Source organism: Acidovorax sp. ACV01 (assembly GCF_014851495.1).
In the GTDB taxonomy this organism is placed as follows: Bacteria; Pseudomonadota; Gammaproteobacteria; order Burkholderiales; family Burkholderiaceae_C; genus Acidovorax; species Acidovorax radicis.
The window spans coordinates 401920-459590 of the sequence record NZ_JACUZT010000005.1 but is presented as its reverse complement, the minus strand read 5'-3'; the positions used below and the strand labels follow the sequence as shown (position 1 = coordinate 459590).

45 protein-coding genes and 1 tRNA gene (2 of these 46 only partly in view) are annotated in these 57671 nt (G+C 64.0%); 15 read left to right on the top strand and 31 right to left on the bottom strand.

The annotated features are described in order from the left end of the window. Window positions 1-546, top strand: the 3' portion of a protein-coding gene (locus IB243_RS17170) for a hypothetical protein (protein WP_192428441.1). It extends 333 nt beyond the left edge of the window; only the last 546 of its 879 coding nucleotides appear in the window; its start codon lies beyond the left edge, outside the window; its stop codon occupies window positions 544-546. 118 nt (window positions 547-664) lie between these two features. On the opposite strand, the gene IB243_RS17165 is transcribed toward IB243_RS17170, so the two are convergent. The 6 genes from IB243_RS17165 to tolB all read right to left on the bottom strand — a co-directional run bounded on the left by IB243_RS17165 (window position 665) and on the right by tolB (window position 6413). Beyond that, window positions 665-1579: a hypothetical protein gene (locus tag IB243_RS17165; protein WP_370540350.1), complete on the bottom strand. Its 915-nt coding sequence runs from the start codon at window positions 1577-1579 to the stop codon at window positions 665-667. 1192 nt (window positions 1580-2771) lie between these two features. Then, window positions 2772-2847: transfer RNA gene (locus tag IB243_RS17160), tRNA-Lys, on the bottom strand. A gap of 44 nt (window positions 2848-2891) precedes the next feature. After that, window positions 2892-3719 carry a ThiF family adenylyltransferase gene (locus IB243_RS17155; protein ID WP_192428440.1) on the bottom strand — a complete coding sequence of 276 codons (828 nt, stop codon included), beginning with the start codon at window positions 3717-3719 and terminating at the stop codon, window positions 2892-2894. Further along, on the bottom strand, window positions 3719-4510 hold the full coding sequence (ybgF, locus tag IB243_RS17150; RefSeq protein ID WP_192428478.1) for a tol-pal system protein YbgF: 792 nt from the start codon (window positions 4508-4510) through the stop codon (window positions 3719-3721). The genes IB243_RS17155 and ybgF overlap by 1 nt, the downstream gene beginning before the upstream one ends. Next, a complete protein-coding gene (gene pal / locus IB243_RS17145) occupies window positions 4510-5049 on the bottom strand; it encodes a peptidoglycan-associated lipoprotein Pal (protein WP_010465528.1) in 540 nt (179 codons plus the stop codon). The genes ybgF and pal overlap by 1 nt, the downstream gene beginning before the upstream one ends. 44 nt (window positions 5050-5093) lie before the next feature. Then, complete coding sequence (tolB, locus tag IB243_RS17140) at window positions 5094-6413, bottom strand: Tol-Pal system beta propeller repeat protein TolB (RefSeq protein WP_029414238.1); 1320 nt, start codon at window positions 6411-6413, stop codon at window positions 5094-5096. Window positions 6414-6600: 187 nt separating this feature from the next. On the opposite strand from tolB, the gene msbA reads away from it, so the two are divergent. Then, the gene (msbA, locus tag IB243_RS17135) at window positions 6601-8406 is read left to right on the top strand and encodes a lipid A export permease/ATP-binding protein MsbA (protein WP_029414239.1); all 1806 of its coding nucleotides are present in this window, start codon (window positions 6601-6603) and stop codon (window positions 8404-8406) included. A gap of 45 nt (window positions 8407-8451) precedes the next feature. Here the strand turns inward: msbA and IB243_RS17130 are convergent, their stop codons facing one another. The 6 genes from IB243_RS17130 to mltG all read right to left on the bottom strand — a co-directional run bounded on the left by IB243_RS17130 (window position 8452) and on the right by mltG (window position 13151). After that, a complete protein-coding gene (locus tag IB243_RS17130; RefSeq protein ID WP_010465534.1) occupies window positions 8452-9126 on the bottom strand; it encodes an ankyrin repeat domain-containing protein in 675 nt (224 codons plus the stop codon). Then, window positions 9123-9929 carry a TatD family hydrolase gene (locus IB243_RS17125; protein ID WP_057224737.1) on the bottom strand — a complete coding sequence of 269 codons (807 nt, stop codon included), beginning with the start codon at window positions 9927-9929 and terminating at the stop codon, window positions 9123-9125. Before IB243_RS17125 ends, IB243_RS17130 begins: the two co-directional genes overlap by 4 nt. 154 nt (window positions 9930-10083) lie before the next feature. Next, window positions 10084-10443 carry a PilZ domain-containing protein gene (locus tag IB243_RS17120; protein WP_010465538.1) on the bottom strand — a complete coding sequence of 120 codons (360 nt, stop codon included), beginning with the start codon at window positions 10441-10443 and terminating at the stop codon, window positions 10084-10086. A 16-nt stretch (window positions 10444-10459) separates the two neighbouring features. Then, window positions 10460-11470: a DNA polymerase III subunit delta' gene (locus IB243_RS17115; protein WP_192428439.1), complete on the bottom strand. Its 1011-nt coding sequence runs from the start codon at window positions 11468-11470 to the stop codon at window positions 10460-10462. Further along, the gene (gene tmk / locus IB243_RS17110; RefSeq protein ID WP_192428438.1) at window positions 11467-12144 is read right to left on the bottom strand and encodes a dTMP kinase; all 678 of its coding nucleotides are present in this window, start codon (window positions 12142-12144) and stop codon (window positions 11467-11469) included. Before tmk ends, IB243_RS17115 begins: the two co-directional genes overlap by 4 nt. 20 nt (window positions 12145-12164) lie before the next feature. Then, window positions 12165-13151, bottom strand: a complete 987-nt coding sequence (mltG, locus tag IB243_RS17105; RefSeq protein WP_370540349.1) for an endolytic transglycosylase MltG — start codon at window positions 13149-13151, stop codon at window positions 12165-12167. 45 nt (window positions 13152-13196) lie between these two features. Between mltG and IB243_RS17100 the strand changes: the two genes are divergently transcribed. After that, window positions 13197-14108, top strand: a complete 912-nt coding sequence (locus IB243_RS17100) for a folate-binding protein YgfZ (protein WP_057224745.1) — start codon at window positions 13197-13199, stop codon at window positions 14106-14108. Between the two features lie 64 nt (window positions 14109-14172). On the opposite strand, the gene IB243_RS17095 is transcribed toward IB243_RS17100, so the two are convergent. The 3 genes from IB243_RS17095 to IB243_RS17085 form a co-directional block, all read right to left on the bottom strand. Continuing rightward, the gene (locus tag IB243_RS17095; RefSeq protein WP_192428436.1) at window positions 14173-15030 is read right to left on the bottom strand and encodes a YbgC/FadM family acyl-CoA thioesterase; all 858 of its coding nucleotides are present in this window, start codon (window positions 15028-15030) and stop codon (window positions 14173-14175) included. Window positions 15031-15038: 8 nt separating this feature from the next. Beyond that, entirely contained in the window at window positions 15039-15959 is a 921-nt protein-coding gene (locus IB243_RS17090) for an alpha/beta hydrolase (protein ID WP_225585021.1), read from the bottom strand. Between the two features lie 101 nt (window positions 15960-16060). Then, complete coding sequence (locus tag IB243_RS17085) at window positions 16061-16930, bottom strand: 2-keto-4-pentenoate hydratase (RefSeq protein ID WP_192428434.1); 870 nt, start codon at window positions 16928-16930, stop codon at window positions 16061-16063. A gap of 199 nt (window positions 16931-17129) precedes the next feature. Here IB243_RS17085 and IB243_RS17080 point away from each other — a divergent pair, with 199 nt between their 5' ends. Then, window positions 17130-18266, top strand: coding sequence for an iron-containing alcohol dehydrogenase (locus tag IB243_RS17080; protein WP_192428433.1), 1137 nt, complete (start codon window positions 17130-17132; stop codon window positions 18264-18266). Between the two features lie 515 nt (window positions 18267-18781). Next, window positions 18782-21616 carry an EAL domain-containing protein gene (locus IB243_RS17075; RefSeq protein WP_192428432.1) on the top strand — a complete coding sequence of 945 codons (2835 nt, stop codon included), beginning with the start codon at window positions 18782-18784 and terminating at the stop codon, window positions 21614-21616. A gap of 32 nt (window positions 21617-21648) precedes the next feature. Here the strand turns inward: IB243_RS17075 and IB243_RS17070 are convergent, their stop codons facing one another. The 3 genes from IB243_RS17070 to IB243_RS17060 form a co-directional block, all read right to left on the bottom strand. After that, window positions 21649-22848: a patatin-like phospholipase family protein gene (locus tag IB243_RS17070; RefSeq protein WP_192428431.1), complete on the bottom strand. Its 1200-nt coding sequence runs from the start codon at window positions 22846-22848 to the stop codon at window positions 21649-21651. Window positions 22849-22897: 49 nt separating this feature from the next. Beyond that, window positions 22898-23725, bottom strand: a complete 828-nt coding sequence (locus tag IB243_RS17065) for an HDOD domain-containing protein (protein WP_010465558.1) — start codon at window positions 23723-23725, stop codon at window positions 22898-22900. A gap of 81 nt (window positions 23726-23806) precedes the next feature. Continuing rightward, window positions 23807-26176, bottom strand: a complete 2370-nt coding sequence (locus tag IB243_RS17060; protein WP_192428430.1) for a Tex family protein — start codon at window positions 26174-26176, stop codon at window positions 23807-23809. A 343-nt stretch (window positions 26177-26519) separates the two neighbouring features. Between IB243_RS17060 and IB243_RS27465 the strand changes: the two genes are divergently transcribed. The 7 genes from IB243_RS27465 (at window position 26520) to IB243_RS17025 (ending at window position 35266) form a co-directional block, all read left to right on the top strand. Beyond that, complete coding sequence (locus IB243_RS27465; protein ID WP_370540348.1) at window positions 26520-28196, top strand: IPTL-CTERM sorting domain-containing protein; 1677 nt, start codon at window positions 26520-26522, stop codon at window positions 28194-28196. 233 nt (window positions 28197-28429) lie between these two features. After that, a complete protein-coding gene (locus tag IB243_RS17050; RefSeq protein WP_192428428.1) occupies window positions 28430-28840 on the top strand; it encodes a hypothetical protein in 411 nt (136 codons plus the stop codon). Window positions 28841-28882: 42 nt separating this feature from the next. Further along, window positions 28883-29977, top strand: coding sequence for a DUF72 domain-containing protein (locus IB243_RS17045; RefSeq protein WP_192428427.1), 1095 nt, complete (start codon window positions 28883-28885; stop codon window positions 29975-29977). A gap of 597 nt (window positions 29978-30574) precedes the next feature. Next, window positions 30575-32593: an RHS repeat protein gene (locus IB243_RS17040; RefSeq protein WP_192428426.1), complete on the top strand. Its 2019-nt coding sequence runs from the start codon at window positions 30575-30577 to the stop codon at window positions 32591-32593. Beyond that, window positions 32488-33951, top strand: coding sequence for a hypothetical protein (locus IB243_RS17035; RefSeq protein WP_370540352.1), 1464 nt, complete (start codon window positions 32488-32490; stop codon window positions 33949-33951). The genes IB243_RS17040 and IB243_RS17035 overlap by 106 nt, the downstream gene beginning before the upstream one ends. Continuing rightward, the gene (locus IB243_RS27120; RefSeq protein WP_225584996.1) at window positions 33948-34865 is read left to right on the top strand and encodes an RHS repeat domain-containing protein; all 918 of its coding nucleotides are present in this window, start codon (window positions 33948-33950) and stop codon (window positions 34863-34865) included. The genes IB243_RS17035 and IB243_RS27120 overlap by 4 nt, the downstream gene beginning before the upstream one ends. Further along, the gene (locus IB243_RS17025) at window positions 34865-35266 is read left to right on the top strand and encodes a hypothetical protein (protein ID WP_192428483.1); all 402 of its coding nucleotides are present in this window, start codon (window positions 34865-34867) and stop codon (window positions 35264-35266) included. The genes IB243_RS27120 and IB243_RS17025 overlap by 1 nt, the downstream gene beginning before the upstream one ends. Here IB243_RS17025 and IB243_RS17020 read toward each other — a convergent pair. The 3 genes from IB243_RS17020 to IB243_RS17010 form a co-directional block, all read right to left on the bottom strand. Next, complete coding sequence (locus IB243_RS17020) at window positions 35179-35778, bottom strand: RNA 2'-phosphotransferase (RefSeq protein ID WP_192428424.1); 600 nt, start codon at window positions 35776-35778, stop codon at window positions 35179-35181. The genes IB243_RS17025 and IB243_RS17020 overlap by 88 nt on opposite strands. Before the next feature lie 412 nt (window positions 35779-36190). Further along, window positions 36191-37393, bottom strand: coding sequence for a multidrug effflux MFS transporter (locus IB243_RS17015; protein WP_192428423.1), 1203 nt, complete (start codon window positions 37391-37393; stop codon window positions 36191-36193). 113 nt (window positions 37394-37506) lie between these two features. Further along, window positions 37507-38529 carry a diguanylate cyclase gene (locus IB243_RS17010; RefSeq protein ID WP_192428422.1) on the bottom strand — a complete coding sequence of 341 codons (1023 nt, stop codon included), beginning with the start codon at window positions 38527-38529 and terminating at the stop codon, window positions 37507-37509. 362 nt (window positions 38530-38891) lie between these two features. On the opposite strand from IB243_RS17010, the gene IB243_RS17005 reads away from it, so the two are divergent. Further along, window positions 38892-39746 carry a GGDEF domain-containing protein gene (locus IB243_RS17005; RefSeq protein WP_192428421.1) on the top strand — a complete coding sequence of 285 codons (855 nt, stop codon included), beginning with the start codon at window positions 38892-38894 and terminating at the stop codon, window positions 39744-39746. Window positions 39747-39877: 131 nt separating this feature from the next. Further along, on the top strand, window positions 39878-40495 hold the full coding sequence (locus tag IB243_RS17000) for a BON domain-containing protein (RefSeq protein ID WP_225584995.1): 618 nt from the start codon (window positions 39878-39880) through the stop codon (window positions 40493-40495). A gap of 33 nt (window positions 40496-40528) precedes the next feature. Here the strand turns inward: IB243_RS17000 and IB243_RS16995 are convergent, their stop codons facing one another. The 6 genes from IB243_RS16995 to IB243_RS16970 form a co-directional block, all read right to left on the bottom strand. Further along, on the bottom strand, window positions 40529-41230 hold the full coding sequence (locus IB243_RS16995) for a Crp/Fnr family transcriptional regulator (protein WP_192428420.1): 702 nt from the start codon (window positions 41228-41230) through the stop codon (window positions 40529-40531). Window positions 41231-41401: 171 nt separating this feature from the next. Beyond that, a complete protein-coding gene (locus IB243_RS16990; RefSeq protein ID WP_192428419.1) occupies window positions 41402-42076 on the bottom strand; it encodes a Crp/Fnr family transcriptional regulator in 675 nt (224 codons plus the stop codon). Window positions 42077-42268: 192 nt separating this feature from the next. After that, window positions 42269-50923 (bottom strand): GH36-type glycosyl hydrolase domain-containing protein, encoded by an 8655-nt coding sequence (locus IB243_RS16985; protein WP_192428476.1) that lies wholly within the window; start codon window positions 50921-50923, stop codon window positions 42269-42271. Window positions 50924-50982: 59 nt separating this feature from the next. Next, window positions 50983-51225 (bottom strand): hypothetical protein, encoded by a 243-nt coding sequence (locus IB243_RS16980; RefSeq protein ID WP_192428418.1) that lies wholly within the window; start codon window positions 51223-51225, stop codon window positions 50983-50985. A gap of 383 nt (window positions 51226-51608) precedes the next feature. Continuing rightward, window positions 51609-52058, bottom strand: coding sequence for a type II 3-dehydroquinate dehydratase (locus tag IB243_RS16975; protein WP_192428417.1), 450 nt, complete (start codon window positions 52056-52058; stop codon window positions 51609-51611). A gap of 19 nt (window positions 52059-52077) precedes the next feature. Then, window positions 52078-53031 carry a TRAP transporter substrate-binding protein gene (locus IB243_RS16970; RefSeq protein WP_050812563.1) on the bottom strand — a complete coding sequence of 318 codons (954 nt, stop codon included), beginning with the start codon at window positions 53029-53031 and terminating at the stop codon, window positions 52078-52080. A gap of 242 nt (window positions 53032-53273) precedes the next feature. On the opposite strand from IB243_RS16970, the gene IB243_RS16965 reads away from it, so the two are divergent. Then, window positions 53274-54056, top strand: a complete 783-nt coding sequence (locus tag IB243_RS16965) for an IclR family transcriptional regulator (protein WP_192428416.1) — start codon at window positions 53274-53276, stop codon at window positions 54054-54056. A gap of 6 nt (window positions 54057-54062) precedes the next feature. On the opposite strand, the gene IB243_RS16960 is transcribed toward IB243_RS16965, so the two are convergent. The 4 genes from IB243_RS16960 to IB243_RS16945 all read right to left on the bottom strand — a co-directional run. Then, window positions 54063-54653, bottom strand: a complete 591-nt coding sequence (locus tag IB243_RS16960) for a methylated-DNA--[protein]-cysteine S-methyltransferase (protein ID WP_192428415.1) — start codon at window positions 54651-54653, stop codon at window positions 54063-54065. A gap of 50 nt (window positions 54654-54703) precedes the next feature. Continuing rightward, a complete protein-coding gene (locus IB243_RS16955; RefSeq protein WP_192428414.1) occupies window positions 54704-55609 on the bottom strand; it encodes an SDR family oxidoreductase in 906 nt (301 codons plus the stop codon). A 208-nt stretch (window positions 55610-55817) separates the two neighbouring features. Next, entirely contained in the window at window positions 55818-56753 is a 936-nt protein-coding gene (locus IB243_RS16950; RefSeq protein ID WP_056165432.1) for a glutathione S-transferase family protein, read from the bottom strand. A 30-nt stretch (window positions 56754-56783) separates the two neighbouring features. Continuing rightward, window positions 56784-57671: the 3' portion of an isovaleryl-CoA dehydrogenase gene (locus IB243_RS16945; protein ID WP_192428413.1), read on the bottom strand. The gene runs 804 nt beyond the window's last position; 888 of the gene's 1692 nt are visible here — the last part of the coding sequence; its start codon lies off the right edge, out of view; it ends in the stop codon at window positions 56784-56786.

The following is a 57671-nucleotide window of genomic DNA, read 5'->3' as shown; positions in this document are numbered from 1 at the left end:
TTTCCTCAATACCTTACAGGTCGAAGTGCTTGCATTGCCTTATTCGACTATCTTACAGAGAATATTGATATTGGCGAAAAAAACGAATTACTTTCATCTGTGGAAGCTGCATGGAACGAGCACAACTTACTCGACCAAAAATTTGCATGGCTAAACGAAGGAAATACATCCGAGCGCAGAGAGTTTTTTTCCGATTGGATTAGTTCACCCAATAGATTGGGAGCCAGTAGCAAAAGGATTTTCACATCACACGAGAAGATTCTAATGCTACTCGATGAGCAGAGATATACACCAGAAAGAAAAACAATACTTGCCGAAAAACTCCGAACTGCCTGGAATCAAAAGCAGAGAAGAAAAAACAAAAATCAGTTTAATCTACTACTCTCAGACACTACGACCAGAGACCTAAAAACTCTGGCACAAAAATATAAAATCAGCCAAACAGAAATTGTTGAAATACTAATATATTCCGAGGCCCGCGATAACCACCACATAAATACACGACTAAAGTATCTAGAAGCCATCCGTAATCCGCAAGAGCCTTAAGGAAAAACCAAATATTCTCCGCTCATCTTAAGTGCAGCCTTGAAGAGAAAAATAAAATTGGCATTCTGAAATTAATGCATCACTAATTTCATTGAGCAACTGAGCCACGCTTAATGTTTCATATGTGGCATCTTTTCTTCAATGCGCCGTCTCGAAAGTAGGTTGCATCGATCTTGCTTTCGATGATGCGAGCACACGCGTGCTCCGCAAACCAGTTCGGGTAGTGGCCCCCGGCCCAAGCGCGAAATACTGACCGAAGTTCATGCGGATCGATCCCGTCTTTGTTCAGCGCACGGTGGCTGGCGACCTTGTCTGCACAGTGACACCAGTACCGTCGAGCATCCGGGTCATGGGCCGCAAACCAGGCATTGAGTTGCTCGATCATCTCCCGGCGAGTCGGGCAGTACACAAGCCTGAAGTCCATTGGTGGCGCAGCCGGTACCGGCACCGAAGCTGGAGCGTCACCCAGCATGAAGACCACCCGATCGCCCGCACCATCCAGTGCGATCGAGTACAGCTCCTCGGTGGCGCTCGTCTCGATGTCCAGCGACACCACCTTCAACACCGGGCGCCAACCGGTCGCGGGCTTCAACCGGCCGTCGAGGATGGTCGAGCCTTCACGCAGGCCTCCCTCGACAAGGACACCAGCCGTGATGAAACGCTCCATCAGATAGCGGTCGTGCGGGCGGACATCCGCTTCGTAAAGCGGTATTCCCAGAGGCTGGAGTGCGCGTGCCAGCTTGCCGAGATCGCGAAACCTGCGAGCGTAGACACCGAGCACAGGCTCCTGCTCGAATGTCTTAAGACCGAGTTCCCTCACCTCCAGGCCCTGCAGGGTCGCCAGTGAAGCTTGTGCCGCAGCCCGGTGGCGGGCTGGCAGAAAGGCGACCGAGCTCTGCCGGGTCAGAAGCACCTTCTTGGGCCCGTCGTCGGTGGCCAGCCAGTATTCGATCTCGGTGCCGTCTGGGAGGTCGCGCCAGTTGCGGGTGAGGAGGAAGCCCCGGAGTTCGGTGGTTGCGAGGGCTGAGGACATCAGGTGGAGAAGAGGACGCTGGCGCGGAAACTCTGATGCATTGGGCTAGATGGGAGGATCTGCGTGGCGCTCTTGCGCATGATACTGATGTTTTGTACAGTATTGCAAAAACCGACACCGAGAAGGCTATGCACAAACCATCCCGCTATGTATTCCGTCCTGCCCGACCGGCTCCCGCCTTGCTGCGGCGTATCTGGGCGTGGTTTTGAGTTGCTATTGAAGCTCCACATGGGCCAACCTTCGCCGTCCGCCATGATGCCCCGCTGCATTCTCAAATCATGCCCCACCGGGCTGTGCGTAGCCAGAGCGAAGTCAGGGGTGGGGACTGTTTGTGCCGACCGTTCGAGGCTGATCAGGGACATTGAGCGTGACGGCCCGACTGCCAGAAGCTCTCGGAACCAGTCGTTCCGCCAGTCGCGCCTCCGTTAGCGCTTTACGGGAGTGAACTGCACGTACCAGCGTTTGTCGAAGGTTGCCTCAGCTATCGGGAGCTGGTCAAGAGGACGGGAGTAGAGTTTTTGCCACGAAGTGCATTGCAGCATAGTGTGGCCTCGGACATCGACGCGAAGCAAGATCTGGCTGCCGGTGAAGAAGTCACCACGAAGCCTACAGGTGAAAAAAGGGCACCTGCACGGGCAAGCAAGTCGGCAACATTTTCGGCGCCGATGCCTAAGGACTCGTGAATTGCGCCCTACAGGCTTGCAGCAACAGCCAACAAGGGATGCAGCGAAGCCACTGTGGGCATTCGTACAAGCAGGTCGGACGACCAGATTACGAACGCTTCCCCAGCAGACCCTGCCTTGACCTCCGTCGTCCCACGTACCTCATTCGTCCACTGCGAGATGTGCGCCACGACGGTCCTGGCAGTGGAGCGGTCACTTGGGTCGCGAAATACAGAGAGTACTAGCCGCGCTCATAGCTTCGCTAAAAGTGAATGGCAGCAGTTAGCCCAAACAGCCGCACCAGGCTATCCGAGAACGCTCTCCTCTTGACTCAGGGACAACTGGTGCTGCTCAAAAATCGGTGGCGCTTTCGCGGATGGCCCGGCCATATAGTTTTTTTGACCCTAAGCATGCGCGGAAAGATCACCTGGCCATGCGTCAAATTCTGGCAACGATCTGGCAACGATATAAAAACAAAAAGCCTCGCTACATTTTCTGCAGCAAGGCTTTCAATGTTCACAAGGTGTTGGTGGTAGGACGTACAAGATTCGAACTTGTGACCAACGGATTAAAAGTCCGCTGCTCTACCAACTGAGCTAACGTCCCAACCGATTGCAGCCAATCTTGGCAGACTGCTGCAAAGCCTTGAATTATAGCGTCGTTTTTTCGTCCTTTTGAGAAGTTGCGGCGAGTTTGTCCAGCACCCACCCCGCAGCACACTGACCAAAGGTGGCCGTCACCGCAACGACCGAGCCATACCCATGACAGTTCAGGGAACCATCTCCTTCCAAATTACATGACGCATCGGGCGGCGCCACCGCTTCCCGGCTGAAGACGCAAGTCACTCCTATTTTTTTACCATCGCGTGCTGCGCGGTGGTGCTTGCGCATGCGATAGCGAAGTTGCGCCAGCAAAGGATCGTGGGTCGTCCGGGCCAGATCGTCCACATCCACTTGGTGCGCATGGCGTTTGCCCCCAGCCGCGCCAACCGTGATGTGCAAAACCTTCTGGGCTTGGGCCCAGACCGCGATGGCCGTCTTGGCTTGAACTTGATCACATGCATCAATCACCGCATCAACGGGCAGGGAAAGCAGACTGGGCCAGTTCCCGGGCTCCACAAAATCCTCTACGCAGTGGACCTTGCATTGGGGGTGTATTTGGGAAATCCGGTCGCGCATTGCCAGAACCTTGGCCTGTCCGACCGTTTCGGTAAGCGCGTGAATCTGGCGATTGATGTTCGACTCGGACACATGGTCGAGATCGATCAAGGTGACCTCCCCCACCCCACTGCGCGCCAAGGCCTCCGCGGCCCACGAGCCCACCCCCCCGATACCCACTACCACCACATGCGCCCTGCGGATGCGGCGTGACCCTTCTACGCCATACAGTCGCTCCAGCCCGCCAAAACGGCGTTCAAGCGCTACATCTTCGAGCGCCCCCACGGGTGGTGCTGCCTGCAAACGCGCTTCGCCGACCATTACTTCAAGCGCGACAGGCGTTCCTTGGCCGCCACTGCAGCTTCGGACTGCGGGTACGCGCGCACGAGATCCTCCAGGGTCTTGCGAGCCGTTCGCGTGTCTTTGAGTTCAATCTGGCAGTTGGCAATGGACAAGGCAGCCTCTGGCGCACGTGCGTGACTCGGGGCATCAGACAACATCAGCTTGAAATTGCCAATCGCTTCCTTGTACTCGCGGGTAGCGTACTGTGCGTTCCCGAGCCAGAAGCGCGCCGAAGGCGCGAAGCCGCTGCGTGGATACTGTCGGACAAAGGCTGCAAAAGCCGCACCGGCTTCTGGAAACTTGCCCGAACGAAACACGGCCAACGCCGTCTCAAAGTCCTTTTTCTCCGCAGGATCTGCCTGGAACTCCTGCCCATCCAAGGTCACCTTGACCGGTTCAAACTGCCGCAGACGGTCGTCTACCCCTTGGGCAATGTCTTTCTGGCGCCGCTGCAGATCAGCCGCATCGCGCAACAGCTGTTCATTCTGACCACGAAGCGTTGACTGCTCCGCGCGCAGTGCATCGATCTGACTTTGCAGATCCAGCAGGCTGCGCCGCAGCTGGCCATTCTCTTCGCCAAGCCTGCGCATTTCTTCCGCAGTCCGTTGTTGAGACAGCTGCATGCTGTCCACACGCTGCCGCATTTCGAGGATCGCACGGCGAGCTTCGCCATCCTCGAAAATTGCGGCGTGGCCCGTAGACACCAAGGCGGCCGACAGCGTTACTGCCGCCAACGCCTTGAGACGATAGGACAAAAAAATCGCGCGCATCAACGGTAGGACAGTTCTGCCCGGCGATTCTGCGCATGCGCGTCCTCGGAGTTACCCTGGGCTGCAGGCTTTTCTTTGCCAAAGCTCACGGCTTCCACTTGGCTGTCTTGCACGCCCAACAGAGCCAGCGAACGGCGCACCGCTTCGGCACGCTTTTGGCCCAGCGCCAGGTTGTACTCGCGACCACCACGGTCATCCGTGTGGCCTTCAATCATCACCTTGCGGTTGGTACCTGCCTTGATGAAGCGGGAATGCGCTTCGATCAGCGACTGGAACTCCGGCTTGATCACATAGCTGTCGTAGTCAAAATAGACAATGCGGCTCACGCCGACAGGCCCCGCAGCATCACGGCCCGACTGGCCAAGATCCACACCAGCCACACCACTCTGTGCGGTATTGCCAGAGTTGGCGCCACTGTTGCCGCCCATGGTGGAGGTGGCGTTCTTGTCTTCGACAGGCACGTCGTCCAGCTTCACGCCAGAGCTGCATCCGGCAACCAGTGCGACAACGGTAAGGGCAAGGGTAAAACGTTTGATCATCCAAAATTCTCCTGAAAACTTGATATTTGAAAGTGCGGATAAGTTCATTGCTTTTGAAACGGACCCCAGTCGGGCTCGCGGATATCACCCGCCTGACCGGCAAGCCGGGCCTTGATCTTGCCGTCGAGCGTCGTGGTCATGAGCGCCTCACGACCTTGCTGCTGGGTGGCATAAACGATAAGGCGGCTATTGGGCGCGAAGCTGGGGTTCTCGTCGGCCGTCGTGTCCGTGACCGCATTCACGGTGCCAGAGGACAGGTCCATGACGTGCAGCTTGAAAGCCCCACCGACACGGGAGACGTAGGCCAGCCAGCGACCATCGGGACTGACGCTGGGGGAGATGTTGTAGCTGCCGGTAAACGTCACACGCTCCGCATTGCCACCGGATGTGGAGACCTTGTAGATCTGCGGTGCGCCACCACGGTCACTGACAAAGTAGATGCTGCGGCCGTCACCGGAGAACATGGGCTCCGTATCAATGCCGGCGCTCTGCATGAGGCGGCGCGGCTCGCCGCCGTTGGCGTCGATGGTGTAAAGCTGGGAACCCCCGTCGCGGCTGAGCGTCACGGCAAGGGAGCGGCCATCCGGAGCCCAGGCCGGGGCACTGTTGGACCCCCGGAAGTTGGCAATCAGGCGCCTGCGGCCGGACGCCACATCATGCACATAGACAACCGGCTTGCGAGATTCAAACGACACATAGGCCAGCTGCCCACCATTGGGCGACCATGCGGGAGAGATGATGGGCTCGGGGCTTGACAGTGCCGATTGGGCATTCTCGCCATCGGCGTCTGCCACCCACAGGCTGTACCGGGAACCTGTCTTGGTGACATAGGCGATGCGTGTCGAGAAAATGCCGCGCTCGCCCGTCAGCTTTTCATAGATGAAATCCGCAATGCGGTGCGACACCAAGCGCAGATCGCCTTGGGTGACCACAAAGCTCTGGCCACCCAGGTCCTGTCCCTTCACCACATCCCAAAGGCGAAACCGCACATCGAAGCGCCCATCCGCAAGGCGCGTGACACTGCCGGTGGCCAAGGAGTCCGCACTCTTCTGGCGCCACAGGGCTACATCCGGGCGGGCAGTTTCGTCCAGCACCGCACCGGAAGCATCCACAGCGCGGAACTGGCCGCTGCGCTCCAGGTCAGCCTGGACAATGGCCGCAATCTTCTGGGGTGACTGCGCCTCGCCCCTGAACGGTGCAATCGCGATGGGCAACTGGGTCAAGCCAACACCTGTGACCTCGACGCGAAATTGCGCAAGGGCTGGCAGTGCGGGGGTCGAGAGCAGCGCTGCCAACATGTGGCGGCGCAAGGGATGCGGCAAAGCCGCAGGAGATGGGTGTGTAGAGATTCGATCTGTGGTCATTGGCATCCAGCGGTAGCCGAACAAATGCCGAAAGGCAAACCCGAATGTTACACACAGCAGGGAAACCCCTGTGACAAAACGTGCGACCCCAGGACATATCCGTGCCGATTTTTTGAAGCGCACAACCTGCTGCGAAGAAATGTCCCACCGGCACCGTCACAGCCCACAACCGTAGAATCCGGGCCACATGCAAGCCACAGACACGGGCGCCGCGCCTCCCAATACTCCCTCCCCGCCCGCTGCAAGCCTGGCCACTCGCCTGCGTCGGCTGTCCGTTTATTTTGGCAACCAGCGAATGGCCTGGAGCCTCGCGGTGGTAGCCACCCTCGTGGGCGCGATCACCGAGCCACTGATTCCAGCATTGCTGCAACCTCTGCTCGATCGAGGCTTCACCCAGGGAACCCTGCAGCTGTGGATGGTGCCACTGGCCATCCTGGGCGTGTTCTTCGTGCGTGGAGTTGCCCAGTTCGTCGGCCAGTACGCGCTGGCACGCATTGCCAACGAAGGCATGCTGACGCTGCGCCAGTCGCTGTTCGACAGGGTTCTTGCTGCCGAGATGGGCCTGTTCTCGCGGCAGTCGGCCAGCACGCTGTCCAACACGGTGGTGTACGAGGTGCAAACCGGGGCAACCTTGCTCGTGCAGGCACTGCTCGGGGTATCGCGCGACGGATTCACGCTGGTGGCGCTGCTGGTGTATCTGCTGTACCTCAACTGGCAGCTCACGCTGATCGTTGCCGTGGTCGTGCCGGGCGTGGCCTGGATCATGAAAACGCTGTCCCGGCGCCTCTATCACCTGACCAAGAGCAGCCAGCAGGCCACCGACGAACTCGCCTACGTGGTGGAAGAAAACGTGCTGGCCCACCGCATGGTGCGCCTGCACGGCGCGCAGCCTGGGCAGGCCGGGCGCTTCGCCACCCTGAGCCAGAGCCTGCGGCGCCTGGCGATCAAGTCCACCATCGCCTCCGCCGCCATGACGCCGCTGACCCAGCTGCTGGCCGCTGCAGCGCTCTCCGTGGTGATCTGCATTGCACTGTGGCAAAGCCGCGGCACTGTGGACGCCAAGGATGTCACCGTCGGTGGCTTCGTGTCGTTCATTACGGCCATGCTGATGCTCATCGCCCCTATACGCCGCTTGGCCGATGTCGCCAGCCCCATCACACGGGGCGTCGCCGCCCTGGAGCGGGGGCTGGCACTGCTGGGAGACACGGGCGCCGAAACAGGTGGCCAGTTCCGCAAGGACCGCGCCCAGGGAGCACTGGAGCTCAGGCAGGTGACGGTGTCGTTCGGTCCAGACCACGCCCCGGCGCTGGACCACATCAGCTTGCGCGTGGAGCCTGGCGAAATCGTTGCCTTGGTCGGCCCGTCCGGTGCGGGCAAGACCACGCTGGTCAACCTGTTGCCACGGTTTGTGACGCCCGCTTCGGGTGAAATCCTGGTCGACGGGAACCCGTTGCCAGAGTGGGACCTCGGATCGCTGCGCTCCCAATTCGCCATGGTGAGCCAGGACGTAGTGATGTTCAACGATACCGTCGCGGCCAACGTAGCACTGGGCCATGAGGTGAATGAGGCGCGCGTGCAGGCGTGCCTGGCCGCTGCCAACCTGGCCGAGCACGTGGCAGCACTGCCCCGGGGCATGCACACCGTGGTGGGCCACAACGCCACACAATTGTCGGGAGGGCAGCGCCAGCGGCTGGCGATTGCGCGGGCACTGTACAAGGATGCCCCTATCCTGATTCTGGACGAGGCCACCTCGGCGCTGGACACCGAATCCGAGCGGCTGGTCCAAGATGCCCTGCAGCGCCTGATGCAAGGGCGCACCACCCTGGTCATTGCGCACCGCCTGTCCACCATCGAGCATGCGAACCGGGTCGTCGTCATGGAACGTGGGCGCATTGCCGAACAAGGCACCCACACGGAGCTGATGGCAATGGGCGGGCTGTATGCACGCCTTCAGACGCGGCCTGCCTCGGGCGAAGCCGCCGCATTGCAATGATCTGAAAACACCGCGCCTGCTGCGCGATGGCCCATCGCAAGGCGCCTACCAACGGCCCCGGTTGGGCTGCCGCTTGCGTATGGCTGCGGCGATCTTGTCGGCAGATTCAGTACGGCTCACACGCAGGGCAAAGTCTGCAGCCGTGAGGCCCAGCTGGTTCTTGAGTGCTGGATCAGCGCCCTCGTCCAGCAAAAGCTGCACGGCCTCGCTGGAGCCGTAATGCGCAGCCATCATGAGGGGCGTGGTGCCGTTGGGCGAGGCTGCATCGATGTAGGCATGGTTCTCCAGCAGCAATGCGATGATGGCTGCATGCTGGCGCGAGCCTGCAGAGGCCGCATAGTGCAAAGGCGTCCAGCCCGTCTTGTTCACGTCGGCGTCACGTGCCAGCAGCGCCTTGACGGCTTCTACGTTGCCCTTGAGGGCCGCCATCATCAAGGGGCTTTCGTCCTGCGCATTGCGTGCTTCGACATCCACCTGGCGGGAGGCCAACAAAGCCGCAAAGGCCTTGACCGAACCATTTTGCAAGGCGATGGTGAGGCCCACCTGCCCTTTCGGATCGCGCGTATTCGGATCAAAACCCCTGCGCAACAGCGCGGCAATCGCAGCATCGTCATCGCGCAGGATGGCGACAAAAAAATCCTCGTAGGCTCCGGCCCAGATGCCAGGGGCAGTCAGCCCCAGCGCCAAGGTCGCCAACACGCTGCGGCGATGGCAAATCATGCGGTCACCCCCTTGAACAGGATGTCAAAGTTGCGGCTGGTGGCCTCGGCCACTTCTTCCAGCGCCAGCCCCTTGGTCTCGGCCACCTGCCTGGCCACGTAGGGCACATACGAGGGGTTGTTGGTCTTGCCGCGATACGGCACGGGCGCCAGATAGGGGCTGTCGGTTTCAATCAGGGTACGGTCCAGCGGCACAAAGGCCACCACGTCGCGCAGCTCCTGGGCGCTCTTGAATGTCACGATGCCCGAGAACGAAATGTAGTAGCCCAGATCGAGCGCCGCACGCGCCACCTGCATGGATTCGGTAAAGCAGTGGAAAACGCCGCCGGCCCGGTTGCCGGGGCCGTCCTCGCCCTCCTCGCGCAGGATGGCGAGGGTGTCGTCCGACGCGCTGCGCGTGTGGATGACCAGGGGTTTTTCGCACACCCGGGCCGCACGGATGTGGTTGCGGAAACGGTCGCGCTGCCACTCCAGATCGGCAATGCTGCGCCCCCCTTTGCGGTCTTCCATGCCGTAGTAGTCGAGCCCTGTTTCGCCGATGGCCACCACACGTGGCAAGGCAGCACGGTCCAGCAGGTCCTGCACCGAAGGCTCGGCGATGCCTTCGTTGTCGGGGTGCACACCCACCGTGCTCCAGAAGTTGTCGTGGGCCATGGCCAGGGCATGCACCCCGTCGAATTCTTCCAGCGTGGTGCAGATGCACAGGGCGCGGTCAACCTGCGCCTCGGCCATGGCCTGGCGGATGGCGGGCAACTGGCTCACCAGTTCCGGAAAATTGAGATGGCAATGCGAATCAGTGAACATGCAGTTTCAAATTAATCGTTTCTGGGGCGCAACGCGTGCCATCAGCGGCGGCGCAGCGCTCGGGGGTAAAGATACGCCATCCGCGCCCTCGCCGTGGGCACCCATAAAAAATGCCGACCAGCCTGCGCGGGTCGGCACGGTCAGTGGGCCAGGCTCAGATGGTCTGGGTGGGCCGGTCGGACCCCAGGGATGTGCCCAGCAGTTCCTCGATCTTGGCCTTGAGCTGGCGCGACTTTTCGTCCTTGGGAAACTGGATGCCCACGCCCTGGGTGCGGTTGCCCGCAGCCCGCGCTGGCGTGACCCATGCCACGCGCCCCGCTACCGGATAGCGCTGCGTGTCATCCGGCAGCGTCAGCAGCACATAGACATCATCGCCCAGCTTGTAGTCTCGCTGGGTGGGGACAAAAATGCCCCCTTCGGCAAAAAAGGGAATGTAGGCCGCGTACAGGGCCCCTTTTTCCTTGATGGCCAGCTGCATGACGCTGGGGCGGGGGGCGGTGGATGGACTGCTCATGGATCTGTGGTGCGGCTCAGTGCTTGGAGTGTAGGGTGTTTCGCGCCTGGGCGACAAGCGCCTCCAGCATGAGGCCGGCATTGAAGGGATGGTCTGCCGTGCGCGCGGCCTTGGCCAGTGCGCGCGACCAGCGTGTCAAAGCACCCAGCGATGGCAGCGCCTTGGGCAGGTCTGCGGGCGCAAAGTAGCGCGGTGCGCCGCCCACGCTGGCCGCCAGCAGGTCGTGGCAAAGCTTCTGCAGTGCGTCGATCACCTGCGCGGGCGACCAGTCCCCCAAGGCGGTCACATCGCCCTTGGCCACCGCCTGCGGCAAGGCCGACCAGGCTTGCGGGCTGCGGCCAGAGCGCGCCAGTGCCAACGCATCGTCGGGCCGCCCGCCTGCGGCCCGCAGAAACGCCAAAGCGGCATCCGCAGCAATGCCCTGCCCTTGCAACCACTGCAGCATCTGCTCCTCTGCGGGCCAGACCATGGAGTGGCCCAGGCAGCGGCTGCGGATGGTGGGCAGCAGCTGATGCGCCGCCTCGCTGGCCAGCACAAAGCGCACGTCACCCGGCGGCTCCTCCAGGGTCTTGAGCAAGGCATTGGCCGTGATGTGGTTCATCTGCTCGGCCGGGTACACCAGCACCGCCTTGCCTTTGCCGCGCGCCGAGGTGCGCTGCGAGAACTCCACCGCATCGCGCATGGCTTCCACGCGGATCTCGCGGCTGGGCTTGCGCTTCTTGTCGTCGATGTCCGCCTGGGCCTTTTCCGACAAGGGCCAGCCCAGCGCCATCATCTGCACCTCGGGCATCAGCACACATAGGTCGGCATGGGTGCGCACGTCGATGGCGTGGCAGCTGCCGCAGTGGCCGCACGCGCCCTGCTGTGTGGGGGCATCGCACAGCCAGGCACGCACCAGCTCCATGCCCAGGGCGTACTGCCCCAGTCCAGAAGGCCCCTGCAGCAGCCACGCATGGCCGCGCTGGGCCAGCAAGCTGGTGCGCTGCGCGGCGATCCAGGGTGCCAATGGCACGGCCAACTCGCTCATTGCGGCCCTCCCTGCGACGCCACCATGATCGCCAGCCAGCCCTTGCGCACAAACACGCTGGTGAGTTGCTGCCACACCCGGTGGCGCTCCTCCGCTGCATCCAGGCGCGCAAAGCGCTGCGGCGCCGCGGCGGCCCGGTCGGCATAGCCCTGGGCCACGCGGCGGAAGAACTCGACAGGCTGGGCCTCGAAACGGTCGGGCACCCTCGCACCGGCCAGGCGTTCGGCCGCCACCTCAGGTGCCAGGTCAAACCACACCGTCAGGTCAGGTTCACGCATCAAATCAGCCTCTTGCGCGAGTCCAGTCTGCGCAAGACGCTCCAATATTAATAGCACACCAAGATCAAAGCCACGCCCTGCGCCCTGGTAGGCAAAGGTGGCATCGGTAAACCGGTCGCACAGCACCACATCGCCCCGCGCCAGGGCGGGCTCGATCACATTGCGCAGGTGGTCACGGCGGGCGGCAAAGATCAGCAAGGACTCCGTGAGCGCGTCCATCGGGTCGTTGAGGACCATCTCGCGCAGTTTTTCAGCCAGCGGCGTGCCGCCTGGCTCGCGGCTGACGGTGACGGAACGGCCTTGCGCCCGAAAGGCAGTGGCCAGTCCCTCGATGTGCGAGGACTTGCCCGCACCGTCGATGCCTTCAAAGGTGATGAACAGACCGGGTCGTGACATGAAAACCTTGGTGGAAGAATCTACTGCTGGCCGCGTTGGTAGCGGTTGACGGCACGGTTGTGCTCCTCCAGCGACGCGCTGAAGTGGCTGGTGCCATCGCCCTTGGCCACAAAGTACAGGGCACGTGTGGCGTCGGGCTGCACGGCTGCCAGCAGCGATGCCTTGCCGGGCATGGCAATCGGCGTGGGCGGCAGGCCCGCGCGGGTGTAGGTGTTCCAGGGCGTGTCGGTTTGCAGGTCGCGGCGGCGCAGGTTGCCATCAAACTTCTCGCCCAGGCCATAGATCACCGTGGGGTCGGTCTGCAGCAGCATGCCCACGCGCAGGCGGTTGGCGAACACGCCCGCAATCTGCCCACGGTCGCTGGCCTTGCCGGTTTCCTTCTCGACAATGCTGGCCAGGGTCAGGGCCTCTTCGGCCGACTTGAGGGGCGTGTCCGCAGCGCGCTGCGCCCAGGCGGCTTCGAGGCGGCGGTCCATGGCATGCAGGGCCCGGCGCAGCAAAGCGATGTCGCTGGAACCTTTGGCATAGGCGTAGGTGTCCGGGAAGAAGCGTCCCTCGGGCGCCACGCCGGGGCGGCCCAACTGCGCCATCAGCGCCTCGTCGGTCAGCGTGGCGGCGTCGCGCTTGAGCTGTTCCTCCTTGGCGAGCGCCTGGCGCACCTGGCGCCAGTTCCAGCCCTCGACCAGGGTGATGGCGCGCAGGCTCTCTTCGCCGCGCACCAGCTTTTGCAGCAGGCTGCGGGGCGTGGTGCCGGGGGGGATTTCGTAGTTGCCGGCCTTGATGGCACGGTCCTGGCCCGAGACGCGGAACCAGGCGTAGAGCACACGGGCATCCACACGAGCCCCTGCGGCCACCACGTCGCGGGCGATGCCCCGGGGTGTGGTACCGGGCTCGATGGCAAGCTCCAGAGGCTCGGTGCCAGTCACCAGCGGCTGGTGCAGCCACCAGAAAGCCGCACCACCCGATGCGATCAGAACCAACACGATCAAAGCCAGTAAACGTCGCACAACCCTGATACCTGTATGAATGGGAGCGGGCATCATAATTCAGCGATGACTTATCCCTTGAACGGCATTGCCCCCCTGTCCCACCTCGGCGTGATTCGCGTGGAAGGCGAAGACGCTGCCAAGTTTCTGCACGGCCAGCTCACCCAGGATTTCGCCCTCCTCGGCATGGACCAGGCCCGCCTGGCTGCGTTCCTGTCGGCCAAGGGCCGCATGCAGGCCAGCTTTATCGGCTTCAAGCGCAGCGCCACGGAGGTGCTGCTGGTCTGCAGCAGCGACCTGCTGCCCCCCACGCTCAAGCGCCTGTCGATGTTCGTATTGCGCGCCAAGGCCAAGCTGACCGACGCGACCCACGACTTTGCCCTGTACGGCCTGGCCGGGGATGCCGTGCCCGGCGGCAGCCAACCCGCCTGGACCAAGGCCGATGTGGGCACCGCGTCGGTGGTCCACCTGTATCCCGCCGATGGCCAGCCCCGTGCACTGTGGGTGGCGCCAGTCTCCGAACCCGCCCCACCGGGGGCTCTTCTGGCGCCAGACCTGTGGCGCTGGAGCGAAGTGAAAAGTGGCGTGGCCACTCTGACAACGCCCGTGGCCGAAGCCTTCGTGCCCCAGATGCTCAACTACGAATCGGTGGGCGGCGTGAACTTCAAGAAGGGCTGCTACCCCGGCCAGGAAGTGGTGGCGCGCAGCCAGTTCCGGGGCACGCTCAAGCGGCGCGCCTATGTGGCCCATGCGGCGGCCGACGTGGTGGTGGGTGCCGAAGTGTTCAGCACGGCGGACCTGGAACAGCCCTGCGGCACGGTGGTGCAAGTGGCACCAGCCCCGGACGGCGGCTTTGATGCCATCGTCTCGCTGCAGATCTCGGCGGCGCAAGAGGCGACCAGCCTGCAGGTGGGTGCCACGGACGGCGTGGCGCTGTCCCTGCTGCCCCTGCCCTACGCCCTGCTCGACGATATTTGAATAAAAACAGGCCTTGGCGCTCTTCAGACAAGCGCCAATAGCTCACTTTTCAATAGCAAATCAGCTACAAACGCTGCGCCATCGCAATGTGCGCAATGCCGGCCTCTTCATAGGGCTCCCCCACCACGGAAAACCCGGCGCGGCGGTAGAAGCCCTCAGCACTGCGCTGGGCGTGCAGGTGCACCTCCGCATCGCCCCGGGCGCGCGCAGCGGCGACCAGCGCATCCAGCAATAGCCGCCCCCACTGCGCGCCACGCACCGATCGGTCCACCGCCATGCGGCCAATACGGCCCAGGCCCGGCTGTGGCTGCAGCAGGCGGCCGGCGGCAATGGGCATGCCCAGCCGGTTGTAGAGCACGGCATGGCGGGCCGAGATGTCTTGCACGTCGGCCTCGATTTCGGCAGGAATTCCCTGCTCGTGCACGAACACCTCCGTGCGCACGCGGCCTGCATCGCGGCCCAGCGTGTTCCAGTCGCCCGTGCGCACCTCCGCCATGTCGGCACCGGCCTCAAAGCCCTCAAAGATGGCGCGCAGCGAAGGTGGCACCGGGCGCGAGGTCTGCGTGGCCGGATCGGCGAACACATAGACCAGTTCGGCCGAGATCAGCAGCCGGTCGCCGTTGAAAATGCCCGCCGTGAACAGGCAGGACGAGTTGCCGATGCGCGTGCAGCGCAGGCCCACGTCCAGCGTGTCATCCAGCCGTGCCGAGGCGTGGTACTCGACCGTGGCTTTCTTCACATACATCTCGCCACCCAAGGTGAGCATGCTCGCCTCGTAGGGCAAACCCAGCGCACGCCAGTAGTCGCTCATGGCCGTGTCGATGTACATGAGATAGTGCGCGTTGAACACGATTTTTTGCATGTCCACCTCGGCCCAGCGCACGCGCAGGCGGTGGAAACAGCGGAAGTCTTTGCGTTGCATGGTGGTCTTCACTCCATTCCAAAGGCCCGGCGCAGCGCACGGGCTGCGTCGGCATGGGCCTTGCGCGCTTCAGGGATGGCGCGGCCCATCTTGATGAATTCGTGGGTGACGCCCCGGTAGATGTCGAGGTCTACGGGCACACCGGCCAGGCGCAGTTTGTCGGCGTACTCGATGCCCTCGTCCACCAGCGGGTCGCATTCGGCCAGGCCCACCCAGGCCGGGGCTACGCCCTCCACATCCGGTGCGAGCAGGGGGGCAAAACGCCAGTCCTCGCGCTCCTCGCGGCTTTGCACATAGTTGCCAAAGAACCAGCTGATAGCGGGCTCTTCCAGCACCAGGCCATGCGCGAAAGTGCTGTGGGACGGCGTGTCCTGGTGGGCCGCGCAGCCCGGGTAGATCAGCAGCTGCAGCGCCAGGGGCAGCCGCGCATCCCGCGCCAGGACGGCATTGACGGCAGCCAACGTGCCGCCGGCGCTGTCGCCACCCACGGCCAGGCGCGCCGAGTCCGCCCCCAGGGTGGCGGCCTGCGCTGCCAGCCACTTCAGCGCATCCCATGCATCGTTGCTGGCCGTCGGAAAGCGGTGCTCCGGCGCCAGCCGGTAGTCCAGCGACACCACCATGCAGCCGGCCAGGCGCGCCAGCTCGCGGCACAGGATGTCGTGGGTGGCGATGTTGCCGATGGTGAAGCCACCGCCGTGGGTGTACAGCAGCACCGGCAGGCCAACTTCCGTGGTCGGTGCGTACAGCCGAGCGGGCAGCGCATGGCCATCGCGCGCGGGGATGTGCAGGTCCTCCACCCGCGCCAGGGCCGCCTTGGGCACCTCCAGCACATCGGCTCCCGCCTGGTAGGCAGTGCGTGCATCCTGGGGCGAGCGGGTGTGCAGCGGGGCGTGCCCCGCACGCGCCATGCGTTCGAGCACGCTGCGCATCTGGGGGGTGAGGCGGGTGTGGTGGATGTGCAGATCGGTCAACGGTCAGGGTCTCGGCAACAGGGGAACAGCCCGCACCGTGCGGGCAAGGCTTGGGTCGTTTACTTGAAGGTCACACGCACGGGCGCGGCGCCCGGCAGGCCGTCGTAGGTCGCGGTGACCACAAGGCCTGCCTTGGGCGGCAGCAGCGGCGAAAACGAGCCCAGGCTGATCAGGTCGCCCGGCTGCATGGCCAGCCCTTCCTGGGCCAAGGCGCTGGCCAGCCACACCACGGCATTGAGCGGATGCTCCAGGATGTCGCTGCCCTTGCCGCCGCCCAGTCGCGCACCACTGCCATCGCTGAGCGAGACATTCATATCCGCCAGCGCCTTCAACATCACAAAACGCTCGCCGCGATAGGCTGGCACGGCAAGGGGCGCGCCGGCCACACCCAGGCGCGCGCCCACGTTGATGGCCGACACGCCCGCGCCGTTGAGCTTGGGCGGGGCCTGCACCATGAGATCGGGCAACTCCATGAAAGGGATGATCTGGTCCACCGCCTCCAGCACTTCCATGGGGGTCTTGGCGTGGTTGATGGCGGCGCTTTTCACGCGCACCAGCATGTCCGCCTCGTACAGCGGACGGGCACCAAACGCCGCGTCCACCGTGGCACCATTCTCCAGCACCATGCCCTCATACAGCTTGCCCCACACGGGCTTGTCGGTGTTGAAGCGTTTTTGCACGGCAGGGTTGGTGAGGCCCGCCTTGTAGCCAATCACCTTGCCCAGGCGCTGCGCCAGCAATGCGTTGACCTTGCCGCGCGTGCAGGCGCCATCGGCGTCCGAGAGGTTCTCGGGGTTGGTCGCCGGTGTCTTGGCGATGTAGCTGGCCACCATGTCGGCGGCCTGCGCATCGGTGAGGCACTGGGCCTGGGCGTTTGTCACAGATGCGACGGCCATCAGGGCTGCCATCAGGGTTTGCTTCGTATGCATGCGTGTCTCCTCCTTATAAAGTGGGATTGGAGCGGCCAACAAAACTCTTCTGGTGTCGTTGCCGCGTCTTGTCGTACTACCCGTACTGCCTGCGACGCAGCGCCTAGCCAGAACCGGTTCGCTGAGTTTTGTTGACCGCTCTGAAGGCTGGCGGGCTATCGTAATCGCTGGCGCTTTTATTCACACATCCTGTTGCACCATGGCATTCATCTACTACGTCACCCAGATCCAGTTTGAATTCGGCGCGGTCAAGCTGCTCCAGCAGGAATGCGAGCGTGTCGGCATCACACGCCCTCTGATCGTTACGGACCCCGGTGTGAAGGCCGCAGGCGTGCTGCAAAAGGCGCTGGACGCTCTGCCCGGCCTGACCGTGGCGGTGTTTGACCAGACGCCGTCGAACCCCACCGAAGCCGCCGTGCGCGCCGCCGTGGAGATGTACAAGGCCCAGGGCTGCGACGGCCTGATCGCCGTGGGCGGGGGCTCGGCCATCGACTGTGCCAAGGGCATCGCGATCGCCGCCACGCACGAGGGGCCGCTGACCCACTACGCCACCATCGAAGGCGGCTCGCCGCGCATCACCGACCGCGCAGCACCGCTGATCGCCGTGCCCACCACCAGCGGTACGGGCAGCGAGGTGGCGCGCGGCGCCATCATCATCGTGGATGACCACAGAAAGCTGGGCTTTCACTCGTGGAACCTGGTACCCAAAACCGCCATCTGCGACCCCGAACTCACGCTGGGCCTGCCCCCCATGCTGACAGCCGCCACCGGCATGGACGCGATTGCGCACTGCATGGAGACCTTCATGTCGGCAGCCTTCAACCCCCCGGCCGATGGCATTGCGCTGGATGGCCTCACGCGCGGCTGGGCCAACATCGAGCACGCCACCAAAAACGGCAGCGACCGCGACGCGCGCCTGCACATGATGAGCGCCAGCATGCAGGGCGCCATGGCGTTCCAGAAGGGCCTGGGCGCCGTGCATTCACTCAGCCACAGCCTGGGCGGGGTGAACCCGCGCCTGCACCACGGCACCCTCAACGCCATGTTCCTGCCCGCTGTCATCCGTTTCAATGCAACGGCCGAATCGGTACAAAAGGAAAAACGCCTGGAGCGCATGGCCCACGCCATGGGCCTGGCCAGTGCGGGCGACATCCCTGAAGCTATCCGCGACATGAACGCCCGCCTGGGCCTGCCCACGGGCCTGGCAGCCATGGGGGTGACCGAGGGCATGTTCGACGACATCATCAAGGGCGCGATGGCCGACCACTGCCACAAGACCAATCCGCGCATTGCCACGCCCGAGGAGTACCGCGACATGCTGGCCCAGTCGCTGTAAGAGCCTGTTCAGAATATTTTTTGGAGTCTCACAAGTGCCTTGCCGGGATGGGATGCCAGGCGCGGGGTGCAGCCAATAGCTCGGCTATTGGAAAACGCCGCAACGCCGCAGACCGCCCTGCAAGGCACTTGCCCGCAGGGTTGGAGTGAAATCGGGCCGATGAACTTGAGTGGTTGGACGCCCCGGCTGCTTGCATGGGCGCGAGCCCATGCGACGCATCCAAGGCATCCATTCATCCCGATTGCACTCCAACGCGATCTCCAAAAAGACTTTTATCAGGCTCGAAGCACACCGGCGATCTTTGAGGGTCGAGATGCGACGCCGGAGCGTCCGGCGCGCTGTGTTCCCCATTCCCCACACGGGCCTTCCTGCTGTCGCCACACTGGGCAGGATTGCGCTGTCCAAACCCATCTCACGCGCATCACCACGCGCTAGACTCCGACCAGTCAACAATTAATTAACAATTTATTACCCTGGGTACTGGAGCGTGTTCCAAGGGGGGAGGGCCACTGTCCATGCGCACCGGAAATCTCAGCACCTGGCTCCTGCGGGGCACCTATCCCCGGCTGTATGTGCCCATCGCGCTGATCATCGTGCTGGTCAGTGCAGTGCGTTACCACTACCTGGTGGCCACGGAAACCGACGAGGTGCGCCGCCACGCCGCCACCGAACTGCGGCGCGCGGCCGAGGCACTGCTGCCCTCGCTGGTGGCTCTACCCCCTTCCCACCGCGAAGCCCAGGCCAAGCTGCTCAGCCAAGGGCTTGCCAGCTTCGGGCCGGGCATCCATTCGCTGAAATGGCAAGTGGGCAACGAGCCCGCCACCGAAGCCCGGGCGCCCCGCATGGCCGCCGCTGCCCCGGACTGGTTTACCCAATGGGTCAACATCACGCCACCCTCGCAGCAGTTCGGCCAGGCCCTGGCCGATGGCGGGTCGCCTGGGCGCCTGACGGTGACGTTGCAGGCAGTGCCCCTCGTCAGCCAGGTCTGGAGCACGGTGGTAGTGCAGTTGCGCATCTCGGCGCTCAATATTTTCACCATCCTGTTTCTGCTCACGCTGCTGCTGCGGGCCAATGCCCGCATGCTGCGCCGCCTGGCCGAAGCGACGGATGCGTTCCGCCAGGGCCGCCTGGACACGCGCATGGAGGTCACGGGCACACTCGAATCGCGCGCCATGGCGGCCACGTTCAATGACATGGCGGGCAAGGTCCAGTCGCTGGTGCTGTCGCTGCGCGAAACCCAGCACCAACAGAGCGAGCAACTGCATTTCACGCGCCAGCTGATCGACGCCCTCCCCCTGCCGGTGTTCGTGCGGGATGCCAACGGCGTCACCCTTGAAGTCAACCGTGCCTGGCAGCGGATTTTTCACGCACCTGCCAGCGCAGGCAGTGCACAGGCCTCGCCACCGGCGTATCCGGAGGAGCTGTCGCCCGAGCGTTCTACCCAGATCGCGCAGGCGCAGGACAACGAGATCCGCGTGCAACCCGCCAACCACCAGCCCCCACGGGACATGGCCTACTACGAGGCCCCCTTCACCACCACCCGGGGCACGCTGGCCGGCACCATCGGCACCCTGGTCGATGTGACCGAACGCAAACGCGCACAGGAGGCCCTGCGCGCAGAGAAAGAAAGGGCTGAGGTCACGCTCGCCTCCATCGGTGATGGGGTGATCACCACCGACCTTTCGGGATGCATCGAGACCATCAACGAGGCCGCACAGCTCATGACCGGCTTCACGGCCGACCAGGCCCTGGGGCGGCAGCTGGACGACGTCTTTCGCCTGTACGAAGAGCTTGCCAGCCGCAACGCCAGTTCGGCCGCCGAGCGGGACACCGTGCCCGGCGCCCTGCAGCAGGTCACGTACGAGGTGTTGATCCACCGCTCGGGCGAACGCTACGCCATCGAGTACACCGCGTCGGCGATCCGCAAGGGCGACGGCATGGCCGTGGGCTGTGTGCTGGTGTTCCGCGACGTGACCGAAACCCGCAACCTGCGCCACCAGATTTCGTGGCACGCCCGGCACGATCCCCTTACCGGGTTGTACAACCGCGCAGCCCTCGCCGAGCGCCTGACCCATGCCATCTTCGTGGCACGGCAAAAAGGGCTGCTACTGGCAGTGTGCATGCTCGACCTGGACCATTTCCAGACCGTGAACGACACCCATGGCAACCGCGTGGGCGACCGCCTGCTCAAGGAAACCGCGCGGCGCCTGGGTGCCTTCATCACGCCACAGGACGCCGTGGCGCGCATGGGGGGCGACGAATTCGTGCTGCTGCTGGGCGAACTGCCCGATGTGCCCGCCATCGAGGCGCGCGTGGGCGTGCTCATGCAACAGCTGGCCGCCCCCTACGCCATTGACGACCGGGTGCTGCACACCACCGTGAGTGTGGGCGTGGCCGTGTTTCCGCAGGACGACGCCAACCCCGACACCCTGCTGCGCCACGCCGACCAGGCCATGTGCCAGGCCAAGAGCTTTGGCCGCAACCAGATGCATGTGTTCGACGTGCAGCTGGACCACGCCGTACAGACCCAGCACACCCGCCAGACCCGCGTGGCCCAGGCGCTGCATGCGGGCGAACTGGTGCTGCACTACCAGCCCAAGATCCACCTGCGCACCGGCGAGATCCTGGGGCTGGAGGCCCTGCTGCGCTGGCAACACCCCGACCAGGGTCTGCTGGGCCCCCAGCATGTGCTGCCACTGATCGAGGATGCCGAGCTGGAAGTGGAAGTGGGCGAATGGGTGCTGCGCCAGGCCCTGGCGCAGATGCGGCAGTGGACGGACGCCGGCATGCTGTGGGAGGTGAGCGTGAACATTTCGGCGCCCCATTTCCACCGGCCCAATTTTGTCGAGCGACTCAAGGACATCCTGCACACCTGCCCCGAGGTGTCGCCCACCCGCCTGGAGCTGGAGATCCTCGAATCTGCGGCCCTGCAAGACATGCAGTACATGCGCCACATGATGCAAAGCTGCCAGGCGCTGGGGGTGCGTTTTGCGCTGGACGACTTCGGCACCGGCTTCTCCTCGCTGTCCTACTTGAAGCGCCTGCCCGCCGAGACGATCAAGATCGACCAGTCGTTCGTGCGCGGCATTCTGGAAGATGGCGACGACCTCACGCTCGTGAGCGCCATCGTCGCGCTGGCTGCCGCCTTCCACCGGCATGTGGTGGCCGAAGGCGTGGAGACGGCCGCACAGGCGGCCCGGCTGCTCGAGCTGGGCTGCGAGCGCGCCCAGGGCTTTGGCATTGCGCGGCCGATGCCCGCGCACGAGGTGCTGACCTGGGCCCGCGAACACGCCGCCCGCCACGCGGCCCGGGCCGTGCAGGAGGCGGCACGGCGGCCTGCTTCGACCTGAGTACTTCTGGGCAGAGAGCCGGTCCGTGGCCCCTACAAGGGCTGCACGGCGTTCATGTCCGGCCGCGCCAGCCATGCCTGCCACTCGTCCACCAGTTGCTGGCTGGCCCGCGTGGCCGCAAACCAGGCCTTGGCGCGTGCGGCGCCGTCGGTGCCGTAGTGGGTGAAGTCGTTGCGGTCGGGCAGCTTGGCGTTGGGCAGGCTTTGTACCCAATCGGGGCTGGGTGACAGCACCACCATGTTGTCCAATGCGGGCGTGGAGCGGTGGCGCCACTTGAGCCCCTTGTCCAGCCAGCCGGGCACCACGCGGTGCTGAAAATGCGGGTACAGCACCAGGCCGGGCGACGCAGCGGGGTCAGAATTTAAGTCTTTTTGGCCGCCAGCGCTGGATGGAAAAGCGCTTCCAGCTATTAATTCAATAGCATCCTGTTTTTGCCGGCCGTAGGCCAGGTGCAGGTGGTAGTCGGTGATGCCCCCGTCCCAATACGCCCCACGGGGCGCACCCGGAATGTTGTGAACCGCCTGCAGCACAAACGGAATCGAGCAGCTGGCTTGCAGCGCCTGCATGAAGTTGCCGCCGTACAGCAGCACCTGGCGGGTGCGGTAGTCCGAGGTGCCAAAGGGCAGCGCGGCACACGCAGCCCCCGCCCCCTCGGCGGAGGTACTGGACGCATCGGACGAGGAGAACACCACCCGCTCCAGCCACGCCCCCATCGCCTTGCGGTGCACCGTGTTCGTCAGAAAGGCGCCCAGATAGCCCAGCGGCGTGGCCACGCGGTGCTCGCGCCCCAGCAGATGCCGCCCGCGCGAGGTGACGATGTGCAGGCGGTAGCGCGGGTGGTTCAGCACCTCGTCGATGCGCCCGCCGTAAAACGCCTGCAGGTTCTGGCCAAACCGCTCGCTCACATGCGCGGCCGTGGGGCGCTTCTTGCCAGGCGGCAGGTCGTAGTTCTGGTGGATGTAGTCGTGCTCCAGCCGCTCGAAGGCCGCCACCGACTGCTGCAGGCAGGCCGTGGCCATGCGCCAGGCACCAATCGAGGCGCCCACCAGGTGCACCGGCTGGCTGGACTGGGGCAGCCATTCACCAAAGATGAAACGGTCCAATGGCCCCAGGATCAGTCCCTTCGGCCCTCCGGCTGCAGCAGGGATCACGCCCACATCGCCGGGCTGCAGGCCGTGGTTTTCAAGGTGTTGGCGGGCGCGGGGGCCGGCATGGATGCGCAGGGCTTTCATGGGCGGCATTTTCGCAAAGCCACAAGGGCTGCGTCCTCAGAACCGGTTCTCAGACCACGTAGTCGGCAGCCTCGGGCTTCGCTGTCCAGTCGATAGGGTCTTGCTGCAGCACCATGTCGATGTCCAGCCCCAGCGCCAGGCCCACTTCGCCGGGGAAGGACACGGCCAGTTCCTTTTCGCCCAGCTCCGCCTCGCGGGCCCGGGCACGCCAGGCGGCCAGGTGGATCACGCCCGCCAGGGGCTCGTAGGCATTGTTGTCAAACGGCGCGCTCTGGTGCTGCAAGGCGTCCACCACCACCTCCGGCAACCGCCAGCGGCGTGCCAGCCCGGCCGTCACATGGCCGTAGCCGTAGCCAAAGATGCGTTCTTCGATCTTGCCGCGCCGCAGGTCGAACGGCGCCACCAGGGTGTTGACCGACTGGGCCTTCTCCGGGTCGGCCAGATGAATCACCAATTCGCCCAGCGCATGCAGCAGGCCGGCTGTGTACGCGGCAATCTGGTTCTGGTGCACGATGCCCGCCAGCGACCGCGCCAGCTTGGCGGTGTTGAGGCTGTAGCGCCAAAACTGCTGCATGTTCACCCCAGGCACGGAGCGTGAGGTGGTGCCCAGTGGCGCAGACGTGACCAGCGCGCGCACCTGGGCCATGCCCAGCAGCGTCAGCGCTTCGGGGATGCCCGCAATCTGGCGCGGTACCTGGAAAGTGTGGGAATTGGCCAGCTCCAGCAGCCGCCCGGCCAGTGCCGGGTCGGTGCCAAAAAGCTGGTTGAGGCGCCGCAGGCTGGGTTCCTCATGGGCCAACTCGCTCATCAGCAATGCCACCGTGCGCGGAAGGCTGGGCAGAGCCACGGGTTGGGCGAGCAGTGCGTTCAGCTCCATGGGGTCAGGCACCAGAGTTGGGGTTGCTGGCGATTATGGCCTCCATCCTGCCGCAATCCCGTGCAATCCCGCCCCAAGCCGTCAACGGCCCTTGGCCTGTTGCAACTTGGCAAATGCCGATGCCATGGCCGACTGCTGTGTGGGCTCGGGCGCGCGACGCTGGGGCTGGGCGTAGCCCCGGCCCGCGCCTTCAAAGCGGTTGTCCCGCGGCGCGCCCCGGTCGCCACCCTGGCGCGGTGGCGCATCGCCCAGCTTCATCGACAGGCCGATGCGCTTGCGCTCCACGTCCACCTCCATGACCTTGACCTTGACGATGTCGCCGGTCTTGACCACTTCGCGCGCGTCGTTCACGAACTTGTGCGCCAGCTGGCTCACGTGCACCAGGCCGTCCTGGTGCACGCCCAGGTCGATGAAGGCGCCGAACTGGGCCACGTTGCTCACCGTGCCCTCCAGGATCATGCCTTCCTTGAGGTCCTTGATGTCCTCGACGCCGTCGTTGAAGCGCGCCACCTTGAAGTCCGGGCGCGGGTCGCGGCCGGGCTTTTCCAGCTCGCCCAGGATGTCCTTGACGGTGATGACGCCGAACCTGTCGTTGGCGAACAGCTCGGGCTTCAGCGTCTTGAGCATGTCGGCGCGGCCCATGATCTCGGCCACGGGCTTGCCGGTCTTCTCCATGATCTGCTCGACCACGGGGTAGGTTTCGGGGTGCACGCCGGTCATGTCGAGCGGGTTCTCGCCGCCGCGGATGCGCAGGAAGCCTGCGCTCTGCTCGAAGGTCTTGGCACCCAGGCCCGCCACGTCCATGAGCTGCTTGCGGCTCTTGAACGCGCCATTGGCCTCGCGCCAGCGCACCACGGCCTTGGCCACGCTGCCCGACAGGCCCGACACGCGGCTGAGCAGCGGCACGCTGGCCGTGTTCAGGTCCACACCCACCGAGTTCACGCAGTCTTCCACCACCGTGCCCAGGGTGCGGGCCAGCTCGCTCTGGTTCACGTCGTGCTGGTACTGGCCCACGCCGATGCTCTTGGGGTCGATCTTCACCAGCTCGGCCAGCGGGTCCTGCAGGCGCCGTGCGATGGACGCCGCACCGCGCAGGCTCACGTCCACATCGGGCATCTCTTGCGACGCGTATTCGCTGGCGGAATAGACGGATGCACCGGCTTCGCTCACCACCACCTTCTCGATGGCGCGCTCGGCCTTGGCGGCCAGCTTGATGAGGTCGGCGGCCAGCTTGTCGGTTTCGCGGCTGGCCGTGCCATTGCCGATGGCGATCAGGTTCACGCCATGCTTTTCGGCCAGCTTGGCCAGGGTGTGCAGCGAGCCTTCCCAGTCGCGGCGCGGCTCGTGCGGGTAGACGGTGGCGGTCTCCACCAGCTTGCCTGTGGCGTCCACCACGGCCACCTTCACGCCGGTGCGGATGCCGGGGTCCAGCCCCATCACCACGCGCGGGCCGGCGGGCGCCGCTAGCAGCAGGTCGCGCAGATTGTCGGCAAACACCTTGATGGCCACTTTTTCAGCGTCGTCGCGCAGGCGGGCGAACAGGTCGCGCTCGGTCGAGAGCGACAGCTTCACGCGCCAGGTCCAGGCCACACACTTGCGCAGCAGGTCGTCGGCCGGACGACCTGCGTGGCTCCAGCCCAGGTGCAGGGCAATCTTGCCTTCGGCCAGGCTGGGCTTGCCGGGCTCGGGCTCAACGGGCAACACCAGCTTGGCTTCCAGGATCTCCAGCCCACGGCCCCGGAACACAGCCAGCGCCCGGTGCGATGGCACGCGGCCAATGGGCTCGTCGTATTCGAAGTAGTCGCGAAACTTGGAAACCTCGGGGTCGTTCTCGTTCTTGCCCTCCACCTTCTTGCTGCGCAGCAAGCCCTCGGTCCACAGCCATTCGCGCAGCGACTGCACCAGCACGGCGTCCTCGGCCCAACGCTCGGAGAGGATGTCGCGCACGCCGTCGAGCACGGCCGGCACGGTGGAGAAATCGGCGCCCGTCTTGCCATCGTCCAGCACTTCGGGGGGCTTGGTGAAGGCTGCGGCCTCGGCCGCAGGGTCCAGCGTGGGATCTGCAAACAGCTTGTCGGCCAAGGGTTCGATGCCGAATTCGCGCGCCATCTGGCCCTTGGTACGGCGTTTTTGCTTGAAAGGCAGGTAGATGTCTTCCAGCTCCTGCTTGGTGGGTGCGCTGGCAATCGCCACGCGCAGGGCGTCGGTCAGCTTGCCCTGCTCGTCGATGCTCTTGAGCACGGCGGCACGGCGGTCTTCCAGCTCGCGCAGGTACGACAGGCGCGCTTCCAGCTCGCGCAGCTGGATATCGTCCAGCCCATTCGTCACTTCCTTGCGGTAGCGGGCGATGAAAGGCACTGTGGCGCCGCCGTCGAGCAGCTCCACCGCTGCGCGCACCTGTTGTTCACTGATTTTGATTTCTGCGGCCAACTGCCGGACGATCTGCTGCATGGGTGGGCAAACTCTCTGAAACTCGAAAAAATACGCGAAGCGCGCGAGTTTGCCACAGGCATTTCGGGCTACACGGGCGCAATAGCCCGGATGGACGCACCGGGCCGATATTCAAAAGCCTCAGAACTGACCGCAATGCAACTGGCCCCCTTCTGGCCTGTACCTATTGCGCGGGCTACAGATAAGGCGCATCCTGTAAAAGCCCCGTAAAAATTGCTTTTGTATGTGAACTGGTAGACAGCCTCCTTTCTCATTTACACATCCACTTGCGGCCTTAAACCACGCACTTTGTGCCGGAGGATGTATGAGATTTGACTGTCTTGTTCGAAGTTTTTTTGCTTTGGTGCGCCGCCGCCTCAGTGCGATCGCCTTCATTCTGCTGTGCGTCGCAGCGCCCCAGGCTTCTGCACTGATCATTGGGGAATTCCGCTTGCGCGGCCCCAGCGGCGCCAATGATGAATTCATCAAGCTCTACAACGAAACTGCTGCACCACTGACCGTAGTCGCCACCGGCACCGGCACCGGATACGGCGTTGCAGCGTCGGATGGCGTGCTGCGGTGTTCCGTCCCCAATGGCACGGTTATCCCCGCCCACGGGCACTACCTGTGCACCAACAGCGGTGCCTATTCCATCGGCGGCTACCCCGCTGGCAATGGCACAACGGCCACGGGCGACGCCACCTACGTCACGGACATTCCCGACAATGCGGGGATTGCCTTGTTCAACAGCAATACCCCCGCCGAGTTCTTGCTGGCAAACCGCCTGGATGCCGTGGGCTCCACGTCGGAGGCCAACACGCTGTACAAGGAAGGCACGGGGTATTCCGCACTGACCCCCTTCTCCATCAACTATGCGTTTGCCCGCGATATTTGTGGAAAACAAGGCGCCATCGCCAACTTCGCGGCCTGCGCGACCACGGGCGTGGCCATCGATACCAACAACAACGCCACCGATTTCTATTTTGTAGATACCAACGGCACGTCGGCGGGCGCCGGGCAGCGGCTGGGGGCACCATCGCCCTCCAACCTGAGCAGCCCCGTCATCGGCAGCATTGTCAGCCCCGCCCTGCTGGACCCTTGTGTGGCCGCACCCGCGCCGCCCAACTCAGTGCGGGACTTGACGAGCGACCCCGCCAACAACTCCACTTTTGGCACGCTGGACGTCCGCCGGACCTTCACCAATACGAGTGGCGGCAACCTGACGCGGCTGCGCTTCAAGATCATTGACCTGACGACGTTCCCCGCTCCTTCCGGCATTGCGGATCTGCGCCCCCGCACGTCGTCAAGCGTGGTGGTCACCGTAGACCGCGCCCCCTGCGGCTCTGGCACGAGCAATGTGACAGTGGAAGGCACCACGCTGGAGCAACCGCCTTCGCAACCCAACGGCGGTGGCTTCAACTCCACCATGTCCGTCGATGCCGTGACCTTGGGCACCCCTCTGGCCGCGGGCGCCTCCATCGACGTCCGGTTCCTGCTGGGGATCCAGCAAGCGGGCAGCTACCGCTTGGGCATCGTGATCGAAGGCCTTCCACAAGGCGGGGGGGTCTTTGAAGTCGTCGGCTGTACTGATGGCTGCCCACTCGTGCAATCCATTGTTCGTGCCGATGCGGACCCCACGGTCGCGGCATCGGTCAACTACACCGTCACCTTTACGACCCCGGTCACCGGCGTGGATGCGTCGGATTTTGTGCTGACATCCACCGGAACCATCGCAGGTGCCTCCGTCACCGGCGTCAGTGGCGCAGGCGCCGTCTACACCGTGACCGTCAATACAGGAACAGGCAGCGGCACATTGCGCCTGGACGTGAATGACGACAATACGATCAATGCCGGTGGCTCTCTCCTGGGCGGACCCACGGTGGGTGACGGCAATTTCACCACCGGAGCCTTCTACACCATCACCCGGGGCGTAGGGCCCGTCAGCAACATCCCGACCCTGAGCGAATACGCCATGATGCTCTTGGGCCTGGCGCTCATGGGCTCGGTGTGGCTGCAACGCAAGCGGGGCAACCTTCGCTGATCTGCAGCGTCTGAAATAGCTGCATCGGCAGGGACTCGACTGGCGCGCCTTCTGGGCGCGCTAGTCGTTTCTGGCAGCGGTATTGAAGCCTGCCGCCAAAGCCTTCCTTCAACCTGATGGGTCGCGCGCGTGAGCCACTGCCCGGCATTGGATCCAGCGAGAACGAGGCGACCGAGCGACAACGTTTCCCTCGCGCTCTTAAAATGCGCAGGCCACCGAGCCCCCGCCCCTGCATGGACGCCCCCTCCCTCTCCTTCCCCATCCGCACAGAATGCCCGCCCGGCGCCTGTGTCTGTGACCGGGACGCCCTCCTGCAATCGCCCGGTGGCGACACGCGCATCCTGCAGCTCACCCAGGCCGAAGAGAAAAAGCTGCTGCAGCGGCTGGAAAACGTCAGCAGCCTGAGCGACCTGCGGCGTTTGCAGGAGCGCATGGAGCAGCAACTGGGCCTGCGCCTGACCATCGCTCCCAGCCCCAACGAAGTGCGCACCCTGCGCGGCATCACCATCCTGGTCCATGAGCAGCGCGGCCTGTGCCGCAAGACGCGCCAGGCCATCCCGGCGGCCATCAAGAAGGGCATGGACCAGCGGCCGGAGATCACGTACGAGCTGCTGAACGAGGGCGGGTTGTTCTCGGGGTTGTGACCCCGCGCACTGGCCCCTTCACCTACCTGCCCTGCCCGCCGCATGCAAGACGATCTGTTCGGCAGTCCCGAAGCCCCGACACCTCCCGCGCCTTCCCGGCCCACCAAAGCCGATGCCCCCGAAGCCGCAGAACACGCCGCACCGCCTGCCCAGCGCAAGCGCTTCAGCCAGGTAACCGCCATGGCGCACGACGATGCGCTCACCGCCCTGGCCGCCGCCTTGCCCCCGCAGTTGCGCCTGGGCACCTCCAGCTGGACCTACCCCGGCTGGAAAGGCCTGGTGTGGGAGGGTGAACATTCCGACGCGCAACTGTCCAAACAAGGTCTGGCGGTGTACGCCCAGCACCCGCTGATGCGCACCGTGAGCATCGACCGCAGCTTCTACCGCCCGCTCACCGTCAGCCAGTACGAGCGCTACGCCTCGCAGGTGCCCGACGACTTCCGGTTTGTGGTGAAGGCGCCGAGTGTGGTGACCGACGCCCTGGTGCGCAGCGAAGACGGCCGGGGCCGCCAGGCCAACCCGGCATTTTTGAGCCCCGAACTGGCACTCAGCGAGTGTGTGGAGCCTGCCCTCCAAGGCCTGGGGCACAAGCTGGGCGCGCTGGTGTTCCAGCTCAGTCCGTTGCCGCTTGCACAGCTGGACCGCATCCCCCTGCTGCTGGAGCGCCTGCGCGCCATGCTGCTCGCACAGCCCGCACTGGCGCCGCTGGCACCCGATGGCGTGATCGCCGTGGAGGTGCGCGACCCCGAGTGGCTGACCCCCGACTTTGCCGCCGTGCTGCGCGAAGCCGGTGCCACCTACTGCCTGGGCCTGCACGCCAAGATGCCGCCGCTGCAACAACAGCTGCCGATGCTGCGTGCACTGTGGCCCGGCCCTCTGGTGTGCCGCTGGAACCTGAACCCGGTGCACGGCCCCTATGGCTATGAAGAGGCGGAACGGCTGTACGACCCGTATGACCGCCTGCACCACCCCGACCTGCCAACCCGCGCCGAGCTTGCCAGCGTGATTGCGGGCATCACCCGCCGGGGGCAGAACGCTTTTGTGACCATCAGCAACCACGCCGAGGGCTGTGCGCCGCAGACGGTGCGCGGTGTGGCTGACGAAGTGGCTGCGGTGCTGGCGGCAACGCCACGCTAACTGCATACCGGCCGCAGAGGCGTCCAAGCCTTTGAGCATGGGCACAGGGGGCACGGCAGCAAGACCCATGCCGAATTCCTCCTCGGAAAGCGGAAAGCTCACATATTCATCGCTGCCAGCGCTTACCTATGAAGCGCCAGGGCCGATTTTTGTTCATATTTTTAGAAAAGTACGCATGGTTTGTGTTCACCAGCGTGCGCCCAAAAAAAGCCGAGCTGCACTGCGCAGGCGTCGGGACGCAGGGGCTGACATGAACAAACGACCAAATGGCCTTGAGCAGAGCCATCGCATCCCCTCAGGCCAACCACAGGGCCCTGCACCATCACACGATTGCCCGGTGGCTTTTTGGGATGGGCTTGCCAAATTTCATCGAGACCTCAGGCATTCGCACCGATAGGTACCTAACCTGAATGTCGCCGAACAACACCTACCAGAGTTGGTAGTTACGAACTCTTGACAGGAATTTTCTAATTGGCACCCGCTTCAGCGCATGCGCCACAGCACCGGGTAGACGGTTTTCACCCCGGGTAATGAAATGGATGTTCCCATTGATCAACAGCAGATTTTCCAAACAATATTAATCACCGGGAGGAAATTTTGAAAAATAAATCCACAAAATGGCTGTGGGTCATGTTACTTTCTTTAGCGAATATCGGACATGCACAAGAGGCGATTCCAGACTTTTACAAAGAGCCGGGGATTCAGCCCAACAGAGCATTTGTCAATCAGAGCCAAAATGAAAACATTGACCCGTTTACTGGTGCACTCCAGCGGCACTATATCGACCTCAGAATTCCTGGCAATGGTGGAATGGATTTAACCATCGTCCGTTCTTACAACAGCAGCAGTGTAGATCCTGCCAATCCAACACAACCCCGAACGAGCATTGGCTTGGGGTGGACCCTTCATTTTGGTCGCATTCTGAAGTCGCGCAACTCATACCCTTGCCTGAATCAGAACCTTGAGTCCGTGTCAGACAACCCCATCCTGGAACTCCCGGATGGCAGTCGGCAGTTGCTTACCTTCACTGGCCAAAGCTCTCCATTGATGCTTACCACGCAACGATGGAAAGCCATGTGCAGCACCAGCGGGACAGGCTTGGTTATTACCTCGCCCGACGGGATGATTTATGACATGACCCAAGCATTGGGACCGGGATCGACCGCCAATCCAATGTATGAATGGCACACCAAAAAAATCACAGATCGCAATGGAAACCACATCACCATTAACTATGCATCAGCTTCCAGTTCAGAAATTCGAAGTATTACCACTAGTGATGGAAGGTCCGCTTCTTTTACATACATTGACTCAGGAAAAACAACTGCTCGAATTAGCAGCATAACCAGCGCCGGCCAAACCTACGATTACTCGTACAAGCCCTCGGGCATCGCAGGTGTCTATCAACTAAGCACCGTCACCAGGCCTGATAACAACAGCTGGGAATATGATTATTCAGAAAACAATGGTGCCACTGCTGGCAGCTATCTCATGCGCTCGGCTACGACACCGCAAGGCGGGACGATCAGCTACACCTACGATTTTGTATTTTTTGACTCGCAGTCCAATCCAGCCAGCAAATCCAATGTCGTTAGCCGAAAGTCAATGAGTACAGGAGGAAGCTGGTCATTCGACTATTCCCCTGGAGGCAATAGCTCTCTGGATACGACTCGAGTCACCTCGCCTGAAGGAACGACAACATACAAGCATGTAGGCCCCAACTATGCTGGCGCTGGCAGCGTCTGGAAGGTTGGTTTGTTGATCCAGAAACGCATTGGCGATGAACAAACTGAACAATACACCTGGAGTGGACAGAGAATTTCCACAGAAACCTATGTCCGCCCCGGTGCATTTGTGACCAGATTCGATTATCTTGAAACCAATGCGCCGTTGCTCACACGCAAAACCATTACTCGCGACGGCGGTAGCTACGACACTGCCTATAGCAATTTCGATAGCTATGGAAACCCACGCACCATCACCGAATCAGGCACAAGGGGTGGCGACAGAACAACCACCGTCAGCTACTATACAAATACATCGAAGTGGATCATCAGGCAGCCACAAAACGAAACATCATCAGGCCATACCATTACGCGGGATTTCGATAGCAGCGGCAACATGACCAATGAAACAAAAAATGGTATATCGATCAGTCGAACCTACGATAGCGCCGGCAATGTAAGCAGCGCCACCTTCCCACGGTCGCTAACGCACAATTACTCAAATTATAGCCGCGGTGTTGCACAAAATGAAACCCAGCCTGAAGGAATTTCGATAACACGAGAAGTTAGCAGCGCTGGCAATGTAACCTCTGAAACGATTGGGGGTGAAACAACTCGTTATGGATATGAATCCATGAACAGGATCACATCCGTGGACTACCCAGAGGGCAATAACGTCAACATCAGCTACACAAGCCGAAGCCGCACGGCAACACGTGGGTCGCTGACAGAAACAATCAACTACAACTCCTTCGGAAGAGTATTTTCAGTCACCCGGGGTGGGGTATCAGCACCTCATACTCCACAGATGCACTGGGGCGCACTACATTCATATCTAATCCCGGCAGTAGCTCGGGCACATCATACTCCTACGATATTTTGGACCGGGTGACTCAAATCCGGAACCCTGATGGAACATCGAAATTCATCAACCATGGGTCTGCTTCAAAATCGGTGCGGGATGAAAATGGCAATACCACCATTCACTACTACCGCGCATATGGCGACCCTGACAAAAAATTCCTGATGGCCGTCACTACGCCTGATTCCAGCGCGAGCATGGACTACGACCGTAACAGTAAGGACCTTATTACGTCTGCAAAGCAGGCTGGGATAACAAGGCGATACTCTTATAACAGCAGTGGTTACATGATTTCCGCAACCCATCCAGAAACTGGCACAACAACCTACGGCCGGGATGCAGCGGGCAATATGACATCCAAGAATGTGGGATCTTCCGGCACCACCACGTACAGTTATGACAACCAGAATCGGCTGAGAACCGTCAATTACACCGGCGCCACGCCTTCTGTCACCCACTCTTATGACAACAGGCACCGCTTACTGCGGACATTCTCGACAGATGCCACCCGCAGCTTTTCCTACGATGGAAACGGAAATCTACAGTCTGAAACATTAAATGCCAACGGACTGACCTGGACGGCCAGGTATGGATACAACGAAAATGACCACCTAACTTCCATTACCTATCCCTTGTCCGGTGAAACTGTCCGCTACGGCGTGGATGCGCTCGGGCGCCCCACTTCCGTCTCCGGCTATATCACCAGTGTCAGCTATTGGCCATCAGGCCAGGTCAACAGGATTATGTATGCCAATGGCGTCTCCTCGGAGTACAGCCAAAACTCCCGCCTGTGGCCCAGTTCATTTTCTACGGTCCGATCATCAACTGCCTACAGCCGGTCTTCATTATCCTACGATGGAGTTGGCAATCTGACCGGAATTTCAGACAGCATCGACAATGCTTACGATCGCACCTTTGGATATGACAACCTGGACCGCCTGACCAGCCTGAGAACGCCGCAAGGTTCTGGAAGTATTTCCTACGACGGCGCTGGAAATATCACAGCGCAGACGATTCCCGGGTTGCGGCTTTCCTACCACTACGACAGCAGCAATCTGCTCAGTAGCATGACAGCAACGCCAGGCAACACCGCAAATCACTCATACGACGCCATGGGCAACATCGTCGTGCGCGGCCCCCGAACATTTGAGTACGACAGCGTTCCCAATCTCAAGTGCATCAACTGCTCAACCGCCGCCACTCGGGTGCAATACGCCTACGACGGGGACCAGAAGCGCACCCAGGTCATTCAGGGAGGCATCACAACGCATGAGTTCCTCGGCGCCCACGGCAACCTGCTGGCCGATTACTCCCCTGGCTCCCGCAGACTGGTCCAGTACATCTACCTGAACGGCAAGCGCATCGCCCAGAAGGAGTCCGCACAATGATCTCTACGCTCCACTCCTTCTGGTTGCGTCTTCTGATGCGCCTGGCCCTTCTTCTGGCCTTCGGCGCCTTTGCGGCCAGCGCTGGCGCCCAGACCACCGTCACGTTCTTTCACAACGACATCCTGGGCAGCCCCGCCATTGCCACCGATGCCGACGGCGCCGTGGTCTGGAAGGAAAACTACCTGCCCTACGGGCATCGCCAGAGAGCTCCCGCCGCTGGTGCTAACAACAAACTGTGGTTTGCAGGCAAGCCGTACGACCAGACGAACTGGATTACCTACATGGGGGGGCGCTACTACATCCCTCTGATAGGACGTTTCACGGGCGTGGACCCGGTTGACTTCAAAGAGGAGAATATCCACTCGTTCAACCGGTACGCCTACGCCAATAACAACCCCTACAAGTACGTGGACCCGGATGGGCGGCAGGCCGAAGTGAACGTGTTTCCAAACTTCGACCCGGTGGGGTACCTAAAGGGTCTTGCAGTCGAATCAGTAAAATTTACAGCGATGGCTGCGGGCGGAGCAGGCGGCGCGGCTGAAAAAGTGGTGGCAGCATCAGTTGCTGCAAAGGGAATAGCCGCCGATGCCCAGTTTGCACAGAAAACCTATGGCGCGATGTTCAGCAAGGACGGTATTTTTGCAGGCAAGAGTGTTGATGAAGTGGCTGCTGCACTCCGCTCTGGTGCCATGAAGCCATCTGAAGTTCCGATCGACTACATCGTTCGAGATAGCAAGACCATCATCTTGAATACACGTTCTTCGCAGGCACTTGATTCGGCAGGGGTCGCAAGGTCGGAGTGGAATACGGTTAATCGAACTGGCAGCGGAGAATTTGAGAAGAGGCTCACTGATCAACTATCGCACAACCCTGGCGGTCCATTTGACACAGTTCGCCGTTCCGGAGGGCAATGATGGAAAAGCTACCGATCTTCTCACTCCCATGCCCTTCTACTGCGGCGGTTCGTGAGCCGAAAATTATCGATGAAGACAGAGGGCTTTTGCTATCGATGGTTTTCGATGACGATGGACACAAGCGCCAGATGGACGTGCTTTTCGTCAAGCCACGGGCCTTCCGCAAGCGCGCGGAGATTTATTGCACCCTTTGGCATCTCACTGATACTTACGACACGGTCTGCGAGGTCACGGAGTCCGATTGGGTGGCGGAATTACGAAACGATGCAGTGCCTGAATGGCGAGACAAATGGGTCATGCGCCACTTTGTGATCTATGTCGATAGCTTTGGCTGCTTTGAGGTCATCGCGGAATCCGCCGTGCTAAATGACGAGTGCGCCAAGAATTCGGGCGGCACCTGATCAGTCAGCCATACACCGTTATCTGCCAAGAAGAAAGCGAAGCCCCTTACATGCATGCAAAGGGCTTCGACCTTAAAGACAATTGGCTTGCCGTGACGCTGGCCAATGCGATGGGCAACTGCTTCGTCTGCGGACAGGTGAACCTGCTGTCGAGCCTGCGGCTTCAACCCGACAGATAGGATCGATTCGGCGAATCGCGTTGCGGTCCCGTGGTACAGGAGGCTCGGCGGCTCCTCGGGTGACAACCCGAGTTCTACGACCACTGAATGCCCTTGTGCAGCTCGGATGCGTTGCCCGTCTTTAGAAAGGGAAAATCTTTTCTTCTCACTGGTCTTGACGACGCACAGCAAATCTTCCTGTGTGAACTGGGTGCCGGCGGTGCGGCTCTGGACGATCAACTCATCGATTAAAGCCCAGCCCTGGGGGTCTAGAGCCAACCCGATGGCATCAGGTTTATGCCTAAGGACAAGGCTTAGAAACTTGCTGAGCTGTACAGAGTTGGGGTGGTACATCTTTGTTGGTGTCACTCTTGGCATCGTACGTTCCTCACTGGCGAGCACGTCGACGACATTTGCGATGCGAGTTAATACTGACTGGGGAAACTTGCCCACAGTATCGATCTGTTGCAGCGAGAAGCTATTGTTTATGTAACCCAATAATCTGAACCGCTTCCGCCCACTCAAAGGGCGTCCTAACGCATAAGTTCCATGGTGCCCACGGCAGCCTGCTGGCCAATTACTCCCCCGGCTCCGGCAGGCTGGTTCAGTACGTCTACCTGAACGGCAAGCGCATCGCACAGAAGGAGTCCGCACAATGGCCGTCTCTTTCATAGCGGCCAAGCGCTCCTATATTCATAGCTGCGAGCGATTACCTGTTATGCGCTAACAGTATTTTTTTACGTTTTTTGCAAGAGCTACCACACAGCTAGGCATGCACCATTGCCCCGCGCCTGCCGCCCAGCGTGATCCACGCCAGCGCCACGCCCACCAGCGCCCCGGTGGCCATGCCGATCACCATGGGCAGGGGCTTGCCGGTGGCAAACAGGCCCACCACGCCCATGGCCAGGGCGCCCGTCAGCATCTGCAGCGTGCCCAGCAGGGCCGATGCCGTGCCGGCAATGGCGCCGTGTTTCTCCAGCGCCAGCACCGAGGTGGTGGGGATCACCAGCCCCATGAGCGCGCTGGCCACAAAGTACAAACCGATCAGCACGGCCAGGTCATCGCCGCCCAGCAGGTAGTACAGCAGCAACGACGCCATGACAGCGCCCGAGGCCGTGGCCGCGACCTTCACCACCCGCACCATGCCAAAGCGCTCACCCAGCGTGGCGGTGAACTGCGAGGCGCCGATAAACGCCGCCGCATTGACCCCGAACGCCACGCTGTACTGCGTGGGCGACAGGCCGTAGTGGTTGATGAGCACAAACGGCGAACCCGCCAGGTACACAAAAAACCCGGCCATGGCACAGCCGCCGATGAACACCAGGCCCAGGTAGTGCCAGTCGCGCAGCAGCAGCGCATAGGCGCGCAGGGCGCCGCCCAGGCTGCTTTCCACACGGTCGGACGCAGGGCGTGTCTCGTGCAGGCCGCCGTACACCAGTGCCAGCCCGGCCACAGCGGCCACGGCCACCACCCAGAACACGCCGCGCCAGCCCGTGAGCGCGATCACCCCACTGCCCGCCAGCGGCGCCAGGATGGGCGACACGCTGAACACCAGGATCAGCAGCGACATCAGCCGCGCTGCATCGGTGCCCGTGTGCAGGTCACGCACCACGGCACGCGGTATGGCCATGCCTGCCGCCGCGCCCAGGCCCTGCAGGAAACGCAGGGCCACCAGGGTTTCGATGTCCGTCGCCAGCGCGCAGCCCACACTGGTCAGCGTGAACAGGCCCAGGCCAAAGTACAGCGGGGGCTTGCGCCCCACCATGTCGGAAACGGGGCCGTAGAACAGCTGGCCCGCCCCCAGCGCCAGGAAAAACGCCGTCAGGCTCCACTGCACGGCACCCACCGACGCTCCCAGGCTGGCGCCGATGTCTGGCAGCGCGGGCAGGTACATGTCGATGGCAAACGGCCCGATGGCTGAGAGCAGGCCCAGGATGAGGGCCATTTTGTAGAAGCGGGAAAAATGCATAGCCGCCCATTGTCACCATTTCGGTGCATGAGTTTCGGGTAAACCCTGTATGAACCATATAAGAGTGCGCCCGTGTCAGCGCGGGCAGGACGGCATGAAGGCCCAGCAGCCCCTCAGTCTGGAGCCAGCTCGATGCGGTTGCGCCCGCCCTGCTTGGCGCGGTACATGGCGCGGTCGGCGCGGCGCACCAGTTCTTCAGGGGCCTGGTCGCGCTGAGGCACCACGGTGGCCACGCCAAAACTCACGGTCACGATGCCATAGGGGGCGCCCTCGTGCGGCAGGGCCAGCGCCTGGATGGCATGCTGGATCTGGTGGGCCACATCCATGGCGGCCTGGGCATCCGACGCGGGCAGCAGCACCACGAATTCCTCGCCGCCAAAGCGCGCTGCCAGGTCGCCCTCTCGGCGTGCGCCGGTTTGCGCCAGGGTCAGGGCCAACGCCTGCAGACAGGCATCGCCCGCCAGATGGCCATAGTGGTCGTTGAAATGCTTGAACACGTCCACGTCCAGCATGATCAGCGACAGCGGCGTTTGGGCGCGCTGGGCACGCGCCCATTCGTGCGCCAGGGCCTGGTCAAAGTGGCGCCGGTTGGCGATGCCGGTGAGCCCGTCGGTGTTGCTGATCCATTGCAGCTGCTGGTTGGCCTGGGCCAGGGCCTGGGTGCGCTCTTCGACCAGCGTCTGCAACTCGCGGTTGTGCTCCTGCAGCCGGTCCACCGGGTACACCTCGCCCGCACGGGCCACACCGAACGGGATGGAGATGCTGCTGTGCGCAATCTTCCAGTCATTGCCCTCGTGGCGAAACACCAGCACCAGCCGCGCGGTCTCGCGTGCAAACAATGCGTCGGGGATGGGCAGCTGGATGTGAAAAAACGCGGTGACGGCCACCACGTCATCACTCAGCTCCTGGGGGAAAAGGTCCACCACGTCGATCCCGATGCGGCCTGGCACCTGGGCAAAGTCCTGCAGCGTGACCGCGACCCACTCGCTGCGGCTCTTGATCAGCTGGTCGCTGCTGCCCGCAAAGCCGCTGAAGTTGTCGCTAAAGCGCGTGACCAGACGCGCATCCCGCGCGGCATACATCTCGATGTACTCATCGAACAACAGGCGGATCAGTCGCTGGCGTTCCGGTGACATGGGGGGTTCCTCTGGAGCAGCGGTGGGGTGGTGCGCGGAAACCGCAGCGCAAACTGCGGCCGGGCGCTCTGATGAATGTAGCACTCAACGCCCTTCTGTAAAGGCTGTGGTGGCTGCGCGCAACATCCAGCCTGCCAAAGAACTCGGCCGTGCCGACCCGCCTGCACCGCGCAAGACACCGCCCTCCAAGCCCTGCCAATGCAGCGCTCAGCGTATGTGCGCTGGCAGACAGTGAACGCCCCTTCAAGCCGTCAGACTGCGTCAAGAGTATGGACATTGTTCTGATAGCGGTGGTTTTGTCCCAGCTCCGCGCTTCCCAGATTTTCCTCCGGCAAAGGCAGCGTCTCAGAAAGGACCAGAGCATGGGTATCCACCAACGACAATTCCTGTTCGGCAAGACGCTCACTAGGTCGTGGCCCAGCGCCATACAGATTCAACACTGGACCCAGGTGCTGGGCTCACTGCACACGCGCCTGCTCAACCCGTCTGGCGATGCCATCCCGCATGGCCAGACGCCCACCCCCACCGCAAAAGCGTGGCCGGATTTCAATCTGCGCGAGTGTGTTGCCGCCCTGGAGGAGATGCACCAGGCGCTCCAGCGCGAGACGGCGCAACGGCAGGAGCTGGAGCGCGCCTACCAAGGCACCCACCAAGCGCTCGTTCAAGCCGAGGCCGACCTGGTCTGCGTGCGCGGCGGCGAACGGCAGGCGCGCCACCAGGCACTGCATGACGAGCTGACGGCGCTGCCCAACCGCCGGCACCTGCTGCAGCAGCTGGGCCATGCCCTGGCGCAGCACCGCCCCGGCCACCCAGGGCCCACGGTGATCTACATCGACCTCGACCACTTCAAGGCCGTCAACGACAACCATGGGCATGGCGTAGGTGACGAGGTGCTTCGCATAGCGGCCGCCCGCTTGAGTGCGGCGGTACACCATGGCGACCTCGTGGTGCGCCTGGGTGGTGACGAATTTGCCTGTCTGCTGCAAGGTGTTGCCGACACGGTGCCGCTGCGCCAGCTGTGCAGCAAGTTGCTGGACGCCGTGTCCCGGCCCATGAAAGTCGCCAGCCTGCAGCTGCTGGTATGCCCGAGCATTGGCGTTGCCATCTGCCCGCAGCACGGCACGGCGGCCGAAGACCTGCTCGCCTGCGCTGACGCGGCGATGTATGCGGCCAAGCGCGACCGGCGTGGATTCGCGTTTTATGGTGAAGCGGCCTGATCCGGAGAGCACTTTTCGCGCAAGCAATACACGCCCGTGGGTACGGTTGCGAACAGACGGCCGCTGCGCACCGTGGGACAATGCAAACAACAGCCACCACCATGGTGGCCGCCTTTCCAAAGGACTGTTCCATGCGCCATCCCACACCCCGCCAACTTTCTGGCGCCTTTCTGGGAGCGCTTGCTGTCATGTCGCTGCAGGGCTGCAAGCGCATCGACATGGTCACCGACTGGGCACCTGCCAGCCCCTCGCCCATCGCGTACCTGGAAGACAGCGTGCTGACGTCCCGGGTCCGCGCCGCACTCATCCTCTCGCCGGTGGTGAACAGTTTTCACCTCGGTGTCGAATCGCACCGGGGCGTGGTGCTGCTCAGCGGCATGGCGGCAGACCCCACACAGATTGATCTGGCCGTGTTTGTGGCGCAAACCGTGCCCGGCGTGAGTTCGGTGGACAGCTTCATGTTTTCCACGGGCATACCCCCCACTCTGGCCGTCAGCAAGAACTACACCCCCAGCCCGGCAGCCTTGCGCACCCAGCGCCTTCTGGGCCATACCCCTCACCCTGAAGCAACCCATCCTGAGGAGCAGCCTTCGGCCCCGGCCCCCGCCGTGGTGTCATTGAGCCATCCCCTGGCGCCGGAAAAAGGGCAATCCGCAGACGACCCGCCCAAGCCAAGCCGCTGGGTCCACCTGGCCCACAGCGTGCTCGGCATTCGCAGCATCCAGGACGAACTGCTGGTCAAGCAGTAAGCCCCACCTGGCCCCGATCACAAGGGCCGAGCCTCAGCGCTTGGCCTTCATCAAACGCTGGTAGATCTGTTTGTCGGCGCCATAGCAGCTACAGGCTTCGGCCTCCAGCGCCTGGCGGTCAAGCACCGTGAGTTCGCCCCGGTGGTAGGCAATGAGCCCACTGTCTTGAAAATGGCTGGCCGCTTCGGTCACCCCCACCCTGCGCACACCGAGCATCAGGGCCATGAATTCCTGGGTGACGTGAAAACTCTCCGAACGCGCCCGGTCCTGGCTCATCAGCAGCCAGCGCGCCAGGCGCGGCGCAATCGGGTGGTAGCGCTGGCATGCCGCCGCCAGTGTCTGCTGGTGCAGGCGTGCCAGCAGGCAGGCCTGGAGCAGGGTTTCCAGTGCCGGAATCGCATCGACCTGCACACGGAGTTCGTGGGCGCCGATGCGCCAGCTGGACCCGGCCCCCTGCACCAAGGCACGCCAGGGTGTGGCAGCCAATCCCAAAATCAGCTCCGACCCGAGCATGGCCTCGGCCCCCACCATGCCAACCTCCAGCGGAGGGTGGCTGTCCACATCGATCACCAGGGACAAAAAACCTTCATTGGGGAAATGGGCATATTCCAGCGGCTTGCCCCGCACGCTCAATTCTGCGGAAAGCACCAGCTCGAACGGCTCGCAATGGTCCAGCAATTGCTGGCGCGCAGCAGGGGGCAACTGGTGAAGAAGGGCATTCTCGGGGGGGTGCATCGGGGCGTCTCACGGGTCAGCCAGCGCCGCTCAAAGAAGCGGCATCGTGACAACCGCGCGCAGGCTTGCCTGGCGCAGGTCTTTGGTCAGTGTGGGCGCCCCTGTGCACCGTGACTGTCTGCCAGCGCACACAGCATGCCCTGCCCAGCCCGCCTGCCAGCAAGAAGCGCGCTAGCTGGCAACGCCCTTGGGCAGCAATCGGTCGTATTCCTTTTTGACGACTTCGTAGCACTCGCAGGTGCGGCCCTCCAGGCCCGGGCGATCCAGCACATTGATGTGCCCCCGGGCATAGCTGATCAGCCCCGACCGCTGCAGCTTGAGGGCCGCTTCGGTCACGCCTTCGCGCCGCACGCCCAGCATGTTCGCGATCAGTTCCTGCGTCATTACCAGCTGGTTGCTTTGCAGGCGGTCCAGGCTGAGCAGCAGCCAGCGGCACAGCTGCTGGTCCAGTGAATGGTGGCGGTTGCACACGGCGGTCTGCGCCATCTGGGTGATGAGAGCCTGTGTGTAGCGCAGCAGCAGGTGCATGACGGGCCCAGAGCGCGCAAACTCCTGCTTCATGACATCGGCGCGCAAGCGGTAACCCGAACCCGCGCTTTGCACCACAGCCCGGCTTGGGGTAGAGCCGCCGCCCATGAAGATGGAAACGCCCACCAGTCCTTCAAAACCCACCACCGCAATCTCGGCCGAGGCTCCATCCTCCAGCACATAGAGCAGGGACACGATGGCATTGGTGGGGAAATACACATACGGCATTGCCGCACCAGATTCGTACAGAACCTGCCCCAATGTCAGCTCCACCGACTCCAGTTCCGGCAGCCAGCGCTGCAACTCCAGCTCAGGCAAGGCGGCCAGCAGCTGATTCTGAAGGGGGGAATTGGATCTTTTGATGGTGGCACCTTTGGTAACGCGCGGCGCACGGCCATCGCGGTCGTGCCTGCCACACTGGGCAAGCAGCCAGTTTGCGAGGCTGAACCCTTCTGGTCTGTACGGTATCGCACATACACACATTTACCAAATGGCGCCCCTCCGTGGGCACTACGCCGAGACAGAAACCGTGTCCGCATACACCGGAAGGGGGATCACACAACACAGGTCCGAAGGCAGATCGATCCATCGCAGCCGCTCACCCACCTGGAGCCAGCGCGCCCCAGCCGGGGCATTCCTGGGCAGGATGGGCAGCCCAGCCCCCGGGGCCATCCGCACCAGAATGAACCGCAGCGTGCGCCCACCGCGCAGCAGGGTCAGTTCGGCACCCGGCCAGTGCGATGGCAGGCAAGGCGTGAAGAACAGCTCTTGTGCCCGCATCTGCAGCCCCACGATGGACTCCACCGCCGCCCGGTGCAGCCAGCCCGCCGCGCCGGTGTACCAGCTCCAGCCGCCACGCCCCACATAGGGCGGCTGGCTGTAGATGTCGGCCGCCACCACATAGGGCTCCACGGCATACACCGGCCCCCACACGGGGTGCTGGGCTCGGTGCGCCGGGCTCAGATAGGTGAAATAGCGGTAGGGCACGTCGAACGCACCGGGGTTCTCAGGCTCCTGCAAGGCCAGTTCTGCGGCAGCCATCAGGGCCCATACGCCGCCATGGGCATACTGCCCGCCGTTCTCGCGCACGCCGGGTGGGTAAGCCTGGATGTAGCCCGCGCTGGGTGAGGCGTGGCGCAGCGAGGGCGCGAGCAGCTGGATCAAGCCTGCTGCGGGGTTGACCAGATGCGCCTCGACCGCATCCATCGCACCGCGCTGCCGCTCAGGCGCTGCGGCGCCCGAGAGCACCGCCCAGGCCTGGGCGATCAGGTCAATGCGGCCCTCGTCCCGCGTGTGGCTACCCAAGGCCGTGCCGTCGTCAAAAAAGGCGCGCTGGTACCAGTCGCCGTCCCACGCCTGGTTTTCCAATGCAGCGCGCCAGCCGGTCAAGGCAGCGTCCCAGCGCTGCACGCGGTCCAGGTCGCCCTGATCGCGGGCCAGCGGAATCCAGTCGGCGACGATGGCGCACAAAAACCACGCCAGCCACACCGATTCGCCGCGCCCACCGTCGCCCACGCGGTTCATGCCGTCGTTCCAGTCGCCGCCGCCCATCAGCGGCAGGCCGTGTTTTCCGGTGCGCAGGCTGCGGTCGATGGTGCGTGCGGCATGCTCGTACACGCTGGCCGTGGTGGTGCTGGCGTTGGGGGATTCGTAGATGTCCTCAGCGCCCACAGGAATGGCGGAGCCTTCAAGGAACGCCACCTGCTCCTCCAGCAAACTTTTGTCGGCGGTGCGCTCCAGATAATGCGCGCAGGCAAAGGGCAGCCACAGCAGATCGTCCGAGAAATGGGTGCGCACCCCTGCCCCGCCCGGCGTGTGCCACCAATGCTGCACATCGCCCGCCTCAAACTGGCGCGACGCGCACAGCACGATCTGTGCGCGCAAGGTGTTGGGCTGCGCCCAAGCCAGCGCCATGGCATCCTGCAACTGGTCGCGGTAGCCCGTGGCACCACCCGCCTGGTAAAAGCCCGCCTTGGCATGCAGGCGCGATGACACCGTCTGGTACAGCAGCCAGCGGTTGACCAGCACATCGAACAGCGGATCGGGCGTAGCCACCTGCGTTGCGCCGAGCAGCAGGTTCCACCGGTCGAGGGCGGCCTTCTCCCGAACACGGGCCGCCACGGCCATGGCCTCGGTGCCCAGCGTGCGTGCGGCAGCCTCTGTGGGGGCATAGCCCATCAGGTACACGCGCTCGAACGCCGACCCGGCCCGCAATGTGATCATGCGCGACAGGGCTGCACAAGGGTCCAGCCCAAACCCGCTGCGCTGCCCCAGTTGCAGGGGCACCACCAGGTCGCCCTGCGCATCGAAAAACTCGCGGCGGTCACAGGTCCAGTCCAGGCTCTCGTTGGCACGGTCGTCCGTGCCGGGCCCGGCCGAGGCCTCGCAGAAAAAGGCCGTGCCCCCCCCAAAGCCTGCGGCCGCCTCGGTCTGCGTGCACAACAAGCCCAGCAAGCGGCCATCGGGCAGCGGTGCAAAACACGGTGCGGTGGCCAGCGTGGCACGGTCGCCGCGCTTTTCACCCATCATCCATTCCACCATGCCCACCAGGCGCAGATGCTCGCGCCGATTGCCCAGGTTGCGCACCTGCACATGCACCTGTTTGATGGCAGTGATGGGGTCCACACACCAGCGCACCGCTACATCCAGCGAGCCTCGGCGGTGGCGGATGGTGGTGGTGCCCTGGGCATGTTCCACGCCGTACACCACATCGGCTGCGCCCCAGGCCGAGGGCGTCAGGCTCCACACCTCGCGCGTGCGGCGGTCCTGCAGCAGCAGCCATTCGGCGGGCGGGTCGGCCACCGGGTCGTTCGACCACGCGGTGAGCTGGTTCAGGCGGCTGTTAAGCGCCCAGGTGTTGCCTGCGCCACTTTCAGACACCATGGCCCCCAGCTGGGCATTGGCCAGCACATTGACCCAGGGTTTGGCGGGCCGCAACGCAGCCGACACCTCGAACCCGAAGGTGCCGGTGACCGGTGCAAAGCCGCCCACCGGGGCGGGCACCCGCGTGCTGCCCTGGTGCGTGGGCACTTCGTCGGTGGCACCGCCGCGCCAGGGGCTGGCCATGGATGCGCCATGGGCCGCCACCCAGGCCTTCATCTGGTGCATCAGCGCATGGCCATCGGCCTGCAGGGTGATGCGGGCCAGGCTCGCCAACGTGCCCAGTTGCGGTGCCGACAGCTCATCGATCCGCAGTACGCGCAGGCTGGTCACGGCCGGACCGGTGTGTGTGGCGAGATCGGCATCGTGGTGCTCGCGCAGCAGCGTCAGCTCGCGCTGCAGGGGCATGTGGTACGAATGGGATTCACTGCTGAGCACCACCAGGTCGCAGGCCACACCACCATGCGCCCATTCGCGCAGCGCCTGGGCCAGCGTGCGCAGCAGGCCCATGCCCTGGGGCGATCCGGCCATCACCAGCACGATGGGCCGGTCGCCCGACAGGCCCAGTTGCCACAACACACGGCGGTCGCACACACGGGGGGCCCCCTGGGGTTCTGCCAACAGGCCCGCAGGCACGGCATGGATCTTGGGCAGCGTGAACACCAGCGCCGTGGTCAATGCCTGCAGTGCGGGCAGGTAGTCGCGGTGCGGGCGGTGCGACGCCCACTGGATGCTGGCCAGCGTGGCCGACATGGCCGAGGCGCGCTCCACATAGGTGGGCTGGCGGTACTTGTCGATGATGGCCAGCAGCGTGGCCGGGTCTGGCGATGCCGCTGTGGCAAATGTGACGCAGGCTTGCGCGCCTGGCGCAATGCGCAGCATCACCCCCAGGGCGGCCACGGGGTCCAACCCCGTGTCCAGCGCGGCGGGCGCCTCCGGCACACGGCTCAGCAGGGCCAACGGCTGGCCGGGCGTGTGGTTGCGCCCCAGCCAGAGCTGGCGGTCGGTCTGGCAGCGCAGGCCCAGTACGTGGCCTTGCGTCTCGGCCACAAAGTGGGTGGCCTGCAGCGTGGTCTCGGTCTGCAGGCGGGGCGTTCTGATGAACCGCAGCGCCTGCTGTTCGGGCAGCCAGTCGGCGGCAATGAAAAGGTTGGAGAACGCCGGGTGCGCCTCGTCGGCCGCATGGGTGGCCAGGGTGATGTCCAGGGCCGAGATCAGTTCCAGCTCGACCACCTCGTCGCCCAGGTTGCTCACCACCACCTTGCGCAGCTCGATATCGTCCTCGGGACTCACCCACACCGTGGCGTGCACGCGCAGCCCCGGCCACAGTGCGTCAAAACACACGCGGTCGGTGTGGAAGATGCTGCCGTACACCGCTCGCGCATCGGGAGCGGGGTGGCTGGTGACGGACGCGGGCACGCTGGAGCCCATCTGCCGCACATACAGAAAGCTGCCGTGCGCATCCCGCAGCGCATCGTCGCGCCAGCGGGTGATGCCCGTCTGGTGCCAGCGGCTCCAGCCCGCCCCATTGGCGCGCAGGGTGACGCTGTAGCGCCCGTTGCCCAGCAGATGTGTCGGCTCCAGCGCGTGGGCACCCGGGGTGACAGAGCGCACATGGTCGGGTGTTTTTTGCTGGCGCGCATGCGGCGGCAGGCGCGGCGGCGTCGCTTGCAAGGTGGGCAGCTCGCGCGGGGCGCGCTCCTGCAGCAGCGGCAGCACGGCCTCGATGCGTGCATGCGCCGTGCCCCAGCGCTGGGCCACTCCACGCAGCAGCACGTTGGTCAGCGCCACGATGGTCATGCCCTGGTGGTGGGCCATGTAGGTGCTGACCAGCGTGAGCCGCTCGCCATGGGTCTGGCGTTCGGGCGTGAAGTCCAGTGCCTCGTAAAAGCCGTAGCGCCCACGCGCCGACAGTGCAGCCAGGGTGCGGAAGTTCGCGCAGGCCGCGCGGGCATCCACCTGCGTAGCCAGCGCCGTGGCATAGGGTGCAATCACCAGCTCGCCCACGGGCGCGCGGCGCAAGGCCAGGCGGGGCACGCCCTGCGGGGCGTATTGGTACGCCAGGGTGTGGTCGCGTCCGGAATAGGCACATTCGGAAATGCCCCAGGGCATGTCCTTGCCCAGGCCCTGCACCAGTGCCACGTGCTCACGCAGGGCCGACCGCCCTGCCTCGCCAAGGGCGCTGTGATACGGCTCGTCCATGACCAGTGTGGGCATGAGGTACTCGAACATCGAGCCCGACCACGAGCGCAGCACCGCATGGTGGCCGTTGGCAAAAAACGGCCGTCCCAGGGCCGCCCAGTGCCGCACGGGCAGGTCGCCCTTGGCCACGGCCAGCAGGCTGGTGGTGCGCGATTCGGACGCGAGCAGGTCGTAGAACGAGTTGTCCAGCTGCTGCTCGTCCACCCGGTAGCCAATGTGCAGCAGGTGCCGCCGCGGGTGGTACAGAAACCGGAAGTCGGCCTGCCAGGCCAGTGCATCCAGCGCCTCGGCCAGGGCCATGAGGCGCCGCGTGGACTCGGGCGCGCCGCCGCTGTGCGCGGCCTGCTGGTCACGGTCCACCGACTGCAGCGTGGCCAGGTGGTCGGCCAGCAGCCACAGCAGTTCGTCCTGCGCCGTGGGCGGGCTGTGCACGATGGCCGGGTGGCGTGGCTGGGCCATGCTGTGCAGTTCACCCTGCGCCTGCGCCAGCAGCGCGCGAAACGCCGTGGCCTCAGGCAGGTGCGCGGGGTCGGGCGGGCGCAGGCCCAGCAGGCGGCTCAGCGCGGAGGGGTGCTGCAACCCGCGCATACCCAGGTGGTGGATGCCCAGCCGGGGCTGCAGCCGCGCCAGCGATGCGCGAATGGCCTGCTCACCCGCCTGCGGCGACAGCGGCTGCGCCGCCAGCGCGCTGCAGGCCTGCGCCACGGCCACCAGGTGGGCGCAGAGGTTGCCGCTGTCCACCGTGGACACATAACGCGGGTGCAGGGGCTGCAGGGTTTCGGTGTCGTACCAGTTCAGGAAGTGGCCTCGGTGCCGCTCCATCGCTTGCAGGGTCGCCAGTGTGGCTTCGAGCCGGTCGAGCAGCTCCAGCGTGCCGATCCAGCCGAACTGGCGTGCGCAACTGGCACTCAGCAGGTACAGCCCGATGTTGGTGGGCGAGGTGCGGTGCGCCACCATTTCATACGGGGAGGTCTGCAGGTTGTCGGGCGGCAGGTGGTGGTTGTGTGCATCCACACAGCGCTCGAACAAACGCCAGGTGTCGCGCGCCACGCCGTGCAGCAGGTCCTGATCTTGTGCCGACAGCGTTGGGCTGCCACGGCGAGACGGGACCCTGTTCGCAAGCCACACCAGCAGCGGCGACAGCGCCCACAGCACTAGCAACGGCCCCACCAAGGCCCAGGGCGCCGAGGTGTCCAGGGAGCCCCCGACCCAGAGCGCCACGCCGCAGCCCAGCGCCAGCAAAGGCGCCGCCTTGTGCCTGCGCAGTGTGGCGTGAAGGCCCGTGGTCAAGGTGTTCTGTGCGGCCTCGGCCGTGGTCCACTCCAGCAGGTGCCAACGGCTCACGGCCTGCCGGTGCACAGTGCGCACCACGGCATCGCCCAGCAACAGAGCCTGTTGGGGCAGCAGGGCCAGGTGCCACACGCCGCTGGCCAGGGCACGCAGCAGGTCGCCTGAGGCTTCGTGCAAAAAACGCATGCCGACCAGCCCAAAACGGCTGGGCACCCAGCCCGCCAGTGCACCCATCAGCGGCGCAGCCACATAGGCCGCCACCACCAGCGCGAGCGTACTGGCCACAGGCAGGCCCAGTCCCACCATGGCCAACACCACCAGCACCAGCGATGCGGGTGCCACGAGCGAGCGGCGCAAGTTGTCCAGCAGCTTCCAGCGGTTGATGGGTGAGAGGCCCCAGCGATGGGCTTGGGCCAGAAAGGGCCACAGCTGCCAGTCGCCCCGCGTCCAGCGGTGCAGGCGGGCGGCGGCGGTGTCGCTGTGCTCGGGCTCGGGCTCCACCAGCGTCACATCGCTCACCACTGCGCAGCGTGCCAGCGCGCCTTCAAGCAGGTCGTGGCTCAGCACCTGGTCGGCGGGCAGGCGCCCGCCCAGCACGGCGTGCACGGTGGCCACATGCAGCAGGCCCTTGCCGGTGAAGCTGCCTTCGGCAAAAAAGTCCTGGTACACGTCAGACGTCATGGCGCTGTAGGGGTCCAGCCCCTGCTGGCCCGCAGACAGCCACTGCCACAACGAGGTGGTGGCAGACGTGGGCAGTGGCGCGAGCACCCGGGGCTGCAGGATGCCGTAGCCCTGCACCACGCGCTGGCCGGTGGCATCCAGCCGGGGTTGGTTCTCGGGGTGTTCGGCCACGCCCACCAGGCTGCGCAGGCGGCCCGGGGGCAGCTGCGTATCGCTGTCCAGCGTGAGCACATAGCGGATCTGCGGTGCCAGGTGCGAGAGTTCGTCCAGGTCCAGGAAGGCGCCCTGCCCCCCCGTGGCGAGTGCGGCCACCAGCTGTTCGAGCTTTCCGCGCTTTCGCTCCCAGCCGATCCACTGCTGCTGCGTGGGGCTGTAGGTGCGCGCGCGGTGCAGCAGCACAAAACGCGGGGCGCTGCCTGGAGTGACGGGGTGCTGCTGGTTCAGGGCCTGCATCTGCCTCTGGGCATGGGCCAGCAGCGCGCCGTCTTCGGGCAGGTCTTGCACATCGGCATCCACACCGTCGGTCAGCAGCGCAAATTGCGCACAGGGCTCGGGGTTGGCCAGGTAATGCAGGTGCAGGCGGTGCACCAGCCGGTCGATGGTGCCGGTGCTGCTGAGCAGGGCCGGGATCGTTACCAACACACGTGCCGATGCCGGAATGCCCGCTGGCAGCAGGTAGCGCGGCATGTAGGTGGGCCGGACGGATTCGCCAATGAGCCGGTTCACCACGGCCACCACGATCTCGGACACGGGCAGCAGCAACAAGGCGGCCACCAGCGCCAGGCCCGCAAGATGGGCTGCACTGGCCGAGGGCCCGGGTGGCATGCCCCACAGGGGCGCCATCAGCCAGGCCAGCAGGCCGAGCGAGCCCAGCAGCAAGGCGCCCAGGTACAGCGGCACACGCGACAGACCCACCGCAGAACGCCACAGGGCCACCGCATCGGCGGCATGGCGGCGTGTACCGAGGGCGTGCTCCAGCTGGCCGCGCCCGGCGCCTTGCAGCCAATAGCCTGCCAACGCCTGCGCACCTTCAGGCTCATCCTGAGGCTCGCCGTGGCCGCCCGACATCAGCACCAGCAGCGCCTGTGCCACGGCGGCCTCACCCTGCCCGCTGCGGGCCGACAGGTTTTCAATGCCGTGCAAGGTGGTGTTGCGCGTGGACTCGTCCTCGGCCGCAAACACGGGCGACTGCAGCATGGCGCGCAGCACCAGGCTGGTCTGGCTGATGATGTCGGACCAGTCGGCCGCGCCCACCCGCCGCAGCGCCGTAACGGCATTGCCCATGCTCAGCTGGTCCGCCGCCTGGTTGATCTGCTGTTGGGCCTGCAACGCCACCAGGTCAGGCACAGCGGTCAACAACCACTGCTGCACCGGCAACAAGGGCTGCACCGGTGTGTGCCCTCCCGGCGTTCTGCGCCCCGCCATGGACTGAGCCAGATGGGCCAGGAACACGGGGGCCACGCCGCGCTGCTCCATGGCAGCGCATGCAGCGTCCAGGGTCTGGGTAGTCAGCTCCTCGCAGTGGGTGGCGCACAGGCTGGCCAGCTCCTGCGCAGCCTTGTGGCTGGCCAGGCGCTCGGCCAGGCGGCGCAGGTTTTCGATGAACACCACGCGCAGCGTGGTGGGCAACGCCCACAGCTCCCCCTGGCTCAGCTCGCGGGTCTCCTGGTAAGCGTTCAGGTAGTGCACGAGCAGCGATTCATCGAAGGCGCTGTCGGTGTGGGCCACAAACGACCAGGCCACACCGTACACACGCGGCAGGCCCACCAACGGGGCATCTTTGAGCACCGGCAGCGAGCGGTAGTAACGCGGTGGCAGCCCGGCCCGGATCTCCTTGAGCTGGCTTTCGATCAGATGGAAGTTGTCAAACAGCCATTCAGCGGCGGGGCTGATGGCATGCTCGTCGTTGGGCGCGTCGAACAGGTAGCGGTGCGCAGCCCGCAACGCGCGGATGTTGCTCTGCAGACGCGGGTAAAACGTGGTGCGGCCAAAGGGTGCCTTGCCCGCGTCGTGGGAGGAACCAAGGTGCCGGCCATGCTCTTCGAAGCGGGCCACGCCAAACACTTCGGCCCGCAGGGGCTCCAGCACCGGGCCTGCCCGGGCATCGAGCATGCGATCCATCGCGGAAGGAACCCAGGGCCATGGTGTGCGTAAGCCCATGCGCGCGCCCCCTATCGCACCAGCGATACGCCCCCCACCAGCAACGTGACCAGGAATGCAACAGTCACCACATGTTCTGCAACCAAGGCCTGCAGCCATGCAGCGCCAGCGAGAAACTGGTCCAGCGGCCCCCGCAACGCGCCGCAGTGCACCAGATGTTCACCCAGGTGGGAGAGTTCCAGCAGCGAGATGTCTGCCGGCTGCCCCACGGAAGACGTGTCCCATGCAGAGGCAAGGGTGGATGGATGGGACATGGGCGGCTCCTGGTACAAGTGAATGGCGCAACCGCGTGGCGGGTACGCTCCGATCCTCTTGTACAAGGGGCAGATACTGCGCGTCTGTGCGCTGTCGAACAGACCCCAGCGGGCCTGTTTTTTGTCCAGGCACCTCACCACCTGATGCCTGGCTTTGCCCGCACAGCTTTTGGCGAAGCGGGCTGTGTTGACGCCGCCTCATATGCTACTATTTTTATAGCATATCGCGCAATCCACCAAAGCGCTAGCGGCCTATTTAACCCAAAAATATCGAATCAACCACCGCGCACTAGCAGCACGGCAGAGGGCAGAGCCGGTCCATCGGCGGCCTATGGCTTTTCAGAGGAGATGTTGAACGCACATCACCGTACATCCCACACCGCTCAGGCAACCTGGGCGGCCTCGCGCAGGCTGTCCACCAACGCCCGCAGCCCGGCCAGGTAGGAGTGGGGCCCGAAGCCCTGCACCGTGGCCTTGACGGCGGGCGAGATGATGGAGTGCGCGCGCCAGGCCTCGCGCGCGGCGATATTGGACATGTGCACTTCGATCACCGGGAAAGGCATGGCCTTGATGGCGTCGTGCAGCGGCACGCCGTGCTGCGTGAGGCCCGCAGGATTCACGAGTGCGCCCTGCGCTACATCGATGTTGGCGTGCAGGAAGTCGATGAGCGCGCCTTCGTGGTTGGACTGCACGATGGCCAGTTCTACCTGCAGTTCCGCTGCGAGCTTTTGCAGCCGCTCGTTGATCTGCGCCAGCGTGGTGGTGCCATAGATATGGGGTTCGCGGCGCCCGAACAGGTTGAGGTTGGGGCCGTGGAGGATGAGGATTTTCATAGGTTTCGGACCAGGTGGCTTACTTGCGGATGCGGGCGAGTTCGTCGTTGTAGAGCTTGACGATCGCCGGGTCATAGGTGGCCGCGAACTTCTCGATCACGGGCTTGGCGATCTGCTGCATGCGGGCCAGCTCGGCGGGCGTGATCTCGTTGTAGGCCATGCCTTTGGCCTGCAGGTCACCCACCGAACGCTGCGCTGCGGCGCGGCTCACCTGGCGCTGGTAGCCACGCGACTCGCTGGCCGCGTCGTGCATCATCTTCTGCTCGGCGGGGGTGAGCTGGTCCCAGAACTTCTTGCTCACCAGCACGATGTTGGCGGCGTACACGTGGTTGGTGGCGCTCACGTACTTCTGCACCTCGAACATCTTGTTCGACAGGATCACCGCATAGGGGTTCTCCTGGCCGTCCACGGCCTTGGCTTCCAGCGCGCCATACAGCTCGGCAAACGGCATGGGCACGGGGTTGGCCTTGAAGGCCTTGAAGGTCTCCAGGAACACCGGGTTGGGGATCACGCGCAGCTTCAGGCCGTCGAAATCATCGGCCTTGGTGATGGGGCGCCTGCTGTTGGTCACGTTGCGAAAACCGAGGTCCCAGTAGCCCAGGGCCACCAGGCCCTTCTCGGGCAACCTGGCGATGAGCGCCTGGCCCAGCGGGCCGTCGAGCAGCGCATCGGCCTGCGCAAAATTGGCCACAGAAAAGGGGAAGTCCACCAACCCGAATTCCTTGACGATGCCGGCCAGCGAGGTGGTCGCCGGGGCCGACATCTGCTGCACACCGCCCTGCAGCGCCGACTGCTGCTGCATCTCGTTGCCCAGCTGCGAGGCGGGGAACTCCATCACCTTCATCTTGCCGCCGCTCTTGGCCGCCAGCAGCTCGCTAAAACGCTTGACGCCAAAGCTCACGGGATGGTCGGCATTGTTCAGGTGCCCGAAGCGGATCACGCGCTCCTGCTGCGCGGCGGCGGGCAGCGCCATCAAGAAGGACAGGCCAGCGGCCGCCAGGAGGCAAGCAGTTTTTTTCACAGGGACTTCTCCAACAAAAAGAGACCAGGGTTGTGCACCCCAGGCCCGGGGTGCATCTGGGACTGCATCGTATGAATAAAGTGGAAACTGTTTCCACAGTAGAAACCCTTTAACAATTTTTGATACATTGCGCCGGAAGAACCAGCGCTTGGGTATCCCGGAAACACCAGTTCACGATCACAAAAAGCCCCGCCATGAGCAGCATCCTTGAACGCAGTTTCAAAGTCCTGGAGCACCTTGCTCCGCACCCGGAAGGCAAGGCCCTGTCGAGCCTGGCCTCGGAACTGGACATGCCACTGAGCGCCACGCACCGCCTGCTGGCCGAGTTGATCCGTTGCGGCTACGTGCGGCAGGACCAGAGCCAGGGCAACTACATGCTCACCATCAAGCTGGTGTCGCTGGGCCTGGGCTATCTGAGCGCCACGGGCGTGGTGGACATTGCCCAGCCCCTGCTGGACCGGCTGGCCGCTGAATCTGGCGAACTGGTGCGTCTGGCCGTGGTGGACGGTGATGCGCTGACCTTTGTGGCCAAGGCGCAAGGGGCCGTGCGCGGCCTGCGCTACGACCCGGACATGGGCCTGTCGGTCAACCTTTCGTGCAGCTCGGCCGGCCATGCCTGGCTGTCCACGATGAGCGATGAAGAGGCCCTGGCCCTGGTAGCACGCCAGGGCTTTGGCAAGCCCGAGGACTACGGCCCCAACGCCCCCACCACCGTGAAGGCCCTGCTGGCCTACCTGCGCACCGCGCGGCAGCAGGGCTTCAGCACCATCGTCGAGGTGTTTGCACCGGCCATGACAGCCATGGCAGCACCCATCCGGCAAGGCAACGGCCCGGGGATCGGGGTGGTGACCATTGCGGGCCCACTGGTGCGCCTGACGCCCGAGCGCATGCAGGCCCTGGGCCCTGCCCTGCTGAACACCACGCACGAGCTGGCCATGGCCAGCGCGGGGTCGCCCCTGCTCAAAAAGCGCGGCTGAACCCGTTCAGCCTCTGGGGGCAAACAGCGCCAGGGTCTCGTGCGCAAACGCGCCCTCGATCTCCAGCATGCGCATCTTGGTGGTGGCGCCGCCACCGGCCGAAAAACCGCCCGTCTTGCCTTTCGCAGCCAGGATACGGTGGCAGGGCACCACGGGCGCAAACGGGTTGTGGCCCAACGCCTGGCCCACGGCACGCGCGGCACCCGGCTCGCCCAACGCGGCGGCCATCTCGCCATAGGTCATGGTTTTTCCGGGTGGGATGCGGCGGGCCAGTTCATACACGCGGGCGTTGAAAGGGGCCACGGTGTCCAGCGCCAAGGGCACATCACACAGGTCGTCGTGCGCTCCTTCGAGCAAGGCCACCACACGCGCTGCCCAGGCTGCCACCTCGGGTGGCATCCCGCTTTCAGCGAGCTGCGGAAACCGGCGCTGCATGCGGGCACGCGTTGGCACCTCGCCAGCATCTTCCGGCAGCTGCACGCCCACCAGCCGCGCACCCTGCCACGCCATGCCGCAGTGGCCAATGGCGGTAGGAAACAGCGCATAGCCGCTTGCGAAACCTTGCGCCGTTTCGAGGATGTGTGGCTCAGCAGACATTTGCTATATTTTTAATAGCTATTCACGCTTCTATATCAAGCGCCAGGGGCTTATTCAGCCCTCAATGCGGCACGCAACTGCTCGCCGACCTCAGGCTTGCTGGCAAACGGATCGGTGGGGTTGCGGCCCAGCATGATGTCTTCCATCCGCGTCTGCACCGAGGCGATGGCCTTGGGATGGCTGTAGATGTAGAACTGGCCCTGGGCCGCCGCGTCAAACACCTTCTGCGCCACCTCGGCGGCCGTCACCTTGCCGCTGCCCACAGCCTTGTCGCTCATGGCCTGGCCGATGAGCTGGCTCTTGGTGGGCCTCTCGGCTGGCATGTCTTCGGGCCGGTTGCGGTGGCTCTGGCTGATACCGGTGGGCACGAAGAACGGACACAACACGCTGGCGCCGATCTGGTCGGTGACCAGCGACAAGTCCTGGTACAGCGTTTCCGACAGGCTCACCACGGCGTGCTTGCTCACGTTGTAGATGCCCATGTTGGGAGCGTCCACCAGGCCCGCCATGCTGGCGGTGTTGACGATGTGGCCGCGCCAGGCGGGGTCTGCCTTGGCGGCGGCCAGCATCATCGGTGTGAACAGGCGCACACCGTGCACCACACCCCAGAGGTTCACGCCCAGCACCCATTCCCAGTCCTTGATGGAGTTCTCCCACACCAGGCCGCCCGCGCCCACACCAGCGTTGTTGAACACGAGGTGTGGCGCGCCGAAGCGCTGCTGCACGTCCGCGGCCAGTTGCTCCATCTGCGCGGCGTTCGACACGTCGACCTTGCGCGCCAGCACCTGCACGCCCGCGGCCTGCATCTCCGCCGTGGCGGCGTCGAGCGCGTCCTGCTGCACGTCCACCAACACCAGGTTCATGCCCAGGCGGGCGCCGATGCGCGCGCATTCGAGGCCGAAGCCCGAGCCTGCGCCAGTGAGTACGGCGGTCTTGCCGGCAAAGTTGTCGATCATGGTGGTGTCTCCTTGAAGTGGTATGTGGTTTTGTGTGTGTTCAGCGCCAGGGCATGTATCGATGCATCCGTGCGGTCACCGGGTCATCCATCGCCCTGCCGTTCGCCCTGAGCTTGTCGAAGGGTGTCCGCGAGGGCTGCCCTGGCTTCGACAGGCTCAGCCCGAACGGGTGTGGGGGGGGTGGTTGTGAGGTGGCGCGGCGCCGCCGTCAGGCCTTCGCAGCCCGCAGCACATACCCGATGCGCGGGAAGTGCACGTGCACGGTGCCCGCGCGCGGGTCGGTGCGGCGCAGGGTGTAACGGGTGCGGGTGGCGGCGATCAGCTCGCCCTCGGTCGGCTCGGTGCCGAAGCTCTCGGCGGCGATGGCGACCTGCGAGCCCAGCGGGATGCCGTGCTCGTCCTGGAACACATCGTCCATCAGCGGCAGCGGCTCTGCGCCGGCCGCCACGGTGATGGCGTCTTCGGCCGCGAACTTCTCCATGCGCCCGTGGCCCAGCGCGGCTACACGGTCCATCCATTCGAGCACCGCGGGCGTGGCCGCAAAAATGTCGGCCATCACCGGCACGCACTGGCGCGTGAACCACAGCGGGTGGTAGGCAGCAAAGTCGGCAAGACACGGCTCGGCACCGAACAGAAAGTCATGCTCCTCGGCCATGTGCGCGATGCGGCGCAGGTACGAGCGGTAGGCCGCCGTGGCGTCTGCGGGGCGCAGGCGCTGCATGCCCGCGCTCATCTCGCGGCGGTCTTCGCTGAAGGCCTGGGCCACGTTGGGCGGCAGGTTGGCGAACATGGCCGATGCGCCCTTGGGCTGCAGGTTGTAGGCCATGGCCGCCCAGAACAGGCTGCTGTCGGCCCACTGCGCAAACACCCGGGCCACGCCCTTGAGGTGCGGCGGGTACAGCACGGGCTCGGGCTGCTCGTGCTCCAGCACGTCGCAGATCAACGCAGAGTCGCAGTAGATGTCGGCTCCCACCTGCAGGAACGGCGTCTTGCGGTAGCCGCCCGTGAGCGCCACCACATCGGGCTTGGGCGCGATGCTGGGGATGATCACGGACTTCCAGGCCAGCTTCTTGAAGCCCAGCACCAGGCGGATCTTTTCGGAAAACGGCGACGAGGGGTAGTGGTGCAGGATGAGATGGGACATGGGTTTCTCCGCAAAATTCTGTGGGGTGAATCAGATCGGAAGCGCGCGGGCCAAGATGGCGTCCAGGTCCACGCCCGCACCCAGCGTGCCGAAGCTGTAGCCCCAGTCGCCGGCCAGGCGCGAGTCGCAGAAGGCATCGAACACGGCGCCGGGTGCACTGCGGTACAGCAGTGCGGCCTGCACGGCCAGGGCCACGTCCTGCGCCAGGCGGCGGGCCTCGGCTTCGGTGGTCATCGCGTCCACGCGCAGGGGCAGCGCGCTGGCCAGGTGGTCGAGCGCTGGGTGGGCGCCGCGCGCGGGGGCCAGTTCGTCGGCCAGGGCCGCGGCGGTGTCGGCGCGGCGCACGGCGCGCAGCAGGTCCAGCGCCATGATGTTGCCGGCGCCTTCCCAGATGGAGTTGAGCGGCATCTCGCGGTAGATGCGGGCCATGGTGCCTTCACCGCCCTCTTCCACATAGCCGTTGCCGCCCAGGCATTCCATGGCTTCTTGCGCAAACACGCTGCCGCGCTTGCACACCCAGAACTTGGCCACGGGCGTCAGCAAACGGGCCATCACGGCCTCGTGCTCGCTCTTATCCTTGTGATCGAAAGCGCTCGCAAGCCTTATGGAAAGAGCGGTAGCCGCTTCACTTTCCAGAGCAAGATCGGCCAGCACGTTGCGCATGAGGGGTTGCTCGATGAGCTTCTTGCCAAAGGCCGAGCGCTGGCGCGTGTGGTGCAGCGCGATGCTGAGCGCCTGCCGCATGAGGCCGCTGGTGCCCAGGGCGCAATCGAGCCGCGTCATGGTGCCCATCTCCAGGATCTGCGCCACGCCGCGGCCCTCTTCGCCCACACGCCAGGCGGTCGCGTCGATGAACTCGACTTCGGAGCTCGCGTTGGCGTGGTTGCCCAGCTTGTCCTTCAGGCGCTGGATGCGGAT

Bases quoted from the DNA above. Each gene is read 5' to 3' on its own strand.
- IB243_RS17045 (WP_192428427.1), top strand. From the start codon at position 28,883: ATGCAAGACGATCTGTTCGGCAGTCCCGAAGCCCCGACACCTCCCGCG.
- IB243_RS16985 (WP_192428476.1), bottom strand. From the start codon at position 50,923: ATGCTCGATGCCCGGGCAGGCCCGGTGCTGGAGCCCCTGCGGGCCGAA.
- IB243_RS16970 (WP_050812563.1), bottom strand. From the start codon at position 53,031: ATGGCGCTGCCCGCCGCCGCGCAGCAGGAGCGCGTGATCCGCTTCGGG.
- IB243_RS17090 (WP_225585021.1), bottom strand. From the start codon at position 15,959: ATGCGCAGCGTGCTCGAACGCATGGCGCGTGCGGGGCACGCCCCGCTG.
- IB243_RS17155 (WP_192428440.1), bottom strand. From the start codon at position 3,719: ATGGTCGGCGAAGCGCGTTTGCAGGCAGCACCACCCGTGGGGGCGCTC.
- IB243_RS27120 (WP_225584996.1), top strand. From the start codon at position 33,948: ATGATCTCTACGCTCCACTCCTTCTGGTTGCGTCTTCTGATGCGCCTG.
- IB243_RS17005 (WP_192428421.1), top strand. From the start codon at position 38,892: ATGGGTATCCACCAACGACAATTCCTGTTCGGCAAGACGCTCACTAGG.
- IB243_RS17100 (WP_057224745.1), top strand. From the start codon at position 13,197: ATGACTTATCCCTTGAACGGCATTGCCCCCCTGTCCCACCTCGGCGTG.
- IB243_RS17075 (WP_192428432.1), top strand. From the start codon at position 18,782: ATGCGCACCGGAAATCTCAGCACCTGGCTCCTGCGGGGCACCTATCCC.
- IB243_RS17000 (WP_225584995.1), top strand. From the start codon at position 39,878: ATGCGCCATCCCACACCCCGCCAACTTTCTGGCGCCTTTCTGGGAGCG.
- ybgF (WP_192428478.1), bottom strand. From the start codon at position 4,510: ATGCGCGCGATTTTTTTGTCCTATCGTCTCAAGGCGTTGGCGGCAGTA.
- IB243_RS16980 (WP_192428418.1), bottom strand. From the start codon at position 51,225: ATGTCCCATCCATCCACCCTTGCCTCTGCATGGGACACGTCTTCCGTG.
- tolB (WP_029414238.1), bottom strand. From the start codon at position 6,413: ATGACCACAGATCGAATCTCTACACACCCATCTCCTGCGGCTTTGCCG.
- IB243_RS17065 (WP_010465558.1), bottom strand. From the start codon at position 23,725: ATGGAGCTGAACGCACTGCTCGCCCAACCCGTGGCTCTGCCCAGCCTT.
- IB243_RS17120 (WP_010465538.1), bottom strand. From the start codon at position 10,443: ATGAGCAGTCCATCCACCGCCCCCCGCCCCAGCGTCATGCAGCTGGCC.
- IB243_RS17095 (WP_192428436.1), bottom strand. From the start codon at position 15,030: ATGCAACGCAAAGACTTCCGCTGTTTCCACCGCCTGCGCGTGCGCTGG.
- IB243_RS17165 (WP_370540350.1), bottom strand. From the start codon at position 1,579: ATGTCCTCAGCCCTCGCAACCACCGAACTCCGGGGCTTCCTCCTCACC.
- IB243_RS17050 (WP_192428428.1), top strand. From the start codon at position 28,430: ATGGACGCCCCCTCCCTCTCCTTCCCCATCCGCACAGAATGCCCGCCC.
- IB243_RS16950 (WP_056165432.1), bottom strand. From the start codon at position 56,753: ATGTCCCATCTCATCCTGCACCACTACCCCTCGTCGCCGTTTTCCGAA.
- IB243_RS17125 (WP_057224737.1), bottom strand. From the start codon at position 9,929: ATGTTCACTGATTCGCATTGCCATCTCAATTTTCCGGAACTGGTGAGC.
- IB243_RS17115 (WP_192428439.1), bottom strand. From the start codon at position 11,470: ATGAGCGAGTTGGCCGTGCCATTGGCACCCTGGATCGCCGCGCAGCGC.
- IB243_RS16995 (WP_192428420.1), bottom strand. From the start codon at position 41,230: ATGCACCCCCCCGAGAATGCCCTTCTTCACCAGTTGCCCCCTGCTGCG.
- msbA (WP_029414239.1), top strand. From the start codon at position 6,601: ATGCAAGCCACAGACACGGGCGCCGCGCCTCCCAATACTCCCTCCCCG.
- IB243_RS17010 (WP_192428422.1), bottom strand. From the start codon at position 38,529: ATGTCACCGGAACGCCAGCGACTGATCCGCCTGTTGTTCGATGAGTAC.
- IB243_RS16975 (WP_192428417.1), bottom strand. From the start codon at position 52,058: ATGAAAATCCTCATCCTCCACGGCCCCAACCTCAACCTGTTCGGGCGC.
- IB243_RS16955 (WP_192428414.1), bottom strand. From the start codon at position 55,609: ATGATCGACAACTTTGCCGGCAAGACCGCCGTACTCACTGGCGCAGGC.
- IB243_RS17085 (WP_192428434.1), bottom strand. From the start codon at position 16,930: ATGCATACGAAGCAAACCCTGATGGCAGCCCTGATGGCCGTCGCATCT.
- IB243_RS17080 (WP_192428433.1), top strand. From the start codon at position 17,130: ATGGCATTCATCTACTACGTCACCCAGATCCAGTTTGAATTCGGCGCG.
- pal (WP_010465528.1), bottom strand. From the start codon at position 5,049: ATGATCAAACGTTTTACCCTTGCCCTTACCGTTGTCGCACTGGTTGCC.
- IB243_RS17130 (WP_010465534.1), bottom strand. From the start codon at position 9,126: ATGATTTGCCATCGCCGCAGCGTGTTGGCGACCTTGGCGCTGGGGCTG.
- IB243_RS16960 (WP_192428415.1), bottom strand. From the start codon at position 54,653: ATGTCTGCTGAGCCACACATCCTCGAAACGGCGCAAGGTTTCGCAAGC.
- IB243_RS17015 (WP_192428423.1), bottom strand. From the start codon at position 37,393: ATGCATTTTTCCCGCTTCTACAAAATGGCCCTCATCCTGGGCCTGCTC.
- IB243_RS17060 (WP_192428430.1), bottom strand. From the start codon at position 26,176: ATGCAGCAGATCGTCCGGCAGTTGGCCGCAGAAATCAAAATCAGTGAA.
- IB243_RS17025 (WP_192428483.1), top strand. From the start codon at position 34,865: ATGGAAAAGCTACCGATCTTCTCACTCCCATGCCCTTCTACTGCGGCG.
- IB243_RS16965 (WP_192428416.1), top strand. From the start codon at position 53,274: ATGAGCAGCATCCTTGAACGCAGTTTCAAAGTCCTGGAGCACCTTGCT.
- tmk (WP_192428438.1), bottom strand. From the start codon at position 12,144: ATGTCACGACCCGGTCTGTTCATCACCTTTGAAGGCATCGACGGTGCG.
- IB243_RS17020 (WP_192428424.1), bottom strand. From the start codon at position 35,778: ATGTACCACCCCAACTCTGTACAGCTCAGCAAGTTTCTAAGCCTTGTC.
- IB243_RS17070 (WP_192428431.1), bottom strand. From the start codon at position 22,848: ATGAAAGCCCTGCGCATCCATGCCGGCCCCCGCGCCCGCCAACACCTT.